Annotated in this window: 49 protein-coding genes (1 of these 49 cut by a window edge); 20 read left to right on the top strand and 29 right to left on the bottom strand. The window is 60.7% G+C overall.

The annotated features are described in order from the left end of the window. The first annotated feature begins 218 nt into the window (after nt 1–218). Complete coding sequence (locus LOY70_RS05160) at nt 219–1304, top strand: sensor domain-containing diguanylate cyclase (protein ID WP_265033913.1); 1086 nt, start codon at nt 219–221, stop codon at nt 1302–1304. Here the strand turns inward: LOY70_RS05160 and LOY70_RS05155 are convergent. The 5 genes from LOY70_RS05155 to LOY70_RS05135 form a co-directional block, all read right to left on the bottom strand. Next, nucleotides 1288–3639, bottom strand: a complete 2352-nt coding sequence (locus LOY70_RS05155) for a TonB-dependent receptor (RefSeq protein ID WP_265033912.1) — start codon at nt 3637–3639, stop codon at nt 1288–1290. The genes LOY70_RS05160 and LOY70_RS05155 overlap by 17 nt on opposite strands. Before the next feature lies 1 nt (nt 3640). Continuing rightward, the gene (locus LOY70_RS05150) at nt 3641–6040 is read right to left on the bottom strand and encodes a 7TM-DISM domain-containing protein (RefSeq protein WP_265033910.1); all 2400 of its coding nucleotides are present in this window, start codon (nt 6038–6040) and stop codon (nt 3641–3643) included. Then, nucleotides 6040–6876 carry a helix-turn-helix domain-containing protein gene (locus LOY70_RS05145; RefSeq protein ID WP_265033908.1) on the bottom strand — a complete coding sequence of 279 codons (837 nt, stop codon included), beginning with the start codon at nt 6874–6876 and terminating at the stop codon, nt 6040–6042. The genes LOY70_RS05150 and LOY70_RS05145 overlap by 1 nt, the downstream gene beginning before the upstream one ends. A gap of 466 nt (nt 6877–7342) precedes the next feature. Then, nucleotides 7343–9007 carry a ShlB/FhaC/HecB family hemolysin secretion/activation protein gene (locus LOY70_RS05140; RefSeq protein WP_265033906.1) on the bottom strand — a complete coding sequence of 555 codons (1665 nt, stop codon included), beginning with the start codon at nt 9005–9007 and terminating at the stop codon, nt 7343–7345. A gap of 96 nt (nt 9008–9103) precedes the next feature. Further along, a complete protein-coding gene (locus LOY70_RS05135; RefSeq protein WP_265033905.1) occupies nt 9104–14599 on the bottom strand; it encodes a filamentous hemagglutinin N-terminal domain-containing protein in 5496 nt (1831 codons plus the stop codon). A gap of 412 nt (nt 14600–15011) precedes the next feature. Between LOY70_RS05135 and LOY70_RS05130 the strand changes: the two genes are divergently transcribed. Beyond that, nucleotides 15012–16520: a hypothetical protein gene (locus tag LOY70_RS05130; protein ID WP_265033903.1), complete on the top strand. Its 1509-nt coding sequence runs from the start codon at nt 15012–15014 to the stop codon at nt 16518–16520. A 155-nt stretch (nt 16521–16675) separates the two neighbouring features. Here the strand turns inward: LOY70_RS05130 and LOY70_RS05125 are convergent, their stop codons facing one another. Beyond that, complete coding sequence (locus LOY70_RS05125) at nt 16676–17221, bottom strand: DUF4256 domain-containing protein (protein WP_265033901.1); 546 nt, start codon at nt 17219–17221, stop codon at nt 16676–16678. 141 nt (nt 17222–17362) lie between these two features. Here LOY70_RS05125 and LOY70_RS05120 point away from each other — a divergent pair, with 141 nt between their 5' ends. The 4 genes from LOY70_RS05120 to LOY70_RS05105 all read left to right on the top strand — a co-directional run bounded on the left by LOY70_RS05120 (nt 17363) and on the right by LOY70_RS05105 (nt 20840). Beyond that, nucleotides 17363–17974, top strand: coding sequence for a DUF695 domain-containing protein (locus LOY70_RS05120; protein ID WP_265033899.1), 612 nt, complete (start codon nt 17363–17365; stop codon nt 17972–17974). A gap of 163 nt (nt 17975–18137) precedes the next feature. Then, a complete protein-coding gene (locus LOY70_RS05115) occupies nt 18138–19280 on the top strand; it encodes a hypothetical protein (protein WP_265033897.1) in 1143 nt (380 codons plus the stop codon). Between the two features lie 50 nt (nt 19281–19330). Further along, nucleotides 19331–20035, top strand: coding sequence for a hypothetical protein (locus tag LOY70_RS05110; RefSeq protein WP_265033895.1), 705 nt, complete (start codon nt 19331–19333; stop codon nt 20033–20035). Nucleotides 20036–20423: 388 nt separating this feature from the next. Continuing rightward, entirely contained in the window at nt 20424–20840 is a 417-nt protein-coding gene (locus LOY70_RS05105) for a VOC family protein (protein WP_265033893.1), read from the top strand. A gap of 40 nt (nt 20841–20880) precedes the next feature. Here the strand turns inward: LOY70_RS05105 and LOY70_RS05100 are convergent, their stop codons facing one another. After that, nucleotides 20881–21252, bottom strand: a complete 372-nt coding sequence (locus LOY70_RS05100) for a PH domain-containing protein (RefSeq protein WP_265033892.1) — start codon at nt 21250–21252, stop codon at nt 20881–20883. Between the two features lie 116 nt (nt 21253–21368). On the opposite strand from LOY70_RS05100, the gene LOY70_RS05095 reads away from it, so the two are divergent. After that, on the top strand, nt 21369–22418 hold the full coding sequence (locus LOY70_RS05095) for a hypothetical protein (RefSeq protein WP_265033890.1): 1050 nt from the start codon (nt 21369–21371) through the stop codon (nt 22416–22418). A 201-nt stretch (nt 22419–22619) separates the two neighbouring features. Here LOY70_RS05095 and LOY70_RS05090 read toward each other — a convergent pair whose 3' ends face one another. Beyond that, complete coding sequence (locus tag LOY70_RS05090; protein ID WP_265033888.1) at nt 22620–23333, bottom strand: FadR/GntR family transcriptional regulator; 714 nt, start codon at nt 23331–23333, stop codon at nt 22620–22622. Nucleotides 23334–23429: 96 nt separating this feature from the next. On the opposite strand from LOY70_RS05090, the gene LOY70_RS05085 reads away from it, so the two are divergent. Next, nucleotides 23430–24173 (top strand): FadR/GntR family transcriptional regulator, encoded by a 744-nt coding sequence (locus LOY70_RS05085; RefSeq protein ID WP_265033886.1) that lies wholly within the window; start codon nt 23430–23432, stop codon nt 24171–24173. 125 nt (nt 24174–24298) lie between these two features. Here the strand turns inward: LOY70_RS05085 and LOY70_RS05080 are convergent, their stop codons facing one another. The 9 genes from LOY70_RS05080 to LOY70_RS05040 all read right to left on the bottom strand — a co-directional run bounded on the left by LOY70_RS05080 (nt 24299) and on the right by LOY70_RS05040 (nt 32881). Continuing rightward, nucleotides 24299–25021 carry an oligogalacturonate-specific porin KdgM family protein gene (locus LOY70_RS05080; protein ID WP_265033885.1) on the bottom strand — a complete coding sequence of 241 codons (723 nt, stop codon included), beginning with the start codon at nt 25019–25021 and terminating at the stop codon, nt 24299–24301. 132 nt (nt 25022–25153) lie between these two features. Next, complete coding sequence (locus tag LOY70_RS05075; protein WP_265033883.1) at nt 25154–25921, bottom strand: ABC transporter ATP-binding protein; 768 nt, start codon at nt 25919–25921, stop codon at nt 25154–25156. Between the two features lie 10 nt (nt 25922–25931). Beyond that, nucleotides 25932–26771, bottom strand: coding sequence for an ABC transporter ATP-binding protein (locus LOY70_RS05070; RefSeq protein WP_265033881.1), 840 nt, complete (start codon nt 26769–26771; stop codon nt 25932–25934). Nucleotides 26772–26781: 10 nt separating this feature from the next. Beyond that, complete coding sequence (locus LOY70_RS05065) at nt 26782–27690, bottom strand: ABC transporter permease (protein ID WP_265033879.1); 909 nt, start codon at nt 27688–27690, stop codon at nt 26782–26784. Continuing rightward, on the bottom strand, nt 27690–28727 hold the full coding sequence (locus LOY70_RS05060) for an ABC transporter permease (RefSeq protein ID WP_025211956.1): 1038 nt from the start codon (nt 28725–28727) through the stop codon (nt 27690–27692). The genes LOY70_RS05065 and LOY70_RS05060 overlap by 1 nt, the downstream gene beginning before the upstream one ends. Before the next feature lie 34 nt (nt 28728–28761). Then, nucleotides 28762–30384: an ABC transporter substrate-binding protein gene (locus LOY70_RS05055; protein WP_265033877.1), complete on the bottom strand. Its 1623-nt coding sequence runs from the start codon at nt 30382–30384 to the stop codon at nt 28762–28764. Between the two features lie 71 nt (nt 30385–30455). Continuing rightward, entirely contained in the window at nt 30456–31610 is a 1155-nt protein-coding gene (locus tag LOY70_RS05050; protein ID WP_265033875.1) for a mandelate racemase family protein, read from the bottom strand. 534 nt (nt 31611–32144) lie between these two features. Beyond that, nucleotides 32145–32372 (bottom strand): hypothetical protein, encoded by a 228-nt coding sequence (locus LOY70_RS05045; RefSeq protein WP_123342683.1) that lies wholly within the window; start codon nt 32370–32372, stop codon nt 32145–32147. Continuing rightward, on the bottom strand, nt 32369–32881 hold the full coding sequence (locus LOY70_RS05040) for a type VI secretion system amidase effector protein Tae4 (protein ID WP_265033872.1): 513 nt from the start codon (nt 32879–32881) through the stop codon (nt 32369–32371). The genes LOY70_RS05045 and LOY70_RS05040 overlap by 4 nt, the downstream gene beginning before the upstream one ends. 178 nt (nt 32882–33059) lie before the next feature. On the opposite strand from LOY70_RS05040, the gene LOY70_RS05035 reads away from it, so the two are divergent. Both LOY70_RS05035 and LOY70_RS05030 read left to right on the top strand, forming a co-directional pair. Further along, entirely contained in the window at nt 33060–34055 is a 996-nt protein-coding gene (locus LOY70_RS05035) for a TRAP transporter substrate-binding protein (RefSeq protein ID WP_265033870.1), read from the top strand. Between the two features lie 252 nt (nt 34056–34307). Further along, the gene (locus tag LOY70_RS05030) at nt 34308–36215 is read left to right on the top strand and encodes an alkaline phosphatase D family protein (RefSeq protein WP_265033868.1); all 1908 of its coding nucleotides are present in this window, start codon (nt 34308–34310) and stop codon (nt 36213–36215) included. Nucleotides 36216–36322: 107 nt separating this feature from the next. On the opposite strand, the gene LOY70_RS05025 is transcribed toward LOY70_RS05030, so the two are convergent. Together LOY70_RS05025 and LOY70_RS05020 are read right to left on the bottom strand one after the other, a co-directional pair. Further along, the gene (locus tag LOY70_RS05025; protein ID WP_265033866.1) at nt 36323–37063 is read right to left on the bottom strand and encodes an OmpA family protein; all 741 of its coding nucleotides are present in this window, start codon (nt 37061–37063) and stop codon (nt 36323–36325) included. A gap of 139 nt (nt 37064–37202) precedes the next feature. Further along, nucleotides 37203–37655 carry a winged helix-turn-helix transcriptional regulator gene (locus LOY70_RS05020; RefSeq protein WP_265033864.1) on the bottom strand — a complete coding sequence of 151 codons (453 nt, stop codon included), beginning with the start codon at nt 37653–37655 and terminating at the stop codon, nt 37203–37205. 103 nt (nt 37656–37758) lie between these two features. Here LOY70_RS05020 and LOY70_RS05015 point away from each other — a divergent pair, with 103 nt between their 5' ends. After that, nucleotides 37759–39000, top strand: coding sequence for an MFS transporter (locus tag LOY70_RS05015; RefSeq protein WP_265033863.1), 1242 nt, complete (start codon nt 37759–37761; stop codon nt 38998–39000). On the opposite strand, the gene LOY70_RS05010 is transcribed toward LOY70_RS05015, so the two are convergent. Further along, a complete protein-coding gene (locus tag LOY70_RS05010) occupies nt 38966–40141 on the bottom strand; it encodes an aspartate aminotransferase family protein (protein WP_265033861.1) in 1176 nt (391 codons plus the stop codon). The genes LOY70_RS05015 and LOY70_RS05010 overlap by 35 nt on opposite strands. 98 nt (nt 40142–40239) lie before the next feature. Here LOY70_RS05010 and LOY70_RS05005 point away from each other — a divergent pair, with 98 nt between their 5' ends. The 4 genes from LOY70_RS05005 to LOY70_RS04990 all read left to right on the top strand — a co-directional run bounded on the left by LOY70_RS05005 (nt 40240) and on the right by LOY70_RS04990 (nt 43980). Continuing rightward, nucleotides 40240–41157, top strand: a complete 918-nt coding sequence (locus LOY70_RS05005) for a LysR family transcriptional regulator (protein WP_265033859.1) — start codon at nt 40240–40242, stop codon at nt 41155–41157. 129 nt (nt 41158–41286) lie between these two features. Continuing rightward, nucleotides 41287–42300: a sensor domain-containing diguanylate cyclase gene (locus LOY70_RS05000; protein WP_265033857.1), complete on the top strand. Its 1014-nt coding sequence runs from the start codon at nt 41287–41289 to the stop codon at nt 42298–42300. Between the two features lie 92 nt (nt 42301–42392). Then, the gene (locus LOY70_RS04995; protein WP_265033855.1) at nt 42393–43136 is read left to right on the top strand and encodes a DUF72 domain-containing protein; all 744 of its coding nucleotides are present in this window, start codon (nt 42393–42395) and stop codon (nt 43134–43136) included. Nucleotides 43137–43275: 139 nt separating this feature from the next. Next, nucleotides 43276–43980 (top strand): hypothetical protein, encoded by a 705-nt coding sequence (locus LOY70_RS04990; protein ID WP_265033853.1) that lies wholly within the window; start codon nt 43276–43278, stop codon nt 43978–43980. Between the two features lie 190 nt (nt 43981–44170). Here the strand turns inward: LOY70_RS04990 and LOY70_RS04985 are convergent, their stop codons facing one another. The 9 genes from LOY70_RS04985 to hmpA all read right to left on the bottom strand — a co-directional run bounded on the left by LOY70_RS04985 (nt 44171) and on the right by hmpA (nt 52612). Continuing rightward, nucleotides 44171–44485: a helix-turn-helix domain-containing protein gene (locus LOY70_RS04985; protein ID WP_123342704.1), complete on the bottom strand. Its 315-nt coding sequence runs from the start codon at nt 44483–44485 to the stop codon at nt 44171–44173. Beyond that, entirely contained in the window at nt 44482–44826 is a 345-nt protein-coding gene (locus tag LOY70_RS04980) for a toxin (RefSeq protein WP_092223719.1), read from the bottom strand. Before LOY70_RS04980 ends, LOY70_RS04985 begins: the two co-directional genes overlap by 4 nt. 140 nt (nt 44827–44966) lie before the next feature. Then, entirely contained in the window at nt 44967–45854 is an 888-nt protein-coding gene (gene cyoE / locus LOY70_RS04975) for a heme o synthase (RefSeq protein ID WP_025211928.1), read from the bottom strand. A gap of 11 nt (nt 45855–45865) precedes the next feature. After that, nucleotides 45866–46201: a cytochrome o ubiquinol oxidase subunit IV gene (cyoD, locus tag LOY70_RS04970; protein WP_025211927.1), complete on the bottom strand. Its 336-nt coding sequence runs from the start codon at nt 46199–46201 to the stop codon at nt 45866–45868. Next, on the bottom strand, nt 46202–46828 hold the full coding sequence (locus LOY70_RS04965; protein ID WP_025211926.1) for a cytochrome o ubiquinol oxidase subunit III: 627 nt from the start codon (nt 46826–46828) through the stop codon (nt 46202–46204). Between the two features lie 3 nt (nt 46829–46831). Continuing rightward, nucleotides 46832–48862 carry a cytochrome o ubiquinol oxidase subunit I gene (gene cyoB, locus LOY70_RS04960; protein ID WP_123415447.1) on the bottom strand — a complete coding sequence of 677 codons (2031 nt, stop codon included), beginning with the start codon at nt 48860–48862 and terminating at the stop codon, nt 46832–46834. A gap of 3 nt (nt 48863–48865) precedes the next feature. Further along, nucleotides 48866–49813, bottom strand: coding sequence for a ubiquinol oxidase subunit II (gene cyoA, locus LOY70_RS04955; RefSeq protein ID WP_025211924.1), 948 nt, complete (start codon nt 49811–49813; stop codon nt 48866–48868). 789 nt (nt 49814–50602) lie between these two features. Further along, entirely contained in the window at nt 50603–51112 is a 510-nt protein-coding gene (locus tag LOY70_RS04950) for a disulfide bond formation protein B (RefSeq protein WP_123342708.1), read from the bottom strand. A gap of 318 nt (nt 51113–51430) precedes the next feature. Beyond that, entirely contained in the window at nt 51431–52612 is a 1182-nt protein-coding gene (gene hmpA / locus LOY70_RS04945; protein ID WP_265033847.1) for an NO-inducible flavohemoprotein, read from the bottom strand. Nucleotides 52613–52763: 151 nt separating this feature from the next. On the opposite strand from hmpA, the gene norR reads away from it, so the two are divergent. The 5 genes from norR to LOY70_RS04920 form a co-directional block, all read left to right on the top strand. Further along, entirely contained in the window at nt 52764–54320 is a 1557-nt protein-coding gene (norR, locus tag LOY70_RS04940; protein ID WP_265033845.1) for a nitric oxide reductase transcriptional regulator NorR, read from the top strand. Nucleotides 54321–54594: 274 nt separating this feature from the next. After that, complete coding sequence (locus LOY70_RS04935; protein WP_123342711.1) at nt 54595–55497, top strand: chemotaxis protein; 903 nt, start codon at nt 54595–54597, stop codon at nt 55495–55497. A 100-nt stretch (nt 55498–55597) separates the two neighbouring features. Then, nucleotides 55598–55915 carry a hypothetical protein gene (locus LOY70_RS04930; RefSeq protein WP_123415444.1) on the top strand — a complete coding sequence of 106 codons (318 nt, stop codon included), beginning with the start codon at nt 55598–55600 and terminating at the stop codon, nt 55913–55915. Between the two features lie 90 nt (nt 55916–56005). Continuing rightward, nucleotides 56006–56755: a YkgJ family cysteine cluster protein gene (locus tag LOY70_RS04925; RefSeq protein ID WP_265033841.1), complete on the top strand. Its 750-nt coding sequence runs from the start codon at nt 56006–56008 to the stop codon at nt 56753–56755. Nucleotides 56756–56960: 205 nt separating this feature from the next. Next, on the top strand, nt 56961–56983 hold the 5' portion of the coding sequence (locus LOY70_RS04920; protein WP_265033839.1) for a 2-hydroxyacid dehydrogenase. 949 nt of this gene lie beyond the right edge of the window; only the first 23 of its 972 coding nucleotides appear in the window; its start codon is at nt 56961–56963; its stop codon lies off the right edge, out of view.

Genomic DNA, 56983 nt, shown 5'->3' with positions numbered 1-56983 from the left:
CGATTGGCCTGCGAAGGCTTGAACAGACAAAAAGCGCAAGACGACGTCGGCTCGTGAGCCTGGCCGTCCAACGTCTGACAGACCCGGCATAAAAATCTTTCCGTTTCATCCCTTCCCGCAAAGCTCCCATCCGCTCCAGCAAAGTCCCCGGCCAATCCACCCCTCGATAATGCCCACTTCGCTAGCCAGCCCCTTACCCGCCAGCCCCCTATAAACCCATGAACCTACGCACCTTCATCCGGAGCTATTGCCTCAACTCCAGGCTCGTCAGCAATGCCCTGACCCGCCTGCACGGAGCATTGTCTTCCCTGGTCCGCTACCTGGCGCAGCAAGGCTTCGATTCCAACACCTGGCCGGCCACCCGTGACGAAGCCCCCCTGGACCGTCGCCTCACCACCCTGTGTCCAGAGCTGGCCGCCACCGTGTTCAGCCACGCCCGCGAAGGCATCATCCTCGTCGACCCATACGGTCGGGTCATCGCCGTGAATGAAGCCTTCACCCGCCTCACCGGCTACGGCCAGGACGAAGTGAAGGGCCGCGAGTTGAATTCCCATCGCATGGTGCGTCGGCTCGCGGCGTTTTATGCGCCGATGAAGAACGCGCTGGATTTCCACGGGCACTGGTCCGGCGAGATTCAAAGCAACCATAAGGATGGCCGCGAAATGACGTCGCGCATCAGCATCAGTGCCGTGCATGACCGTCACGGTAACGTGCAGCACTATGTGGCGCTGCTCAGCGACATGACGCAGGTGAAACAACGCCTTCAGTTACTGGAGCGCGATGCCCGTTATGACGCGCTCACGCAATTGCCCAATCGGTTGCTGTTGGCCGAGCGGATGCGTCAGGCGTTGGGCAAGGCGCGGATTCACCAGCACAAGGTGGCCATCGCGTTCATTGATCTGGATGGGTTCAAGGCGCTCAACGACAGTTACGGGCATGACTGGGGTGATCGGGTGTTGCAGATTGTCGCGGCGCGGATCAATGCGACGCTGCGGGAGGGCGACACGTTGGCGCGGCTCGGTGGCGATGAATTCGTGGCGGGGCTGGTGGGTTTGCAAGAGGTGGAAGACAGCGAGCCTTTGCTCAAGCGGATGCTGGCGGCGGCCAATGCGCCCATCTTGATCGGTGCGCAAACGGTGGAGATTGCCGCGAGTATCGGCGTGGCGTTTTTTCCTGAGCATGGGCAGGAGGTCGATGCGCTGATCAGCAAGGCAGACCAGGCGATGTACCTGTCGAAAAAGGCCGGCGGTAATCGTCTGGCGTTTTGTCCGACCCGGTTTATTTCGCTCAATAGCGGAGCCTGACGGTGGTGCCGAGGGTTCTTTCGCTGCCGGTCATGACGCCGTAGTCACCGGCGCCGAGCAGTGAATAGACGGCGGTGATGTAGTTTCGGTCGAACAGGTTACGCACCCAGCCTTCCACTTCCCAGGCACGGTCCTGGCTGCGCAGCCCCAGGCGCAGGTTGGTGAGGCCGTAGCTGGGTTGATAGCTGCCTTCGCCGCCTTCGAGGGTGCCGTAGTAGCCGGTCCGGAAGCTGTAGTCGATGCCGCTGAAGGCTTCCAGCCCGTAGGGCAGCGGATGGGTGTGGTCGAGGCCGCTGCTGAGGTTCCATTCCGGCGCGTTGTAGAGGCGGTCGCCGCTGAGGTCGCAGGTCCATTGGCCCGAGGCCGGCGGGCACGGGGCGTTGGGGAAGCTGCGGTAGCGCGCATCGCTCCAGGCCAGGCCCAGGCGCCCGGTGAGTTGCGAAGTGAGTTGCCAGGCGGAGTCCAGCTCGATGCCGCGCAGGCGGACCTTACCGACGTTGATCAGGTTGTCCCGCAGCGGTGGCGCGAACACGGACGTCGGCGGGCTGTAGGTGAGCGCTTGGTAGTTGTCGACATCGGTCTGGTAGACAGCAAGGTTGAGCAGCGCACGTTCATCCCAGAAGCGCGTCTTCATGCCCAGTTCCAGCGACGTGGCGCGCTCCGGCTCGAAGGTGGGCGCGGTGAACGGGCCGACCACGTCGAAGTTGATGCCGCCGGCCTTGTAGCCCCGCGACCAACTGACGTAACCCATCACGGCATCGCTGAAGCGGTAGCTGGCGCTGAGCAGGCCGGAGACGTTGTCTTCTTCAATCGAGTCTTCGCGGTAATAAGCACGGCCGAGGGCGATGTCGCGCAACAACTGGCCACCCGCCTGGAAAACCGGCGGCAAGCCTGTCAGCGGGGCGAGGTTGCTGGCGTCGCGCGAGACCCAGCCGTCCTTGCGCTCCTGGCTGTAGCGCAGGCCGCCGGTCAGTTCGAGGGGGTCGATGGGGCGCCAGGAAACCTGACCGAAAATCGCCCGGCTGTCGCCCTTCTGCTCGCCGCCATAATGTTGCCGAGAGCCTTCCAACAACCGCGCCGGCACCTGCCTCGGATCGGTGAAGGTGATGCCATAGAGCTTTTGCAATTGCTCCAATTGGTCGCCGACGAACCAGGGCGCGGCGTCCTTGCCGAATTCGGTGTCGATCTCGCGGTCGAGCTGCTGGCGCAGATAGTAGAGCCCGGCGACATAATCGATGGACGAGCCGGCCGAGCCGGACAGGCGCCACTCCTGGCTGAATTGCCGGTGCCCCAGTTCGGTCTCGGACTGCGCGACCGACAGCGCGGAGCTATCGCTGTCGCGGGTGGCGCGGTAATCCCAGTCGCGATAGGCGGTGATGCTGGTGAAGCGCATCGCCTCGTCGAGGTCCCAGTTCAATTCCAGTGATACGCCGTTCTGCAGGGTTTTCGGGTGCCCCGGCGCGTCGATGCGGCTTTCGCGTTGGTAAGGGTCGGGCTCCGCCAGCGGATAGCCGACGAACTTGGCGCGCTTGCGTGTCTGCTGGCTGTAGTGATTGACCAGCAGGACGTTGCCGGCCTCGTTTTGCTCGGCGTAGTCGGCGATCAGGCGCGCACTGAAGTCCGGGTTCGGGGTCCACAGCAATTGCCCGCGCAGGCCTTGGCTGTCGGCGTCACCGAGGCGGGCACCGTCCTGGAGGTTCTCCACTTGTCCATCCACCGAACGCTGAAAGACATTCAGCCGCCCGGCCAAAACGTCGTCGCGCAGCGCCCCGGAAATCGTGCCGCGGTATTCCCGTAGACCGTGCTCCCCATAGCTGGCCTCAAGGTTGGCCTCGGGTTGGAACGTCGGTTGGCGGGTGATGATGTTCAGCGCGCCGGCAGTGGTGTTCTTGCCGAACAAGGTGCCCTGGGGCCCGCGCAGCACTTCGATGCGCTCGATGTCCATCAACTCGGTGAAGACCATGCCCTGGCGCGCCTGGTAAACCCCATCGACGTAGGTGCCGACGCTGCCTTCCAGGCCATCGTTGTAGGCGGTCGCGCCGAATCCGCGCAGGCCAAACCCGGCGTATCGGGCATCATGACCGGACACGATCAAGCCCGGCACGCGCTGTTGAATGTCTTGAAGCGTGTGCAGGCCGGCCTCATCCAGTTGCTCGCCATAGAGGACGTTGATCGGGATGGGCACGTCTTGCGGGTCTTCTTCGCGGCGTCGAGCAGTCACCGTGGTTTCGTCAAGCGTGAGGGCGCCGGGCGCCTCTTGACCGGCATTCACCGATGCCCAAGGCCACGCTGAAAGGCTGCCGATCAACAGCAGCCGGTAAACCCGACCCGGCATGCTAGAACTCCCGAGCCAGCACGCGACGCGCTGTGTCCGGGCTGGCCAGGGCCTTGACCCACGCCAGCAATTCGCGGCTGTCGGCGGGCTTGAGCAGTGCCGCATTAAACTCCAGGTCCTCTGGATAACCCTGCGGCCTGCGTGGCGGCACCGCCGAATAAAGCATCACGGGCAGGTCATGCCAGCGCTCGCGCACCTGTCGCAGCAATTCCCAGCCGTCCATGCCGGGCATCATCTGGTCGCTGATCATCAGGTCAATCGGCTGTTGCGCCAGGCAGGCCAAGGCCTCTTCGCCGCTGGCCGCCATGCTCACGTCAAACCCGTAGCCGGCCAGCAGGTCATAGAGCCATTCGCTGTTCTGCTCGATGTCGTCCACCAGCAGGACATGCTGGCCGGTGCCGTCAAACGGCGTGGCGTTGTTGTCGACAATGCCGTTTTCGAGGTCGTGTTCCTCGGCGCATTTGAGTTGCAGGCGAAAACTGAAGTGGCTGCCCTGCTCGGTGGCCTGGGGTTCGAGGCGGCTGTCCATGCGTTCCAGCAATTGCGTAACGATGGACAAGCCCAGCCCGCTGCCTTCATAGCGCTGCGCATTACGACCGCGACGGAACGGTTGCAGCAGTTGTTCGAACTCTTGCGGGTCGATGCCGATGCCGCTGTCGATCACGCTGAAATGCAGCTCCACGCTGTCGGCGGCGGCGCCTGGGCCCGCACTCACTGCAAAACGGATCTGGCCTTTGCGGGTGAATTTCGCCGCGTTCGCCAAGAGGTTCATGAGGACCTGCCGAAGGCGTTTGAAGTCGGCCTCCACCAGTGGCGGCAAGTCATCCGCCAGCACAGCCTCGAAGGTGTTGCCCTGGCGTGCGGCGAGAAAGCCCGCTTCGTCTACGACCTCTTTGAGGAAGCCGTACAGGTAGCCCGGCGCAAGGGTCAGTTGCATCTGCTCCAACTCGCCACGGGAAAACTCGAGCATCTCGTCGATCAGCTCCAGTTGCTGGCGGGCGTTGCGCTCGATGGTGGCTTGATAGTCGCGGTTCGGTCCGGCATGCAACAGACGCGCGTAGTCGATGATGCGCACCAGCGGCGAACGCAGGTCGTGGCTGATGCGGGCCATCAATGCGCTGCGGGCCGCCAGGGAGTCGCGCAACTGCGACGTGCGCAGCGCCACGGTGCTTTCCAGGCGTTCGTGCTCGGCTTGGCGTTGTTGTTCGAGCGTGGACAGGGCGTTTTTTTCGCGGTTGCGGCTGCGGGCCACTTCCATGATTAACGTGCACACCAGCAACATCACGCCCGGTAGTGTGGACGATAAGCTGTATTTGCTTTGGGGCGACTGCCAGGGCAATTGTTCCTGGGGGAAAAGCATCCGCATCAGCAATTGTGCAAGCAAGAGCCCCGACACCAGCCAGGCCAGCCAGCTGTAGCTCAGTCGTCTGCGCCAGGCCATGAACAGCGTGACGAACAGCACCCCGTAGAAACTCAGGAGGGATATCTGGACGATCTGCGCGCCCTGGACGGGATCGACTTTCAACCACCAGAGTCGCCCGAGCACACAACCCGACAGCGGCAGCCAATAGCTCCAGCCAATGACTTTGGGCAGGACGGACACCTGCAACAGCACGCGGAAGTAGGCGAGGAACAGGACGAACGAGATGGCGCTGGCGCAGGTCAGCAGCTCCCGTGTCCAACCCAGCGCGGCGGGCCAGTAGATCAGGTAGCCGTTGAGGATGCAGGTCAGCAGGATGTAACTCATCACCGCGCCCGCATTCACAGTCAACAGTCGGGAGCGCAGGATCCCGCCAACGATCAGGCCGAACGGCACGACCAGCAGGACGATGCCAAGGGTGAGCCCGTCGCTCAGGTAAGTCTGTTGCTGACTGCGCAGCAGCGCCGGTTCGGACCACAGTTCCGGCTCCAGCAACAGCTGAAAATGGCTCGTCACCCGGACAAACACCGTCACGCTCTCCCCCGCCGCCAACGACACTGGAAACGCCGGCTGACGCGCCGCCGGCTGGGGCCATTCGGCCAAGGGATAGGTGCCTCCGGCATGGGCCTCACGCCAGTGCCCGTCTACAGGTTGGTAGAGACGGATGTCGTCCAGGCGCGGCGCACCGATTACCAGCAGGCGCGAACACGCCACAGCGCTTGAGTTGGTAAGCGACACTTTCAACCAGAAGGCCGAGCGGCTATAGCTTTGGGATGGCCAGTTCGGGGGGGCGGCGCTGAAGCGGACGTCGGGCAGCTGCGCGACGTCCTCCAGGCTCAAGCTGGCCTGAGTGTCCTCGAAAACCCGCAGGACAGGCATCAGTTCCAGATGCTCAGCCTGGCAGATATCCACAGGCGCCGCGCGCAGCGGGCCTGTGGATAACAACCCTATCGCCAGCAAGAAAAGCTGTAGGAGCCGCATCAGGCGCGCCCGGCCGACTCGATTTCGGCGATGCCCAGGGTTTGCTGGCGAAACTGGCTGGGCGTCATGCCGATTCGCTGGCGGAAGGCCGTGGTGAAATTGCAGGCGTTGCGAAAGCCCACCAGTTCGGCGACGTCTTGCACGCTCATGGCGCTTTCGGCGAGCAAATCCTGGCCGCGCCGTAATCGCGCGTCGCGAATGTAGGCAAACACGGTCATCCCCAGGTGTTCGCGAAAAATGGCGGAGAGGCGTTTTTCATGAGTGCCGACTTTTTGCGCGAGCATGCCCAGGGACGGTATGTCGTCCAGCTGGTTTTCGATCAGGCGCATCGCCGCGCGCAGCACGATTTCATCGCCTTGCGGTTCCGGATCGGCCGGGCTGTCATGAACGGCCGGCGGCGCTCGCCAGGTCAATTGCAGGTGGATCTTGATGCGCGCCAGCACTTCCTCGGGGGCGCAGGATTTGGGGATGTAGTCCACCGCACCCACCGTCAGCCCTTCCAAGCGCTCCAACGACGTATTGGCCGACGACAGAAACAGGATCGGCGTATGCCGGGTGGCCGGTGCCTCGCGCAATAGCCTGCACAGGCTGAAACCGTCCATTTGCGGCATGTGCACATCCAGGACGATCAGGTCCGGGCGCAGGGCAAGGGCGCGTTGATAACCCTGGTAGGCATCGCTGGCCAGGGAAATGCGCCAGGGCTGGGTCTTCAACAGAATGAGCGTGGCGCGGATGTCTTCAGGGACATCGTCGATCAGCAGAATATGCGGCAACGTGTCGGACGCCGCCGCGCGCCCCGCCGTCGCTACCTGCCCTGCGTATCGTCCGTTGTCCATTCGCCAGGTCTCTTGTTGTGTTTAGCCAGGTCACTGTCGCGAAATTACCGGCCGAGGAATCAGGGGCCGGCAACAAACCGATATAGCGGCAGATCAAGTGAGAACTGAAGCTATCAAATTATTAATCGGCGATAAATGGTCGTCCCGTCTGGGGGCGTTCACCGATGCGGGACTTTATAGGCGGGGCACAGAGGCGTGTGGCGAGGGGAAACAGGGGGTGGCTGTGCCCGGACAAAAGCCCAGGCGGGATGGCTAAATTGGTTGATGCTGTTCACTTAACCGTGGCGAGGGGATTTATCCCCGTTGGGCTGCGCAGCAGCCCCAAAGTAGCAAACTCAATCTTCCTGACACACCGAGGTGCCTGATTTGAGGGCTGCTACGCAGCCCAACGGGGATAAATCCCCTCGCCACAGGTTTGTTGAACGTTTTGAATGACCAGCAATGCCTTCAGGTAGCCTTGAAACGATTAGAACTGGTAGCCGATCTGAGCGAGCAGTTGCGGGTTTTCCTGACGCGTATCGCTCTGCGCTTCGCCGCCGGAGTGGCGCCAGGCGACCGTTGCGTCGAACGAGAGCTGGCCGTATTGAGCGCGCAAGCCCACACCGCCGCCGGAGATGCTGCGGGTGTTTTCCTCATCGGCCCACTCGTTGTGGTTGATGCGCACCTTGCCGGCGTCCCAGAACAGGTAGGGCGTGAACTTGTCGATCGGGTAGCGCAGCTCGATCTGGGTCAGCATGCCTTCGTCGCCCGAACCTTCGCTTTGCGGATAAGCCCGTACGCCATCGATGCCGCCGAGGCTGAAGTCCTCGGAGGAGTCGAGGTTGTCGTTGCTCCACTGGCCGAGGAAACGGGCGAAGAGTGTGAAGTTGGCCGGCAGCGCTTGCAGACGGGCGAGGTCGACATTCACTTTGCTGAAGTCGCCCTCGGTCTGGGCGGTCTGACGGTCGCCTTCGCGCAGGGCCGAATCCAGCTTCAGGTCACCGTAGGTCAGCGTCGCGCCGCCGTAGGTGATACCGCCGCCAAACAGCGTGTCCCTCACGTCGAATTGCAAGCTGATGGGCAGCGTGTTGCTGCTTTTTTCAAAGCTCAGGCCCAGCACTTCGTACTTGTCCTCAAGGTCCTTGTGCTGGTATTGCCCGGCCAACATGAGGTTCGCCTGGTTGCTGCGCAGCAGTGGATAGCTCAGGCCGATGCTGCTGACCTTGGCGGTACCGCTGGCACCCAGGTCGGCGAATTCGGCGCCCAGGTCGTAAGCGCTCTGGGCGTAACCCACGTTGCCACGCAGGCCTGAGGTGCCCAATGGCATCGAGTAGCCGAGGCTGCCGAAATACAGGTCCTCATCGGTGGCCATCACCGCGGCGCTGAGCCGGTCGCCCAGCATCAGCGGGCTGTTCCAGTCGCCTTGTACCGTCAGGCGATTACGCCCCGAATAGCGGTTACCGTGGTTGTCCAGCGTGGCCTTGCCCTCGAAGGCCTCGGTCTTGCTCACCTGGGCATTGAGGTCACCGGTGCCGAGCGCTTCACCCGGGCGGATGACCGGACGAACAGCCACGCCCGGCAAATCGGAGAGCACCAGTATGCTGCGCTCCAGGCGGTCACGTTCGATCACGTCGCCCGGCTGCAAGTCGTCCAGGAACGGCTGCGCCTGCGCGGCCAGTTTTGCATCGTCGTTGACGGCGGTGACTTTGCCATAGCGGCCTTCGATCACGGCGATGGTCAGCTCGCCGTTCTCCATGCGTTGTGCCGGCAGGTAGGCGCGGGCGAAGGGGTAGCCTTGCTCGCGGTAGTAAAGCGTGACCTGCCGGGCCACTTCCCGCAACGCGTCCAGGTCAAGGGCCTGACCGATGGCCGGCGCGACGACGCGTTGCAGGCTGGCCTCGTCGATGCGCGTGTTGTCGGTGAAGCGGACGGCGTTGAGCTGGACTTTGGCGCCGCCGACTTTTTCCTGTGTTGGTTGCGGTGCTTCTACATCCAGGCGAATGCTTTGCGGCAGCTCCTGCTGCGGAATCGGCAGTTCCTGCAGGATACGGCCGGCGTCGGGGATCGGGCGGGCCGGCAGGGTCGCCGCCCAGGCCGGGGAAGTGGACAACAACGCCAGACCGGCGGCGCAGGACATCAGTTTGTTATGCATGGGATCAATCTCGAATAATTCGGCTTGCCTGAGCCCATGACCACGTCCGGGGACGTGGCCAAGGGTTCCTTCAAATGAAAAGGTGGATGTCAGGGATCAGGGACGCATGGCCAGACTCGGCAAGCGCACACCGCCGCGCACGACGAAAACGGTCTGCGGCGGGTAGGCCGCACACGCGCCGCCGCCGGATACACCGCCGTCGGAGCAGACGGTCCCGGCCAGTTCCCGCTCGCTGTCGGCGTTCTCGGCCTGGGCAGCCGAATCGCTGTCGCCGTTACCAGCGCCGTTCGCACGAGTGCCGCCCTGGTCAACCAGCAACAGACCGCCGTCGTCGACGCCGTAATCAGACCAGTCAGCCGGTTTCGGTTGGGCCGGGTTGAGCTCCGGGGCGTGCGGCGAAGTCACCTGCGCGCCGACGCGTGTCGCATCGGCGACGCTCTGCCGGACGGCTTCAATGTCAAACGACTGCGTCACCGTGAGGCTGGCGTTGGCCGGGCTGTTGACGATCGAGTAACCGAGGTCGGCCAGCCCACCGATGGTGATCAGGTGCGTGCCCAGGCTTGAATCCGCAACCGAATACAGTGGATTGCCGAGCATCTGCTTGGTGTCGCCGTTCCACAGACCGTTGGCGTCATAGCCGGCTATACCGCCGCCATTGAACGTGGTTCGGCCATCGAACGGCTTGGTCTGGGTGGTCGTACCGTTCGTGGACACCACCAGCGTCGGTTGCTCGCGATACACGGCATGAACGCCAGCATTGCCCAGCGCCCTGCCGAAATTGCTCTGCTGCTCGTCACTGTTGTAGCGGAAATTACCGCTGCCACTGCCGACCACATCCACCATCCGGGTGCTGCCGGCGAGGCTGCCGGTGTAGATCACCGCCCGGCCGCCGGCGCCGGTGGACACCGTCACGCCCGCGTTGGCCTTCACGTCACCGCCCGCGGCCACGCCCGCCGAAGCGGATTGACCGGCGTTGAGCACGATCGCATCGGCGGCATTGCTGGTGGTGCTGACGTTCTCGGTCAGGGTGATATTGCCGGTCGTCGTCACCACCTGGACCTTGCCGGTGTTGCCGATACCGACGATCTGATCCAGCTGGGTGCCGTCCAGTGCCGTCTCGGTCAACCTGCCGACGGTGACGTCGCTGCGGTTAACGAAGCTGACATCCTTCGCCCGGCTGGCGATATCGCCGACCCAGTTGCTGGCGTTGCGCAGATCGAAATCCCCGCCCTTGAGCGCCAGGCCATCGGCGGTGATGTTGCCGTTGGCATCCTGGGTGGTCTTGCCGCTGATGTTCAGGAACACGTTGCCGCTGGTCGCCAGCCCTTCGTCGATCGCCAGGTTACCCTGGGTGCCGATGCTGACGTCGCCGGTGTTGTTCACCCCGGTGATGGTTGTCTGCGTGCCGTCGGCATGGGTCGCGGTCAGCGAGCCCACCTTGAGGTTTGCGCTGTTGTTGAATTGGACCTTGCCCGCCTCACTGGCAATATCGCCGATCACGTTGCCGGTGTTGCCCAACGCGTAATTGCCGCCCAGCAGCACCAGGCCGTTGGCATCCAGCTTGGCGCCAGCGTCGCCGGACTGGGTGGCGTTGCCTCCCACTTCCAGGGTGATGATGTCGTCGGCACGGGTTTGACCATTGTTGGCGTCATCGCGTGGGCCATTTTCAATGGTGATACCTTTTGCCAGCGTCAGGTCGTGATCGGTTTTCAGGGTGACCGCTTCATCGGAGGTAATCCCCACGGTGCCGTCCACGACGCCCACCGTCAGGTTGCCGTTGCCGACGAATTTCAGGCTGCCGACATCGGCCGCGATGACACCTACGTCGTGCCCGCCCTTGCCCAGGTTGAAGTCGCCTTCGCCGCGCAAGGCCAGTTCGTCCGCGGTAATGGTCGCGCCAGTTGCCTGGGTCGCGCCTTTGCCCGCGTCGACGCTGAGCGTCAGCCCCTTGCCGGTCGCGCCGTCCTCGTCCGAGCCTTCGGGATCCTTGAGCGTCAGATCGCCCAGCAGGTCCAGGACGCCGTTTGCGACCAGGGCCAGATCGTCCTTGAACGTCGCGCCTTCATCGTCAACGGTGATGTTGCGGGTCTTGTCGTTGCCGATGACGACCTTGTCGAAGCCATCCTGGATATTGGCCAGGTCAGCGTCGGACAGCACCAACGGATCGTTAGGCCCGGTCACCTCCGGATCATCGCTACCACCCACATGGATATCCAGGCCTGGGGTCTTCTGCTGCAGGGTGAGACTGCCGCTACCGGAAACGCTCGCGGCGAGATCGATCTCGTCGGCGGTCAGGCTCGTATCGCCTTGGGTGAGCACTGCCTGGCCGACCGTGAGCGTGTCCGCGATAAGGTTCAGGTCGCCGGTCTGGGTCATGCCGGCAACCGGCACGCCCTGCGGGTTTGTCGGGGTCTGGCTATCGGGAATGGTCACAACGCCGACGGTCAGGTCATCGACATCGGCAAAGCTGACCGTGCCAGTGTCGCTGGCGATCGTGTTGACATCGTTGGCCGCGTTGTCGAGATCATGAACGGCGCCGTCACCCAGCAGCACCAGGCCATCGGCGACAATGGCGCCGCCGGCGGTCTGGTCGACCTTGCCGCCGTTGCTCTGCAACACCAGGACCGGGGCCGGCTTGGTGTCATCGTTACCGGTGCCCGGGGCGTCTGCCACGGTCAGTTGGTCATTGATATGGATATTGCCGGTACCGGCGTTGAGCACAAGGTTGTCGTTGATGCGGGTCGCTTCGATGATGCTGATGTCACCGGTCATGTCCGCGCCGCCGATGTTGACGGAGGTGAACCCGTCGCCCAGTGCACTGATGTCGGTGCCGGTCAGCTCCAACGAACCGGGGGCGTCGCCTGTGCTGCCGCCCACGGCAATGTTTTTGCTCGGGGTGTTGGTCTCGAGGGCGATCTTGCCGTTGCCGGTGACGCTGCCGGCGCCGCCGTTGAAGTTGATATCGTCCGCCTTGATGGCCAGGTTATTGTCGGTGCTGTTGAGGCTGCCGTTGAACGTAATGGAGCTGCCTTGCAAGCCCTTGCTGCCCGACGTGTTGGTCTTGATGTTATCGACGTACAGTGAGCCGCCGACCTGCTTGCCTGCGGTCTGGTCGAAACTCCCCGAAACGAACACGAATTTGTACGTGCCGGCCTTTTCAGCCGTTGCCGTATGGCTTTGCCAGTTCACCGCGCCCGTACCGTTGCCCGTTTCATTCAGGATGATCTGGTATTCGCCGGTATTGACGTTCAACAGATAGCCGAAGACATCGTAGGTATCGCCGCCCGCGACCGGTTTGTAGTCAAAACTGACCTTCTCCCCTGCCGCCAGCGATACCGTGCCCTCGCTCACGACCGAGGGGCCACGCATGATGCAGCCGGCGGGTGCGTTGAGGCAGTTGGAATTGTTCTCGGTCCCCAGCAGCAGCGCCGCGCCGCCGTCCTTGCCTTGGCCAGCAGCGGCGACCGGGGTGAGGGGTTTGTAATTCATGTCGCCCTGGTCGCCAGGCGACACGCTCGGCGCATTGCCGTTGGTTGGCGAGGTGGTCGGCAGTGTCGGGTCATCAGGCGATACCACGCCGTCCACCACGGTGACGCCAGTGAAGAACTGGTCTATGGAGGTCTTCCAGCCGACCAGGCCGTTTTCGAAATCGGCGTTCAGGAACTGCGAAGTGCCCATTTCAACGGCGCCGGTGTAAACCTGCTCGCCGCTGGTGAACACTTTAGCGCCGTTGATGTACGTCTTGCCGGCACCACTGGTGGTTGCATACAGGGAGCCGAGCGCGCTGTTACCGCCGACCATGTCGCTGAAGATGATCGAGCCCGAACCGGCGTCGACGCGCAGTTGGCGGTTGTTGGCAACCGCATCGGAGTCCACCACGCCGGCAAACACGATATTGCCGCCGTTGCTCTTCAAACTGACGTCGGTGTTGAGCGCGATTTTGCCGTTGAGAATCAACGCCAGGCTGTTGCCATTGCCTGCACCACTGGCGTCGATATCGCCGTTGAGGAAGATATTGCCGAAGACGTAGCGGCCTGTTCCGCCGTCGTTGTGCCCAGACTGCAACGTCAGCGTCCGCTCACCGCTGATGCTCAGCGGGGTGTAGTCGCCGTTCCAGTGAATGGAATTGTCGGCCTTGATCGCCACGTCAGTGCCGCCGGCCAGGGCTGTGTTGATCGCGTTGAAACCGACCGTGACGTCTTGTCCGTTGGCGCCGCCCGTCAACCCTCCGTCACCCGGCCCTACCGTGACACTGTCCGGATCGAGCAACCACAAGCCACCCTTGCCGTTTTTAGCCGAAGCATCGGCGGCCTTGCTCACGGCCAACTTAGCGCCGCTGGTCTCGATCTTGCCGCCGTCGCCGCCCTTGGCGCCGCCGGTGGCCTTGAGCGTGCCGTCCACGCGGGTCACGCTGCCCGGTTTCTTGACATCCGACCAGGCCACCACGGTGCCGCCCTTGCCGTTGTCGGTGGCCGATGCATCGAGCAGCGCACCTGCGGCGATCGTGGTCTGGCTGGCCTGCTTGATCGTCGGATCCTTGCCTTGCCAACTGCCGCCCACATTGATTTCGCCGCCACCCTTGGCCCCGGTGGCGTCGAGCTTGGCGCCAGCCTGGATGGCCACGCGCTCGCCGGTCACGACGATCTTGCCGCCCTTGGCAGTGCTGGAGGAAACATCGATGCGTCCGGCGACTTGCACATCACCCCGGTCGCCCATCAGCGTGACCAAGCCATTCTCACCGACATCCAGGGAGCGCGCTTCGATCAACCCGGTGTTGTTGATGACGGTGCTCGCCAGGGTTTCCGCCGCGCGGGCGGTGAGCAGGATCCGGCCGGCATCGGCACGAATGGCGCCGCCGTTTTCGATCAACGCTTGAAGCGCACCTTCTTTCACTTCCAACTGCACCGGCCCGCCCAGGTCGAGCGTCACGACACTGCCGGCGCCCAGCAGTACATTGCCCTTGTTCGCAGTGATGTTGCCTTCGTTGACGATTTTTGCGGCGATCAAGGCAATGGTGCCGCCTTGCGCTGCGTTGATGTTGCCCTGGTTGACCACCGATGCGGCGCTGTTGCCACTGAAACGGTAGTTGCCAGCGAGGAAATCTTCCGTGGTCAAATTGAGCGTGGAGGCCACCAGGCCGCCCACGTCAACCTGTGCGCTGGGGGTAAACAGGACGCCGTTGGGGTTGACCAGGAATACCTGGCCGTTGGCTTTCAGCGCGCCCTGAATCACTGACACATCCGAGCCCAACACGCGGTTCAATGCGACCGACGCCGCGCCAGGCTGGACGAACTGGACGGTGTTGCCTTTGCCGACGGAAAAGCTCTGCCAGTCAATCGCGAGCTTATCGCTGCCCTGGTGAATGGCCATGTTGTTGCCATTTTGCTGAATGCTGCCATTCCCCGCCACGATGTTGCCGCCGGAAGGCAACGCCCCCGCCGCGGCGACCGAGGCGAAGACACTGCCGCCTACGCCGATGACGAGGCTGAGCGATGTACGGCTTTTGTCTTTGCCGTGACTCTTGACCAACTCGGATGCCACCTGCCACGCGCCCATCACGGCATTCCAGACGACTCGGTAAACTTTATTCATTTTTGTTCACTCATCCTTAATACGCCGGGTCGTGCCATGACGACCAGGCGGTTCGCGTCGACTAATCAAATGGAAAACCGCATCCGGACGGATGACGGCTTGAAATCCCAAAGTGCTCCGTTCCATCATGTCTGCGATAAGCGGGGTGATACCTTTGCTGGAGCACCCATGGCTTTTGATTGAGGGGATCGAGTGGTTTTTTTTTGATGGCGGGTGTTCGACACCGCAATACCGGTGGGAGCGAGCTTGCTCGCGATAGCGGTAAACCAGCCGCCATTGATGTTGCCTGAACTGACCCTATCGCGAGCAAGCTCGCTCCCACAGTGGCCTGTGCCCGGCCTATCATCGCTTTGGGGCTTCGGCGGTGTGCAGCTAAGATGGCCGCAGAGAAACCACAAGGAAGACAGGCGTGATGCAATCGCAATTTGATCCGTTGGTTCATATCGATTGGAAAACACCAGGCGGCGAGTTGCTTGCGCTGTTACAGCACTACTATCCCGACATCGGCGTGTTTGCCGGGCCGTCCTTCGAGGCGCTGCTGGATGAGCTGTCCAATGAGATGCCCGAGGTCTGCTTCGAGGCGCTGGCGCCGGTGTTGGCGGGTCAGGGCTATGACTTGTGGAACCTGGACGCCGGTGGCGATGATTACCGGCCGGTCATTGTCCCGGCCGGTCAGCGCGAGGCGTTTGCCAAATATTGGGAAAAACAGCGCACTGAGCCGAGGTTCACGCCGGGCTTGATCGAGCCGCCCAAGCCTGCGGCCGCCGAACGCAAACCGGCCAAACCCAAGCGCGGCAAGGTGAAGTGGCTGCAAGAAGTCCATGACTACCCCGGCGCCACCTATGTGCACGAATACAACTACCGCAACGGTTGGGCCGCGATTACCGAGCAGGACGAAGACCAGTGGCTGTGCTTCCTGATTGATTACAACCAATGGCCGCCCGCCGAGCAGGACATGCTCGAACACCGGACCGACGGCGTGGACGGTGCGGATTTGCAACTCATCGATGCCGATGCCCAGCGCAGCCTGTGGAAACGTCGGGTCATGCGCGGCGATTACAGTGCGGACGACCGTTACCAATACGAAGTTCGTCAAGGCGATGAGATCGCGGCCTTCGGGCCTGCCGGGGTGCAATGGCCGGAGTTTGAACAACCCTGCGTGGTGGTGGGCTCGGCGATATTCGAACGTCAACGCATCTACGAACCCGAGCATTTGACGCGGATCTGGCGCATCACGGCGCACAGCAGCGAGGCGATTTTCGAGTACGCGGATGAACTGACGATCCTGCCCATCGGCCCTGGCCGCTTGCTGTTCATGCAACACAATGGGCCGCTATGCTGGATCTGGAATCAAGACCCTCCGCACCCGGCCATCGTCGCCCGGGCAATGCCTGCCGAGGGCTATAAACTCAGGGCGTCAACGGCTTACCTGGGGGGTGACGAGGTGCTGCTGTTCAGCGAAGGCGCGCGGCAGAACGTTGAGCATTCGGGTTATCAGGAGACGGTGCTGTTGGCGTGGCGCTTCAACTTCGTGACCGGCGCTACGACGAAAGCGCTGTTGGACGGTTTCGGCAGTGAACTACGCCAGGACACGCGCCTGCTGGTCACGCAGCCCAAGCAGGTCATCACGTTGCGCACGTTTCATGGGCAGCTTCATGTTGCCCGGGGGCACGGGGATTGGTGGGTGTGGAATTACAGCGCCAATACGTTTGGCACACACACCCTGGCCTGGTTCTGGAATCAGCGCAGCCATGAGGTGGTGAAGCTGTCTTCCAAGGATATTGCGCGGGTGAAGCCGCAGATTCGTTACGTGGCGGCGCAGGATCGGTATCTGGCGTTCGAGACGGAGTTTGTCGCGCGGTTGCCGGGGTTCAGTAAGATGGTTGAGGCCAAAGGGTGTGAGGGATTGGTTTTCGAGTGATCGATCTCTGCCGCCCTCAGAAAAACACAGCGGACTGCATCGCTAGCATTTTTCAAATGGCATTGCACCGTGGTGGATGGCTTTGGGGCTGCTACGCAGCCCAACGGGGATAAATCCCCTCGCCACAGTTCCTTAGCGCCCTCTAATGAATGGGCTCAAACCCGCAGCAACCCGCGAAACCCTCGCGCCGCGTAATACGACTGCACGCCATTGTGGTAAACGAACACCCGGCCATAACGAAAGTCACCGAAAATCGCCCCGCCGAGGGCGCGAAGCCCAGGGGGCGTTGCCAGCCAGCTGGAAGTCTTGGCATCGAACTCGCCAAGCTCCTGCAACGCTCGGTACTGGTCTTCCGTCAGCAGGGCGATACCCATCTCTTCGGCCATTTCAACTGCGCTGCCTGTTGGCTTGTTTTCCTTGCGTGCGTCCAGGGCCGCGCGGTCGTAGCAGAGGCTTCTGCGGCCGGTCGGGCTTTCTTTGGCGCAATCGCAGAAGATGATAGCGCCTGTTTTCGGGTCGAGGCCGATCACGTCTGGCTCGCCTTCAGTGGCCTCCATGGCTTGGAGGGATTTCAGGGCGTTGGGGTTATTCTCGAGCTTGGCCTGGACGTCGGCCCAAGGAATGTCTGGGTGACGGTTCAGGTTTTGTTCGAAGCGGGTTTTCAGGGTTTGGAGAAAACTGTCCTGTTCTTGTTTTTTCATGGTTTGGGCGTCCGCTGGTGATCGGTCGTCCAATGATAGTGACTCCAACGCTGAAAGTTGGAGTCACTATCGGTCGCCGCGCTCAGATCCCTCTGGCAGAATCGCGCCGCGAACCAGATCCGAGTTAAAGGAATAATTCCGATGATCACAGAAAAAACCAAGCAACATCTCGGGCGTAGCCAGATGGGCGCGCACAACCGCCTCCGGCTATTGGTACTGGCGGGCTTAGTGCTTGTTGGCTGTTCGAGTCCCAAACCCCATCTACCCGAACCCGTCAGCCGGGACCCATGCCTGGATGCAGGACCGGTCAAAAGCCAGGCGTTCGATCGTTGCGTAGCTGATCGAAAAGCTCGAAAGCAGGAGGCACTCAGCGTACTTCTCGACGATGGCCCCTCCCACGGAAAAGCCCTCGCAATCGTCGAGATAGACGAGCAGATCTGCACGAATTCGTTATCACCTGCTGAGGAACAAGCGCTCCCCGTATCGGTGATTGTCAGCTGGAAGTTTTCATCCAAGACGGTCATGCCGACACCCGAAGACGCTGTCCGAATGAAGAAGATGGAAGAACTATTACTGCCCGCCGTGGCGAACAAGGGCTCATCGAAGTGGCTGTGCACATTCACTTCTGAACACCAGCGGGAATGGCTCTTCCTCACACGAAGCTATGAAGACTTCTGCGCTCAAGCAAGAGAAGCTCTAAGGGCAACCGGGCCATACCCCATCGAATTGAGAATAAACGGATCACACCAATGAGATCCGAGAAGCATAAACTCGAATACCTACGCGAAGATTTCCGTAATCCAAATCGAAACATGGAGTAGGAATAGAACCTAATATCCACGGCGGAATATCATGAATTTTGCACGCTATCAAAACCCATGATACCGTGCTGAAATCCTGATATGGACAAATGACCATGACCATCCCCCACCAAGACCACGATCTCCCCGAAAGGCGTGATCTGATCGAGCTCAAAGTCTACGTAGAGAACGTGTTAGGCCTGAAGCTGCGCTTGAAACCGTGGGAAAACGTCAAGATCCTTCCGTATGCGTTGCGTGACCGCTACGAGTTTTTCGTCACGGAAATCTTCGGGGCTGGCTGCCTCATTCTCAAGGAACGTCCGCAGCGCGAAGCCAGCGTTGCGGATGTCGCCAAGCATATTCAAGCCATCCACAACTTCCAGGCATACAGCAAGTTGCCCGAGACAGGCGACCTGATGATTTTCGTCACCGACACGCTCCCCAGTTATGACCGCAAGCGACTGGTGGAGAAAGGCGTCCAGTTCATCGTGCCAGGCAATCAACTTTTTCTTCCGGCCTTTGGCATGGATTTGCGTGAGTACTACCGCCAGCGCCTGGAAAAACCCCAGGTCCTGAGCCCCGCCACCCAAGCCATGCTGATTCAATACCTGATCAAAGGATGGCATCCCCCCTTCCTGATCACGCGCGCAGTCTTCGAGCAATCCTTTACCTACGCAAAAATGACCGTCACCCGAGCGATCAAGGAATTGACCGACTTGGACATTGTTAAGCCAGGAAAGGAAATGGGTGAGGCCGCGATCCTGTTTCACTTATCTCCCAAGGAGACTTGGGAAATGGTAAAGGAATCCATGCGCACTCCGGTCAAGAAAACCCTTTGGCTCAATGTTGTTCCTGAGGCGTTTGATACCCCAATGCTGCTGGCGGGAGAAACGGCCTTGGCAGAGATGAGCCTTCTTGCCAGCCCAAAAGTCCCTTGCGTTGCAATGACCGCGACGCAGTTCGATCAGATTCGGGCCCGCGCGCAGTCTGAAACGACTGCGGCCTACGGGGAAGAATTCGGGGCTTGGGGCTCAACTTCAAAAACGGCCAAGTCGAAACTCGAGAGCACGGCACCCTACTTTGAAGTGCCGCCAAACCATGCTGCGTGCTGCATTCAGTTTTGGAGTTATGAGCCACCACGCAGCAACATCGCCACGGGTACGGTAGACCCATTCTCTCTCTATCTGAGCCTCAAGGATGACCATGACGAACGCGTGCAAATGTGCCTGGATGAAATGATGGAGAACGTGAAATGGTAGTGGGTGTCGATCGGTTTCGAGAGTATTTCAGGGACTTCCAGGGCAGCTACGTGTTGATCGGCGGGGTGGCCGCCTCGATTGCCATGGAGGAACTGGGTGAGGAGTTTCGACTGACCAAGGATCTGGATATCGTCCTGGTCGTCGAGGCACTGGATCGTGCGTTCGTCGGGCAGTTCTGGAAGTTCATCAAGGACGGCGGCTATGCCATTCGCCAGAATGGGGACAGCGATGGGGACTCGCCGGTTTTCTATCGTTTCCAGAATCCTGAGGACAAATCCTTTCCCATTCAGGTCGAGCTGTTTTCCCGAGTGCCGGATGGCCTGGAGCATGAAGAAGCGGCCAGAATGACCAAGATTCCCGTGGAGGAACAAGCCGCCAGCCTGTCTGCGATCATTCTTGATGATGAGTACTACACCTTTCTGCTGGCCGGCGTGGATCACACCCAGGAAATCAGCCACATCGGTGCCGACCGGCTCGTCCCCCTCAAAGCCCATGCCTGGCTTAACAAGAAGGCGCTGCTTGAACAAGGCATTGCCGTGGACAGTCGCGATATCAAAAAGCACTTCAGGGATGTGATCGTACTGGCTGTCGGTCTCACTGAGGGCATCGCCCAATTACCGGAACGACTGGCGCTCGATTTGAAATCGTTTCTTAACCAAGTGCCTGCCGAGCTTGCATCAAATCCTCAAGCCTACAAAGGCGTGGATGGCGACCGCTTGATCAAAACCATTCAAGAAGCTTTCAGTCTCGCTTGAATCAGGTTTTTTGCACGGTATCAGAAGCCCTGATAGCGTGCGAAATTTCTGTGACAATCAACGCCTGTGGAAAGGCTGGATCAAGACCCGGACGCAGTGTTCTGAAAGGTTTGCTCGACCCTACGCTTGCTCGGTCACAACTATCGCCTCAGGCAATATCACTCAAATTGTGGGGGCGAGCTTGCTCGCGATAGCGGTCTTCTGAACATGCAGTGTTGAATGTGCCTTCGTCTTCGCGAGCAAGCTCGCTCCCACAGGGTTTTGTGTCTGACTTGGGCATTTCACACGGCAGCAGCCCATCCGTGGGCCGACTTCTGCGATGACATTCCAGCGTTGGAGGCTAAGGTGAAGTAACCCATAGTACCCACCCCCGAACCAGGAGGCCTATATGAAGAACTTCACGATTCAACGTATTGACCACATCGTCCTGCGTGTAAAAGACCTCGAGCGCAGCCTCGCTTTTTATACGTCGGTGCTCGGTTGCGAGCTCAAGAAGCGCCGGGACGATCTAGGCATGCTTCATCTGGGCACTGGCGTTTCGATGATTGACCTGGTGGCGGTTGACGGTCCCCTTGGTCGCCAGGGTGGGCCGGCGGCCGGGAAGCAAGGACATAACGTCGATCATCTCTGCCTGCGTATCGAACCGTTCGATGAACAAGCCCTTCTCGCTCATTTGACTTCCGCCGGTCTGAGCGTTGAGAAAGCCCAGATGCGCTATGGCGCGGAAGGAAAAGGCTGGTCGATCTATTGCTTCGATCCGGACGGCAACCAGATCGAGTTGAAGGGCCCGGCGTTGGAGCCCTGAGTGCCCACGGCGGATTGGCGATGGGCATTGAGTTTGCCGATCAGGTCAGCAGGTGTTTGGAGATCACCTTGGAGACTTCCACAATTGCGGTCTTGCCGGTGAACTCGAACTTCACTTTGCCCAGGGATGAAAAGTAGATCTCCAGCTCAGAGTCCAGATCAAAGGTGCCGGAGGTTTCGACCGAGTAGGCGACGATGTTTTTGTAGGGCAAGGAAGTGAAGTCCTTTTTGCTACCGGTGATGCCTTGCACGTTGACCGCGATGATGCGTTTGTTGGTGAAGACCACACCATCACGCATGGACTTATAAGCGTCGATGACCTGTTCGCCGTCCAGCAACAGGGCCTTGACGCGTTCGGCGTATTCGTCGTTTTGCTTGAGCTTGAAGAAGCCTTTGTTGTTGAAGTCGATCATCAATAAGTCCTTGTAGAGAAGATAATGGGTGGCCTGCGGCTCAGCAGCAGGTTATGGACGCAATAGTGGCACTTCAGTAGCATTTGCCAACTTTATCGATCCATCAAGGATGACCCATGCTCACCCTGCCCCGCTGCTCTTCCTCGTTGTTAGCGTTATCGGCGTTGTTTGTATTACTCGGCGGCTGCAGCGTCAACGGCAGTTACCCCGACGCCATCGAACCGGACGCCGCCAAGTTGCGGTTCGTCGCCAATACCAGCAACGCCACGCTGGACTATTTCGATGCAGCCCATTGCGACGGGCAAACCACGGGCATTCTCAACAACCTGCTGTTGAGTGATACCGCGCGGCGGGTGGGCATGAGCGTTCCGGCGCCGAAGAACGCCAAGGGCTATCTTGAGGTCAAGCTCAAGCCCGGCGAGCAGATTCACCTGCGCACCAACATGAACACGGGTTATGCCGTGTGCGGCAAGGGCTTCAACTTTACCCCCGAGGCCAATGCCGAATACGAGGTGACCTTCACGTCCGAGAAGAACCTCTGCCTGACTCAGTTGCAACGCTTGCAACGGGTCGACGGCAAGGACGTGCGCACACCGATCCCGATCCAGAAAAAAGACTTCCCCGCTTGCGCCGGACGCAATCCGCTGTTTCCCAAGACCTACCCGGACACGCCCCATCGCCTGGAGCTGATGAACCGGGTCATCGACAAAAGCCTGGTCGTCACCGTGAAAACCGATCCGGCCAAGGAAAAAGTCGAGCCTTATTCGCCAGAGAAACTGGACACATTGATCAGCGAACGCAAGGCCAAGCTCGGCTTCGAGCTGCCGGCTGAGTACTGGACGCTGTACCGGGAAAACCTGAAGACATTTGGCGATGACATGGCGCAGAAAAAAGCGCGCTCGATGGAACGCTTCAAGGAGGAATACCAGGTGCGCCTGCGGCAGTTGAAGGATGAGCAACTGGAACAATGGGCGTTGCCCAAAACCGCCAATGCCAAGCCGGAGAAAGCCGAGATCGATCTGGACGTCGCGATGATGGTGGAGTACTTCCGCATCGGCAATGGCGTGACCGTCGAAGCCGTGGATCATCATTTGGAAAGAATGGCGCAGATGGATGAGCGTTACGGGGTATGTGCAAAGTTTGCGGAGTGCTGGAAGCGCAACTAGCAGCCATGGGCTGTAGCGCCGTCATCGCGAGCAAGCTCGCTCCCACAGGGGGGCGGTGGTGGATAAAGCATTTGCACACACCCGAGATCAAAAACTGTGGGAGCGAGCTTGCTCGCGATGGCGGTGTGTCAGCCACATCAATGTTGACTGATCCGCCGCTATCGCGAGCAAGCTCGCTCCCACAATGTTCTGCGGTGGAGGTTATTGCGCCGTCAACTCCACCACACCCCGAACCCGCTGCTGCATATTGATCAAATGCAACCGCATCGATGCCCGCGCTGCTTCCGCATCCCGCCGCGCCAGCGCCGCATAGATCTGCTCGCGCTCTCGAACCAGCAACGCCCGGTTCTCGTCCGTCACCACAGGTCCGACCTGCTGCACCACCGCGATCAGCGTGTTGCCCACATGGGCCATGGCATCGATAAAGAAGCTGTTGCCGGTGCACTGGGCTATCTGCAAATGGAATTCGAAATCCACCCGGGCGCTTTCGTCATCGGCAGCCTCCAGGGCATTCGCCGCGTCGAGCGCTTCTCGCATCGCCTGCAACTGCTGCGCAGTGGCCCTTTGTGCAGCGATGCCGGCGGCTTCCACTTCCAGGCTCAAGCGCAGTTCGATGACGGCCAGCGCGTCGTAGGCGCCACCCTTGACGTGTTTGCTGCCCTGGAAATCACCGGGACGGGCGGTGTCGACTACGAAGGTGCCGATGCCGTGACGGGTTTCCACCAACCCTTCGGCCTGGAGCCGCGACATGGCTTCGCGGACCACCGTCCGACTGACGCCGCGGTCCTTGATGATGACCTGTTCGGTGGGCAACTTGCTGCCCGCAGGCAGTTCGCCGGCCAGTATCTGCTGCGTCAGGTCGACCACCAGTTGCTGGGTCATGCTCAGGCGTCGATCGGGTGTGACACGGTCCATTGCACCTTTCCATAAAAGCCAGACGATCGCGCATTATAGCCGCGACCTCGCGGCGAAACGCACTATAATGCCCGCTGATCACCCAAGAGCAAGCCGATGACGGATCAAGCGTTATCTCCACTGAACAAGCCACGCCGCCTCGCCGAAACACTGGTCGACCGCTTTGCCCAGCGCATGCGCGAAGGCATGCTCAAGCGCGGCGAAAAGCTCCCCACCGAAGTGCACATCATGGAGGCCGAAGGCGTCAGTCGTTCGGTGGTGCGTGAGGCGCTGTCGCGCTTGCAGGCGGCGGGGCTGGTGGAGACGCGCCATGGCGTCGGCACCTTTGTTCTGGACATGCCGGCACCCGAGGGCTTTACCCTCGGCCCGGCGACGATTGCCACGTTGTCGGATGTACTCAGCCTGCTGGAGTTTCGCCTGAGCCTGGAGGTCCAGGCCGCCGGCATGGCCGCCGAACGCGCAACGCCCGAAGCCCTGGCCGAACTGGCCCAGGCGTTGGAGGCGTTGCTGCAAGGGCCGGAAAAGTCCGGCACCACCATCAATGCCGATTTCCAGTTCCATCTGAAAATCGCCAAGGCGGCCGGCAATTACTACCTGATCGACATCATGAAACACCTGGGCACGAAGCTGATCCCGCGTACCCGCATGAACTCCGCCTACTCCGGGCAAAGTGATCGCAGTGCTTACCTGCAAGGGATCAACGCCGAACATCAGCAGATCTTCGATGCTATCGCCAGCGGCAATGTCGATGCGGCGCGGGCGGCCATGTACCTGCATTTGAGCAATAGCCGCATGCGCCTGCGTGAAACCCAGCAACGGCAGGCGTTCTACAACGAGTAATCCCTGCCCTCCTGTGGCAGCGAGCTTGCTCGCGATGGCGGTGTGTCAGCCACATCAATGTTGACTGATCCGCCGCTATCGCGAGCAAGCTCGCTCCCACAAGTTGATCCCGGTGCTTCAACAACTTAGAAAAAGTTGTATTGAATACCGACCCGCAGACGCAGTTGGCGATCATTGTCGACCGAGTTGACTTTGATATCCCCTACTTCAAAGAACGGTGCCCAGCGTTTGTCCCATTTGTACTTGACCACGGCATTCTGCTCATAGTCGTCGGTGCCGCCGTTATAACGAATGTAGTTGGCATCGAAGTAGGTCAATTGATACTCATAGGCCCACGGCCCCTGGTTCGCGTAGTTGACGTAGACGTCGTAGCGATTGATCTTCTGATCGTCCTGGCCGTTGTCCGGTACGTCATGGTCGATCTGGTCGCGATCCAGCTTGGATGAATCGTAACGGTAGCGGCCGGCGATGCTCAGCTCCTTGGTGATTTTGTAGCCCAGGCGCATGCCCAGTTTGTAGGTGGTGGATTCCTCGTCGCTTTCCATGGCGAACGAAGGTGTCAGCGTCCAGCGATCATCGATCTTGTGCTGGTAGTTGACGGTAAATTCATGGCCGCTGCCGACGGTGTTGTCGAAGGCGACGTCTTCACGATCCCCGGCGGTCTTGTATTTGAGTTCACCTTCCAGGCCTACGCCATTGTCCAGGCGCATGCCGAACTTGGCGCGGTCGGCGTGCATCCGGGTTTGTTCCGCATATTGATGACGGACGTTGATATAACCGGTGTCGGCCACGGCAACCAGCGAAGTGAACAACGAAGCAAACGAAAGTACTGCGAGTGTCTTTTTCATGTTTTTTATTCTTGTTGGTTGAAAGGTTAGTTAGGGCAGACGCTAAATCACAGGCGAGCGCGTGCGCGGCATTGATACCTGGGCTTCAACGCTTTTTACGGGTTAAAACAAGTACAACTGATTAATGGAAACTCAAACAGCGATGGGCACGCGCTGTATGTCGCGGCTGGCTTGTACCAACAAACGGGTATAGGCGTGTGTGGCACCGTCGTTCGCCAGAAGCTGACTGTCGAGCGTCTCCACCACCCTGCCCTGTTGCATCACCGCCAACCGACCGCACAAATGCGCCACCACCGCCAGATCGTGGGTAACCATGAGGTAGGTCAGCCCTTCCTGACGGCGCAAGTCGGCCAGCAGGTTGAGGATTTCCGCCTGCACCGAGACATCCAGCGCCGAGGTCGGCTCGTCCAGCAACAGCACTCGGGGCCGCAGGATCAGCGCGCGGGCAATCGCCACCCGTTGGCGCTGGCCACCGGACAACTGGTGCGGATAACGGAAACGGAAGCTGTCGTTCAAGCCGACCTTGCGCAGAATCTCGCTGACCTTCTGCGCGCGTCCGTCGATGCCGTGGATGCGCAAGGGTTCTTGCAGCGCGGCATCGACGGTGTAGCGCGGATGCAACGAGGCATACGGGTCCTGGAACACCATCTGCACCGTGCGGTAGTGGTTCAGCGGCAGGTTGCGTGTCACGGCCTGGCCGGCGACCTGCAGTTGGCCGGTCCAATGCTGGTACTGCCCGGCCAGGCAGCGCAACACGGTGGTCTTGCCCGAGCCGGACTCCCCCACCAAACCAAAGGCCTCGCCTTCGGCCACGTTCAAATCGACGTCGTGCAGTACCGCGTTCAGTGATGCGCCGGTGCCGAAACTGAGGTTCAGGCCGGCGATTTCAATCATGCTCATGACAGGTTCCTCAAGCGTTCAACCAGAGTGGGTCACGCTGCAACACCGGTAGCGTGGCGCGTGGATGGTCCAGGCTGGGCAGTGCGGCCAACAGGCCACGGGTGTACGGATGGGTGGCTTGGTCGAGGTCGGCGGCGGCAATCGACTCGACCACGCGACCGGCGTACATCACCAGCACGCGGTCGCAGAAACTCCGCACCAGGTTCAGGTCGTGGCTGATGAAGATCAGCCCCAGGTCACGCTCGCTGACCAACTCTTCCAGCACGTTGAGCACCTGTCGGCGCACCGACACGTCCAACGCCGAAGTGGGTTCGTCGGCGATGATCACCTGGGGATCGGTGATCACCATCATGGCGATCATGATCCGCTGGCCCATGCCGCCGGAGACCTCATGCGGGTACAAATCGTAGACCCGCTGTGGGTCGCGGATGTGCACCTTGGCGAGCATGTCCAGGGCCCGTTCGCGCGCTTCGCGATGGGGCACCTTGTGGTGGGCCAGGTACGCCTCGGCGATTTGTTCGCCGACCCGCACCACCGGGTTCAGCGAGTACTTGGGGTCTTGCATGATCATCGACATGCGCGCACCACGAATCGCCTGGATCTGCTTTTCGCTGGCGGCCAACAGGTCGATGTCGGCGAAGCGCAAGGTCTTGGCGGTGACCCGCGCCGTCGGCGGATGCAGGCGCAGAAGACTGCGGCCAACGGTGGATTTGCCCGAACCGGACTCACCGACGATGGCGAGCTTTTCCCGGCCCAGGGTGAACGACACGTCACGCACCGCCAACGAGGTTTTGCCGGCGTTGCGGAACTCCACACACAAGTCCTGCACGGCAAGTTTTATCTCAGTCATGGGCTGTTCCTCAGGATTGGCTGCGTGGGTCGAGGACGTCGCGCAAGCCGTCGCCCAACAGGTTGAAGGCCAGGCTGACCAGCATGATCGCCGCACCGGGCGCCGCCACCAGCCACCAGCTTTCGAGCATGTAGCGCCGTCCGGTGGAGATCATCGCGCCCCACTCCGGCAGCGGTGCCTGGGCGCCCAAGCCGAGAAAGCCCAGGGCGGCAGCGGTGAGGATGATGCTCGCCATGTTCATGGTCAGGCGGATGATCACCGACGACAGGCACATCGGGATGATGTGACGCAGGATCACGCGGGTACTCGACGCGCCCTGCAGCTGCACCGCGACGACGAAGTCCGCGTTGCGCAGCGGCAACGTTTCGGCCCGCGCCAGACGCGCAATCGGCGGCCAGGCCGTCAGTGCGATGGCGATCACCGCATGCTCCAATCCCGGGCCGAGGGCGGCGATGAACGCCAGCGCCAACACCAGGCTGGGGAACGAGATGAAGATGTCGGTGATGCGCATGAACAGGCTATCGACCCAACCGCCGAAGTAACCGGAAACCGTGCCGACCAACAGACCGATGGGGCCGACAATCACCGTCACCAGCAAGACGATGTACAAGGTGATGCGCGAGCCATACACCAACCGGGCGAAGACATCACGGCCGTATTCGTCGGTGCCGAACCAGTGCGCGCCGCTGGGGGCCTGCAACGCCCCGGCGAGGTTTTGCAGCAATGGGTCGTGGCCGGCAATCCACGGGGCGAAGACCGCAACCAGCATCAGCGTCGAGACGACGACCAGGCCGGCGAAAGTCATCGGGTTGCGCAGCAAGAATCGCAGCAGGCGCACGGTGCTGGCGACCAGCGCTGCCGTACTCGAAGCGGGCAGCGCGGCACTGCCGGCGGCGCTGGAAGCAAGGGGCAGGTTCATTAGCGAGTCCTCGGGTCGAAGATCTTGTACAGCGCATCGCTGATCAGGTTCAGCGTCACGAAGATGAGGCCGATCAGCAGCACGCAGGCCATCACCGCATTCATGTCACCGAGCAGCAAACTGCTGGTCAGGTACTGACCGAAGCCCGGCCAGGCGAACACGGTTTCGATCAACACCGCACCTTCCAGCAGGCCGCCGTAGGCCAGCGCGACGATGGTCAACAGCTGCACACGGATGTTGCCGAAGGCATGCCCCCAGACGATGCGGCGCTGGGACAAGCCCTTGACCCGGGCGGTGATGATGTACTCCTGGGACAGTTGTTCGAGCATGAAACTGCGAGTCATGCGGCTGATGTAGGCCACCGAGTTGAAGCTAAGGATTACCGCCGGCAGCAGGATGTGCCGCAGTGCGCTGCGGAAGGCCTCCCAGTCGCCGGACCAGGCGGTATCGATCAGCAGCAGCCCTGTGTGTTTCGGGATCAGCCCGTCATAGGCCAGGCCGATGCGCCCGACGCCACCGGCCCAACCCAGCCAGGCGTAGAACACCAGGAAGGCCATCATGCCGATCCAGAAAATCGGTGTGGAGTAACCGAACAGCGTGATCAGCCGCGCGACATGGTCACCGGCACGCCCCTGATGCGTCGCGGCGTAGACACCCAGCGGCAAGCCCGCCAGCACGCCAAACAGAATGGCCAGGGTCGCCAGTTCCAACGTCGCCGGGAAGACCCGGGCGATGTCGGTGATGACCGGATTGCCGGTCAACAAGGCCATGCCGAAGTCTCCATGGAGCAGGTCGCCAAGGTAGATCGCGAACTGGGTCCACAACGGCTTGTCCAGGCCCAGCTCTTTGTACACCTGGGCGTAGGCCGAGGCGTCGGCGTCCGGGCCGACGATGGCAAGTACCGGATCCAGGGGCATCACTCGCCCGATGAAAAAGGTCAGTAGCAGCAACCCCAGCAGCGTCACCGCCACCGAGCCGCCGCGCCGGGTCGCCGAAGCGGCCCGGGTGGTCCAGATTGAAAAGGATGCAGTCGACATGTTCATTCCTGCCTTGGCCGTGCGGCCGTCGATTTCAGCGCTGCTTGTAGACGTCCCGAAGACGCGTGGTGGCGGCGGTGTGGCCGATGTAGTTGCGCACATCCGCGTGAATCACCACTTCGTCCACCATCTGGGAGACCGGCATGATTGCCCCGGCCTGTTGGTCGTAGAGGGTCTGGATCTGTGCGTAGATTTCGCGCTGGCGCCCGGGGTCACGCTCGCGCTCGGCCTGCTCGATCAACTGATTGAGCTGCGGATCGAAGAACGAGGTGCGCCAGCCCTGGAAGTTGCTCAACTTGGCTTCGGTGCGGTTGTCCGGGTTGTACACCAGGGCGCGCAGGCTCGAATGGGGATGCCGTTCCGCCCCGCCACCCCCGCGCCCGACGAGGATGTCGAATTGACGGTCGCGCATCGCCCCGTAGATCTGGTTGCCGGTGCCGGTGATGATCGTCGCCTGGATACCCGCCTGGGCCAGCGTCGCTTGCAGGCTGGTGGCGATGTTGATGAACGGCGGATCGGTCAGCGAACGGATAGTCACTTTGAAGCCATCGGCATGACCGGCCGCCGCCAACAGACGCTTGGCCTCGGCCACGTCCAGGCGATAGCCCGGGTCTTCCAGGCGTGCTGGCAGCCCCAACTGCAAGGGCCGCTGATTGATCACGCCGTAGTGCGGCATCACCACATCATTGATGCCCTGGTAGTCGATCAGCAGGCGGATGGCCTGGCGCACGCGGATGTCCTGGAACAATGGCTGCTGCATGCTCATCGCCACGTAGTACAGCGTGCCCCGGGCGATGCTCTGGATGCGCACCTCATCGACCGTGCCCAAGGCCTTGATGTCGGTGGCCGCCATGCCCCGGGCGACGTCCAGGTCACCGCGCTCGACCATCAGGCGCAGGGCCTGGGACTCGGTCATGTTGCGCATGATCACCCGGCGCAACTTCGGGGCGCCGCGCCAATAGTCGTCATTGCGACTCATCAGGATCACGTCGTTGGCGCGCCAGATGTCGAGCTTGAACGCGCCGGAGCCGGCCGTGTGCGTGGCCAGCCAGGCCGCACCCTGGTCGTCGCCGACCTGATGCTGCAAGGCGACCGAGCGATCGATGATGAAAGCACTGGGAGAGGTGGCCAGGGTGTTGAGCACCAGCATCGGGTCAGTGACGCGTGGCAACTCCATGACAAAGGTGTGCGGCCCTTCGGCGCGCATCAGTTTGACGACGTTATCGGCGGTGAAACCGTAGGCTTTCCAGGTGGAAGCCAGGGCGCGGTTGAGGGTGACCACCCGCTGCAACGACCAGGCGACATCTTGCGCGGTAAGCGGCGCACCGGAGTGAAAACGCACGTCATCGCGCAACTGGAAGGTCAGGCGCATGCGGTCGGGGCTGATCTCCCAGGTTTTCGCCAGGGCCGGAATCAGCGTGTCCGGCTGCGCCGCGTCCTGCTCCAGGAGCATGTCGTAGACGTTGGCGTTGACTTCGGCGACCTCCAGGCCCGTCGCCGCGGCGGGGTCCAGGGACAGCAGGTTGATCATGCTCATGCCCACCACCAATTGGTCGGGGGGCGTTTCGCCTTGGGCCAGGCTGACGGGCACCTGCACTGCGCACAGGGCCACGGTGACACACAGCAGCCTGGTCAGGCGCTTGGGCCAGAGATTCATGGTTCAGTCCTTTCTTATATTTATAAAGACTTGTCGCCCGGGCCGCTATGGGCCTGGGACGTGGCGCACGATCAATGTCGGGAGAAGGTGTTGGCCTCGATATACGCGAAGTTGATGTCCTCGCCCAACCCCGGTCGATCGGACAGGTGTACAAAACCGTCGGCGTCCATGGGGTCGACGATGCTGTTGAGGTGCGCCGGGACTTCTTCATAGTCGAGGAACGGGTGCAGCAAGCCGCGCTCGTACCAGCGGCAGTTGCTGATGGCACCGACCACTGCCAGGTTCGCCGCGCCATTGCCGTGTACTTCGCAGTCCATGCCGAACGACTCGGCCAGGTGCGCCACCTTCAGGCACGGCCCGATGCCACCGACCCCGGCCACGCCCGCGCGCAGGATGTCACAGGACTTCTGGGTGACCCAACTGGCGCGGCTGTGGAACTTGCCGGCGATGCTCTCCGGGCCCAGCACCGGGATGTCCAGGTTGGCCGCCAGCCAGGCATAGGACTCCGCCGAGTCTTCCATCATCGGCTCTTCGAACCAGGCGAAATTCAGCTTTTGCAGGGCCTTGCCAATGGTCAGCGCATCCATGCGGCTGTACCAGTGATAACCGTCGAGCATCAGCGCGATGTCCGGTCCCACTGCTTCACGCACAGCGGCGCAGGCCTGGATGTCCATTTGTGGATTCGGGGCGAAGGATATCGGCGGCATCCAGGTGTGCAACTTGATGGCCTTGTAGCCGCGCTGGACCAGTTTTTCGGCGAACTGGGCGTACTCATCCGGCGTGGACAGACCGCCCGGCAGATCGTCACCGCACATTGTGGAACCGTAGGCCGGGACCTTATCGCGATAACCACCAATCAGCTTGTGCACGGGCAACTGGAGCTTGCGCCCGGCCAAGTCCCACAAGGCTTGCTCCACCAGCGCCAACGCCCGGTCGGTGAACTGTCCGGCACTGCCGCGCTGCCAGTGCGCCAGGTCTTGCCAGATGCTTTCGCGATCCATCGGGTCGCGGCCAATCAGCACCTTGCGCACGAAGGACTCGATGATGTGCGGACGAATCAACTCAGGCGGACCAAAGGCATAACCCTCGCTGCCATCGTCGCAGCCGATGCGCAGCAAGGCCATCTTGATCATGACCTCATCGCCTGGATGGGCATGGCCGGCACTGTCCTGAGCGCGGCGCGAAGGGGTGGAAAAGACTTCGACGTGAACGCCTGTGATTCTCATAGGGGAGGAGCACCAAGTTGTTATTGTTTATTTGTATGTCGTCATACAACGTAGCGGATTATTCTGACGTTCACGGCGAGCTGTCAACCCTGAAATTCAATAAAATGTGCGCTTCAATGAGACCCTCTTGAAAGAAGAGGTTATTTTTTCGTGAAGAATCTTCAAATGTCGTCATACCACGAGACACAAAAAGGGGGGCCACTTACCACGGGAGGGGATGATGACTTGAAGGCTAAAAAGATAGCGCTGAGGGCTGGAAAACCCTGTGGGGGCGAGCTTGCTCGCGATTGCGGTGTGCCTGGGCGGCGAGGTTGAATGGGCCGCCGTCATCGCGAGCAAGCTCGCCCCCACAGGGGATTTATAGCGGGCACAGAGTCTGTGCCCGCTATAAAAAAGCAGGTCAGGAGGTGGTTGGAAATCACCTGGGGAATTTCGCCGATGTGGGTCTTGCCGGTGAGCTCGAATTTCCCTTTGCCCAGGGAAGATGACCCCTGGGCTCCCCCGCCACAGGTTTCTACAACGCTGTGGCCGCTGCTAAATTCGGGGGTTGCGCCGGCGATTCCAGAGGACGCCGACCACCGCCGCGATGATCACCACCCCGACATTGCCGAACAACCAGATTGCAAAGTTACGGCTCTGGTCCGCCTCACTTTCGTAGAACGGTCCAAAGTAGTTGCCAACCGCCACGAACACCAGATTGAACGCCCCAACGGCCAGGGCAATGATCAGGAGGACAAACAACGCTCCCTTGATGAAGTTCATATGACCCTCCAGAACCATATGTCCTTGGAGTCATGGAAATCCGAGAACGTACCTTCGATCGAAAAACCCATTTGTATGCGCACGTAACTCATCCAATCCGTCAGGCGCCGGCCATTCCACAAGTCGATATGATCACCACTGCGACCCGCGGTGGTCTCATTTGCTCGACGCCAGAAGTCCTTGAAAAAAATAACGCCCTGCTGCCCCTTCAGGGCGTCTTCGAAGTCTGCACTTTTGACTGTCTTCATAGGCTGCAAGCCAGGAATCCTGGCGCGGGTCAATGCGTTGGCAAGCTCTTCAGCGGCCAATATGTGCCCTTCGCTTCTGGGATGCTGCCAACAATGGCGCACACTTTTGAGCTGGCCCATGTCGGCACCGGCGCGGCGCAGGGCTACGCCGAGGTTGATCGCACATTGGTCGCTGAAGTTTTTTTTGCCTTTGTCTCTGCAGGGCGCGGCGTCGCCGTATATCTGCGGATGGCTGTTCCATAATTTATCGAATGTAAACATCCTGCGCCCTTCCCTAGGTTCTCAATTCTGACGGCCTAGCCTAGCAGATGCCCGGGGGCCTCTCTTGGATAGGCATCCTGCAGTCGGCGTTTTTTCTCCTAGACTTGCCGTTGTCCGCTGTACGCCGGGTTTTGAATGAGCCCGTACGATAAAGACAAATAAAAAAGGGAAACCCGCAATGCTCAAGCCAGTATGGAAAACGCTCCTCTGCACCCTCGCCCTCAGTGCAGGGGCCAACGCGATGGCGGCTGAACCGATAGTGATCAAGTTTTCCCATGTGGTGGGTGAACAAACGCCCAAGGGCCAGGGCGCGTTGATGTTCAAGAAGCTGACGGAAGAACGGTTGCCGGGCAAGGTGAAGGTCGAGGTGTATCCCAACTCCACACTGTATGGCGATGACAAGGAGATGGAGGCGTTGCTCCTGGGGGAGGTGCAGATCATTGCGCGGTCGCTGGCCAAGTTCGAGCAATACACCAAGTCGGTGCAGTTGTTCGATTTGCCGTTTTTGTTTGACGACATCACCGCCGTGGACCGCTTCCAGCAGAGCCCCGAGGGCCAGAAGCTGCTCAAGTCCATGGAAAGCAAGAACGTGACCGGCCTGGCCTATTGGCACAACGGCATGAAGCAGCTGTCGGCCAACAAGCCCCTGCGTATGCCCGAGGATGCCCGAGGCCTGACGTTCCGGATACAGACCTCCGCGGTGCTGGAGGAACAGTTCAAGATGGTGAACGCCAAGGCACAACCGATGATCTTCTCGGTGGTGTACCAGGGGTTGCGCACCGGGCTGGTCAACGGCACGGAAAACACTTACTCGAACTTCTATAACCAGAAGCTCAATGAAGTGCAGAAATACGTCACCGAGTCCAACCACGGCATCCTCGACTACATGCTGATCACCACCTCGGACTTCTGGAACGGCCTGCCACCGGATATCCGCGCTGAACTGGACAAGATCGTGGTCGAGTCCACCGCCCATGCGAACAAGGAAGCGGAACGGTTCAACCAGCTGGACAAGCAGCATGTCGTGGATGCCAAGACCACCGAAATCATTACCCTCACGCCGCAAGAGCGCAGCGCATGGCGCGACAAGATGAAGCCCGTGTGGGCGAAGTTTGAAAAGGAAATCGGGCCGGATTTGATCAGGGCGGCCGAGGCTTCCAACAACACCCAGTGATACAGCTACTCGAACAGGTGTCAGCCATTGTCCTGTGGCGAGGGGATTTATCCCCGCTGGGGTGCGAAGCGCCCCTAAAACCTGACACTACGGTGTGCCTGGTTAATTGTTGGGGGCTGCTGCGCAGCCCAGCGGGGATAAATCCCCTCGCCACAAAGGCGGGCTCACCGCGCCTCAATCTCAACCCTCCCCAGCGACGAAGCACATTGCGTTATGATCCCCGCCTCTTCCTGAACCGGGCCTTTTCCGCCAATGCTGTCGTCCACCCCACACATCCCTACCCTACCTCCCGTTCTCGTCGGCCCGTTGTTGCGGCGGCTGGAGCCCTCGCGGCTGGTGATGTGGCTGGTGGGTACGCGACCGTTGGCGTTGACGCTGCGTGTGGACGGCGTGGGCGATCTTGGGCTGGATGCGTCGCGCTGCACGGTGGTGCCGGTGGGGCAGCAGGCTTTCGTGCATCTGATCGATGTGCGCCTCGACAACCCGCTGCCCCAGGACATCGCGATTGACTATGACCTGCTGGTGGACGGCGCCCCCATCGCCGAATGGGCGCCGCATTTGCTGTATGGCGAGGCCCAGTGTCCGAACTTCATGCTGCATTCACGCATCGAGCAGTTGGTCCACGGTTCTTGCCGCAAACCCCATTACCCGACCCACGACGGCTTGCTTTGCGTAGACCGGTTGTTGGCCCAGGCGCCGACGCAACGGCCAGCGCTGTTGATGATGAGCGGCGACCAGGTCTACGCCGATGACGTCGCCGGGCCGATGTTGCGGGCGATTCATGCGCTGATCGAGCGACTGGGGTTGTTCGAGGAATGCCTGGAGGGTGCGGTGGTGGAGGACAGCGCCAAGCTCTATCAACACCCGGCCAGTTACTACCATCGCGCTGATTTATTACCCGCGCTTGAGAGCAACGAAACCCTGCGCGAGCGATTTTTCGGCGGGGCGCGTAAGCCGATTTTCACCAGCAGCAGCGCCGACAATCACTTGGTGACCTTCGCTGAAGTCATGGCGATGTACCTGTTGGTATGGTCCCCGGTGCCGTGGACGCTGGTCGCCCCGCAACCACCCGAGTTGACCGCCGAGCGGCGCCAGCGCTACGACCTGGAACAACAACGCATCGAGGGATTCAAGGCCGGACTGGACGGCGTGGCGCGGGTGTTCGCGCACCTGTCGTGCCTGATGATTTTCGACGATCACGATATTACCGATGACTGGAACCTGTCCGCGCAGTGGGAAGAAACGGCCTACGGCCATCCGTTCTCCAAACGCATCATCGGCAATGCGTTGATCGCCTACATGCTCTGCCAGGGCTGGGGCAATAACCCCGATGCCTTTGCCGACGTGGTCAAGCAAACCGTGGCCTTGGGCGACACCGCCCGGGACCGCTACCTCGACAGCGGCCCCCAGGACCAACTGATCGACACGCTGCTGGCTTTCCAGCAATGGCATTACGTGCTGCCGAGCACGCCGGCCCTGGTGGTACTCGATACCCGCACCCGACGCTGGCGCAGCGAGAACAACCTCAAGCAGCCTTCCGGCCTGCTGGATTGGGAAGCCCTGAGCGAGTTGCAACAAGAGTTGCTGGATCACCCTTCGGCGATCATCGTTTCACCGGCGCCGATCTTCGGTGTCAAGCTGATCGAAACCGTGCAGCGGGTGTTCAGTTGGTGCGGTTTTCCACTGCTGGTGGACGCGGAAAACTGGATGGCCCATCGCGGCGCGGCCCAAGTCATCCTGAACATTTTCCGACACTCGCGCACACCCGGTAATTACGTGGTGCTGTCGGGCGATGTGCATTATTCCTTCGTCTACGAGGTGTTGATCCCACACCGCAAGGGCGGCCCACGCATCTGGCAGATCACCAGCAGCGGCATCAAGAATGAATTCCCACCGGCGCTGCTGGAATGGTTCGACCGCTTGAACCGTTGGCTCTATTCACCGCGCTCGCCCCTGAACTGGTTAACCAAGCGCCGCAGCATGCGCATCGTCCCCCACACCCCGGAACACGCCGAGGCTGGGGAACGGCTGTGGAACTCAGCGGGGATCGGCCAGGTGTTCTTCAATGACAAGGGCCAACCCGCGCAGATCTACCAGCACAACGCCAACGGCAAGCCACCGACACAGATGCTGCCGCCAGAATCGCCCCCGGCCTGGTAGCCACGGTCGCGAGAGATGAGCTTGCTCCCTCGCCAGAGGAGTTGGCGACAGCCACAAAAAACGGGGGCCATGTTGCCATGGCCCCCGTTCCATTTACCTTTCTGCGATCACGGGTACTGCTGGTAAGTCTGCCCCTGCTGCTGCTGCGGCGCCCCCTGATATTGCTGGCCGGGAATCGCCTTGAGGTTGACCTCGACACGACGGTTCTGCGCACGACCATTGACGTCGGCGTTGCTGGCCACCGGATTGTCCGGGCCGGCGCCACGGGCCGACAGGTTGGCGCCGCTCACGCCTTGGGACGTCAGGTAGGTCGCCACGCTCTGGGCACGACGCTGGGACAGGTCCATGTTGTGCTGGCGGCTGCCGGTGCTGTCGGTGTAACCGACGATCTCGATCTGGTTCTGGTTGAACTCCTTGAGGGAGTTGGCCAGGTTATTCAGCGGCTGGTAGAAGCTGGACGCAATGTTGGCCGAATCGGTGGCAAAAGTGATGTTGCCCGGCATGATCAGTTTGATCTGGTCGCCCTGGCGCTGCACTTCAACGCCGGTATTGGCCATGCTGGCGCGCAGTTTCTTTTCCTGCTGGTCGGCGTAGTAGCCGTAGCCGGCCGCGGAAGCGCCCACGACGGCGGCGCCGATCAACGCGCCCTTGCCACGGTTATCGTGACCGATGGCCGCACCGGCCAACGCACCGGCCAATGCCCCGAGGCCGCCGTACTTGGCGGTCTTGCTCATGCCTGAAGAATCCGTGGAAGCCTGGCCCTGATTGTCATAGGGATTAGGCGACGCGCAGCCGGACAACAGGGCCACAGCGGTAGCGACAACGATCAAGCGACGCGAGGTGAACATGGACAAGCTCCTGGTTTTCTGTCTGAAGTGCCAGGGCGTAGGCAATCGACTCTGGCTGGCGTTGGAACGCGACAAAGATTAAAAATTCCGCCCGCTGCGCTGCGTTTACCTAGAACTTACACATCACAAACCGGAGCGCTCAGGGTTTGGTCACCCGGCGGCGGTGACAGTCACCTGGCTCGAGTTTCTTGCCATCGGCAGAGCGCACCTCAAGCGGCGCTACCGGTTCATCATGCGCCTTGTCCAGCAACACCGAGTGAGTTTCTCCAGCACTGAACAAATGCCGTTCGCCCCACTGGCGCAGCGAAACCACGATGGGAAACACCTCGCGGCCCTTCTGCGTCAACGCGTACTCCTTGTAAGCGCTGCCATCGGAGGCGGGCCGGGTCTCGAACACCCCCACTTCCACCAGCGCCTTGAGGCGTGAGGCGAGGATGTTCTTCGCCAACCCGAGGTTCTTCTGGAATTCACTGAACCTGCGCACATCGTCAAAGGCGTCGCGAATGATCAGCAACGACCAGCGATCGCCAATGACTTCAACCGCTCGGCCCACGGGGCACTCATGGCTGCCCGGCGATGCTTGCTGTGTCATCCCGCTCTCCTTGATTGAAAAAACTGGTTGCAGATTAAAACCGGGAACGCTAGAAATCAAATAACCGGTTTCAAAACAAAACCTGATTGTTCAAGGATGGCCCATGATTTCGGAAACCCAATCCAACGAATCCGTTGCGCGTTCGTCCCGGACGCACGCTCCCAGGCTCAGCCGCTCGTTGACGCTATTGTTTTCCGTCACCTGCGCATTTGCCGTGGCGAACGTCTATTTTGTCCAACCCCTGCTCGACGCCATCGCTGAAAGCCTGCACGTTGCCCCCGGCCTGGCCGGTGTCGTGGTGACCGCTACCCAGGTGGGCTACGCCGTGGGCCTGGTGTTCATCGTGGCATTGGGGGATCTGCTCGATCGCAAGCGCCTGATGCTCAGCCAGACCCTGCTGTCAGCCGTGGCACTCGCTGTCGCAGGGGGTGCCGGACAGTGGCCGGTGTTGCTGGGCGCGATGGTCATGGTGGGGATGATGGCGGTACTGGTGCAGGTCATTGTCGCCTACACCGCCGCCCTCGCCTCACCACAACAACGGGGGCAAGCGGTGGGAGCGGTGACCAGCGGCGTGGTGCTGGGTATCCTGTTGGCCCGACTGGTATCGGGAATCATCGCCGACCTGGCTGGCTGGCGCGCCGTGTTCTTCGTTGCCGCGGGACTGATGGTGACCCTGGCTGTCGTGCTCGCCAAGACAGTGCCTTCGACCAGCACACCCCGGTCCGGCATGTCTTATCCGAGGCTGATCGGGTCGCTTTTCAAATTGTTCGTCACGGAGCGCACCTTGAGGACCCGGGGCGTCCTGGCCTTGCTGATCTTCGCCGCGTTCAGCGTGTTGTGGACGGCAATGGTGTTGCCGCTCAGTGCACCGCCCCTGTCGCTGTCCCATACCCAGATCGGCCTGTTCGGCCTGGCAGGCGTGGCCGGGGCGCTGGCCGCCTCAAGGGCCGGACGCTGGGCCGATCGAGGATGGGGGCAGCGCACCACCGGCATCGCGTTGGCATTGTTGACGCTGTCGTGGCTGCCCACGGCGTTCGCCCAGACCTCATTACTGGCGTTGATTGTCGGGGTGATTGCCCTGGATTTCGCCGTGCAAGCCGTGCACGTCACCAACCAGAGCCTCATTTTCGCTGCCCGCCCTGATGCGCAGAGCCGCCTGGTGGGCGCGTACATGTGCTTCTATTCCATCGGCAGCGCCTTGGGAGCCGGCGCCGCGACCCAGGTTTATGCACAGTGGGGTTGGGTCGCGGTGTGCCTGTTGGGTGCGTCGATCAGCGCGACCGCCCTGGCCTGGTGGGCCTGGACCGACCTTATCCCCGCGCGAGGCTGCGGCTCACCCCCCTGACGATCATCTCCACTTCCCGCCCGTCAATCGTCAGCGGTGGCAGCAGGCGGATGGTCTTGCCCCGGGTGACGTTGATCAGCAAGCCATGATCCCGGGCGGCGCAGAGGGTCAGGTCGCGGACCGGTTGCTTGAGTTCGATGCCGATCATCAAGCCTTGGCCGCGAATAGCCAGCACGTTCGGGTTATCCGCCAGTTCGGCGCGCAACTGCGTAAGCAACTGTTCGCCCTGACGCCGGGCGTTGTCCAGCAAGCCTTGCTCTTCGATGATATCCAGCACCGTGCAGCCGACCCGGCAGGCCAGCGGATTGCCGCCGAACGTGCTGCCATGGCTGCCGGGGGTAAACAGCTCGGCGGCCTTGCCCCGGGCCAGGCACGCGCCGATAGGCACGCCGTTGCCCAGGCCTTTGGCGAGGGTCATGACGTCCGGCACGATGCCTTCGTGCTGGAACGCAAACCACTGACCGGTGCGACCGATGCCGGTCTGGATTTCATCGAGCATCAGCAGCCAGGCGCGCCGGCTGCACAGTTGACGCAAGGCCTTGAGATAGCCGGGCGGGGCGAGTTGCACACCGCTTTCACCCTGGATCGGTTCCACCAGTACCGCGACGATGCGCTGCCCATGGGCCTGCTGGATCGCTTCCAATGCGGCGAGATCGCCGAACGGCACCTTGATGAAATCCCCAGGCAACCGATTGAAACCCAGCCGCACCGCCGGACCATCGCTGGCCGACAACGTGCCCAATGTGCGCCCGTGAAACGCGTTCTCCATGACCACCACCAAAGGCTGCTCGATGCCCTTGTGCCAGCCATAGAGACGCGCCAGTTTCAGCGCGGTTTCGTTGGCTTCGGCGCCAGAGTTATTGAAAAACACCCGCTCCAGCCCGGACAGCTGCGTGAGCTTTTCCGCCAGCCGCCGCTGCCAATCGATGCTGTACAGGTTGGACGTATGCAGCAGCAGGCCGGCCTGTTCGCTGATGGCCGCGACCAGCCGAGGATGGGAATGACCGACATTGGTCACCGCCACGCCCGCCACCGCATCGAGGTATTCGCGACCGTCCTGGTCCCACAGGCGCGTACCCAGGCCACGGGTGAAATTCAGTGCCAGGGGTTGGTAAGTGGTCATCAGGCAGGCGGCGGTCATGGCATCAAGCTCCATCGGGTGGTTTTTTCCAGTATGGTTAGCCACTTGTGCTGGATAAACGCTGCTTTACTTCAATCATTTAAAAGCTGAGCTTGATAATGGACCTGTTCCAGGCAATGACCGTTTACGTGAAGGTGGTAGAAACCGGCAGCCTGACAGCGGCGGCCCAGGCGTGCGAAATGTCCACGACCATGGTGGGCAATCATCTTCGTGCATTGGAGCAACGCCTCGGCGTGCGCTTGATAAACCGTACGACCCGACGTCAGCGCCTGACTGAATTCGGCTCGGTCTACTATCAGCGCTGCTCAGAAGTGCTGGGGCTGGTGGTCGACTCCGAACGCCTGGCCGAACAGACCCAGGGCGAGCCCACCGGCATCTTGCGCATCACCGCGCCGCTGACCATCGGCACTGAACGCCTCGCGCCGGCCCTGGCCGAATTCAGCCAGCGTCATCCACAGGTCAAGCTCGACGTCGTGCTGACCAACCAACGCCTGGACCTGCTCGAGCACGGCTTCGACGTCGCCATCCGCCTGGGTCATCCAGACCCAAAATGGATCGCCCGTCCCTTGATGGACTACACCCTGACCATCTGCGCCTCGCCGACCTACCTGGCCCGGCGAGGCACACCGGAAAAACCCGTCGACCTCCAACAGCATGACTGCCTGTCATTCGCCTATCCTGCGGGCGACGAGTGGCGGTTCGCCCAGGATCATTGGCCCATCAACGGCCCGGATGGCGAAATCAAAGTGCCGGTGAGCGGGCCAATGCTGATCAACAGCTCTTCGGGCCTGCACCGCGCCGCCCTGGCCGGCATGGGCGTGGTGATGCTGCCCGACGCGCTGGTGGAGCAGGACCTGAAGGATGGAGCGTTGGTAGCGCTGCTGCAGGATTATCAACTGCCCCATCGACCGATGAGCCTAATGTACGCCCAAGATCGCTACCGATTGCCGAAACTGCGCAGTTTTGTCGAGTTTGCGTTGCAGAAATGGGGGAAACCTCAGTTCGCAGCCCAATGATGTTGACGGCTCGACACAAAGGACTGGCCCACGGCCGGCCACCAGCACCGCTAGTGGCCCCGCGCGCCATCGGCTACTCTTCAGGCCTGGGACGAGCATTTTGATGTCAAGGCTGATGGGGAAACGACGATGGGAGACGCCTCGAACATCGATAGGCCGCGGTTCGATCTGTCCGATCTGGATGAAGACGTACTGCACACCATTCTGGAACTGGTCAGCGACGGCATCTGGGACTGGAACGCCAACACCGGGTTCGTCTACCGCAACCCCGGCTGGTACACGATGCTCGGCTACTTGCCCCATTCATTGACTAACACCGTGCTGACCTGGGAAAGCGTGATCCACCCCGAGGACTATCCACGGGTCATGGCCTTGTTCGACGGCTACCTGGAAGAACGAACCCACCGCTACCAGGCCGAATACCGCTGCCGCACGCAGGACGGTTCCTACATCTGGATCGAAGATCGCGGTTACATCATCGCCCGCAATCCTGACGGCACGGTGGCTCGCATGATCGGCGCCCATCGCAGCATCGACGACAAGAAGCGCCTGTTCGAACAACTGGAGCGGCGCAACCAGTCCCTGGAAGCCGTCATCGAAGAGCGCACCCGCGAACTGTCCCGGGTCAATCAACAGCTACAGATCCAGCTCGACGAAAACCGCAGGCTCGCCGAAACCGATGCCCTGACCCTGGTCGCCAATCGCTATCGCCTTGAACAGGCGCTGCCACTGGCCTGCGAGCGCACCCAGCGCTTTCGCGAGCCTTTGTCACTGATCGCCATGGACGTCGACGACTTCAAGGACATCAACGACCGTTACGGCCATGCGTTCGGCGACGCGGCGCTGGTGCAAGTGGTGCAGGCCGTTAAACGCTGCGAGCGCGACGGCGATTTGCTGGTGCGCTGGGGCGGTGATGAATTCATCATGATTTTGCCCAACACCTCACTGGCCGACGCCTGCCTGATGGCCGAAACCATTCGCCGCGGACTGTCCGACCTGCTGCCGGTGGGGGATTTTCAGATCACCATGAGTTTCGGTGTGGTGCAGCGCTTCGACGATGAGCAGCAGGCGGCGCTGCTGGACCGGGCGGACCAGGCGCTGTATCGCTCCAAGATGGCGGGCAAGAATGTGATCTGCAAATGAGCCTGGCCCGGCACACCGGCAAAAAAATGAATGCATCTTTGCGGCGTCTACGGCGGTCATAGGTTGTAACGCTTGCAATCAGGTGCTTGCCCTTGTCGACTCGATCCCCCTCTCCTCCCAATCTTTACCTGGGTTGCGCCGGCTGGTCATTGCCCCGGGAGCATTGGCCGTCGTTTCCCGCTGAAGGTACTCATCTGCAACGCTACAGCGCTCGCTTCCCGGCCGTGGAGATCAACAGTTCGTTCTACCGCCCACACCGCCCCGCCACCTATGCAAAGTGGGCAGAGAGCGTCACCCCGGACTTCCGGTTCTCGGTCAAGGTGCCGAAGCAGATCACCCATGAGCGACGTCTGTTCGATTGCGCAGGACTTGTGGATGAGTTTCTCGGGCAATGCTCGCAGCTAGGGGAAAAGCTGGGCTGCCTGTTGATCCAGCTTCCGCCATCGCTTGCCTTCGACGCCAGGTTGGCCGAGGCATTCTTCACTGCCTTGCGTGACCGTTATCAAGGCCTCGCGGTGCTTGAGCCCCGGCATCCGAGTTGGCTTGCGCCATCCGTCGCGGCGCTGCTGGATGAGCAACACATCGGCCGTGTCGCCGCCGATCCGTCGCCGCTGCCCGGCTGCGACCTGCCAGCTGGCTGGCCCGGTGTTCGTTATTACCGGTTGCACGGGTCACCGCGAATCTACTACTCCCACTATGAAGATGCCTGGCTAGAGCAGCTCGCCCGGCAGTTGAAGACCGAGCCAAACACACCGACCTGGTGCATCTTCGACAACACGGCCAGTGGCGCCGCGATCCCCAATGCATTGCGCTTGAACGATCTGATGCGCGGCTGAACCCCGCGACCGGCAACAAATGCCGACCTGTCGCCGGTTCAACCGTGACAACGCCGCTCGCGTCCAATAGATTAGGCGACCAGAAAAAAGCGCTATGCCTTTCTCGCCTCATCCCGCTAACAGAAGTAGTGAAATTTCAATGTCCGATTCCAACACCGCTGAATCCGTAGTCACCCTGTCGTCCAAAGCGGAATACGAAAACTCCATCAATCTTTCACAGCATCTGCCCCTGGCCAAAAACATCAGTGAGATGGTCCTCGATGCGTTCCAGTCGAACCGCGAAAGCGACCAGATCCGCGAGCTGCGCAATGCTATCCGCCAGGCCCACGATGCCTTCGACGACGACAAGGCCTACGAACTGATGGGCCAGCTCAAGCAGCTCAAGGACGCCGAAGCCGCCGATTTCGCGGCCCTGGAAGACCTGAGCAGCCGCTTCCCGATCAGCCGCATCCTCTCCAGCTACAAGGACGACCCATCGTTTCAGGAACTGGTCTACGGCCTGGCCCTGAAAGTGTTGAACCAGACCCACCAGGCCATCAGCAACCCGAGCGGCAGCAAAGGCAAAGCCTCGCGGGCCAAGAAGGAAGCGGAAGTGTTTGTCATCAGCAAGGACGGCATCAGCGTCACCCTGCCCTTGCGCACGCCGCGCTCCAAGCCGAACGTCGACCGCGAGGCCTTCGAGTTCCTGGGTTTCAGCTTTGTCGGCGAAGGCGAAGAAGCCGAGCTGGAAAACGAAACCTTCCTGGACAACGACGGCACCGAACAACAGGCCACCCGCAAAAGCATCGTCACTGCGTTGCAACAGCAGAAGGCATTCGACGGCTACAGCATCGCCCAGCAATAAGCCTCACCCGAGGCCGCTGTGGGAGCGAGCTTGCTCGCGATGAAGCCGTCCAGCACTCATGCAGGCTGAACCACCGCTATCGCGAGCAAGCTCGCTCCCACAGGAACATCGACAGCCCGGGCAACGTCCATGAAAAAGCCCCGCGTTTCTCTCGAAGGCGGGGCTTTTTCATGGGAATGAGAGGATCGTCTCAAACCGCTCCGAGCCGCTCAACCATGTCTGGAAACTTCTCGACCAGCCTGATCAGAAGAGCCGCCTGGGCATTGGGTTTGGACTTCTCCTGCTCCCAGTTTCTAAGGGTGCCAGGACTGGTCCTGATGCTCTTGGCAAAAACGGCCTGAGACATATGGAGCTTGTCGCGCAACGCTACGATTTCCTGCGCCGACACCTCGGGAACCGGTTTGTCTTCGATCGATATCTGGCGAAGGGTAATCTTGCCCTCCCGTTGAGCGGCCATCTCCCCGACGCCTTGCATCATCTCGGCAAACAGATCACGTTTTTTCATAAGGTACCTCGCACTTTCAACTCAGCTTCTATGGCGCGCTTGAGCGTCTTCTCTTGCTCGGAGGTCAGGTTTTCCAACTCGTCCTTGTCATAAATCGCAAACATCCAGAACTGACGATCATTCATGAGCCAATAGTAAATGACTCGCAACCCACCTCGCTTCCCTTTGCCACGACGTTCATCGAACCAGCGCAGCTTACGAAAGCCGCCGGTTCGTGGCATGACGTCACCAACCTCTGGATGCTGCAGCATATAGGACTGAAGCAGGCGATATTCATCGTCAGTCAGGTAATGGCCAACCGTGGCGGTGAACGTAGTCGTTTCAAAAAATAGGGTACGCATGGCAGAAACTATAGGCAAATTGCTTACAGTTCAACAAACCCTAATCTATTGCGACGAATGACAGCCAATCCATACCCCTATATAGACAAAAAGCCCCGCGCTTCTCTCGAAGGCGAGGCTTTTTGTGCAGCATCTGAAGCTTAAGGCGCGTACGTCAGCAGCAGCTCACTCGGCACTTTGAAGTCCAGGGACATCATGACGCTCAGGGCGGTGATGGTGAAGATCGAGAACACGAACAGCTTGCGTGCCCAGACCGTGTCATCCACCGCCTTGTAGCCGGTCCAGGCCATGTACAGCCAGTACATGCCCATGGCGGCGGCGACGGCGAGGTAGCTCATGCCGGCGTAGCCGCTGAAGGTCAACATCAAGGTCGCCACGAGGAAGGCCAGGATGTAGAGCAGGATGTGCTTCTTGGCCACGCGGATGCCGCGCTTGACCGGCAGCACCGGAATCGAGGCCGCCAGGTAGTCGTTGAAGCGGAAGATCGCGATGGCATAGGAATGCGGCATCTGCCACAGGCTGAACATCACCAGCAACGTCAGCGCCGCCATGTCGAAGCTGTTGCTCACCGCCACGTAGCCGATCACCGGCGGCATCGCCCCCGACAAACTGCCCACCAGCGTGCCGTGCACCGACTTGCGCTTGAGGTACAGGCTGTAGAGGCCGACGTAGATGACAAAACCGATCACCGCGAACAGCGCCGCCAACGGGTTGGCCACCCGATACAGCAGCGCGACACCGGCCACACCCAGCACCGTGGCGAACGCCAGGGCCAGTTGCACCGGGATCAGCCCCTGGACCAGCGCGCGGTTCTTGGTGCGCTCCATCTTGATGTCGATGTCGCGGTCGATGCAGTTGTTGAACACGCAACCGGACGCCACCACCAGGGAAGTGCCGATCATCGCCGCCAGGAAGATGGCCAGATCGACATGCCCTTTCGAAGCCAGGAAAAACCCGCCTGCCACAGAAAGCACGTTACCGAAAATGATCCCCGGCTTGGTGATTTGGATAAAGTGCTTTAAGGACATCCGGACTTTCCTCAGTGCGCCATCATGTTGGTGTGGATGCTGAACATGATCCACAACGACAGGCCAACCAGCAGGACAATCACGATCGCGGCAAAGACAAACGCGACCACGTTGTTACGTTGGGCGGCGGAGCGGTCCAGGTGCAGGAAGTACACCAGGTGCACCAGTACCTGGACCACGGCGAAGATCAGGATGATCCACAGGGTCAGGCTCTTGGGCAGTGTCGGGTACATCACCAGGCCGAACGGAATGACGGTCAGGATCACCGACAGGATGAAACCGATGGCGTAGGACTTGACGCTGCCGTGGCCGGCGTCGTGGCCATCATGGGAATGTGCGTTAGCCATTTACAAAGTCCCCATCAGATATACAACGGTGAATACGCAGATCCACACCACGTCCAGGAAGTGCCAGAACAGGCTCAGGCAGCTCAGGCGCGTCTTGTTGGTGGCGGTCAGGCCGTTTTTCTGGACCTGGTACATCATAATCGCCATCCAGATCAGGCCGCTGGTCACGTGCAGACCGTGGGTGCCGACCAGGGTGAAGAACCCGGACAGGAAGCCTGAGCGGCTAGGACCGAAGCCCTCGGAGATCAGTACGTGGAACTCATTGATCTCCATGCCGATGAAGCCGGCACCGAACAGGAAGGTCATGGCCAGCCAGCCCAGGACCTGGTTTTTCTTGCCCTTGAACAACGCCAGCATGGCGAAGCCGTAGGTGATCGAGCTGAACAGCAGCAGCGCGGTTTCGCCCAGCACGTACGGCAGCTCGAAGATGTCGTGGCCCGACGGGCCACCGGCGACGTTGTTAACCAGCACCGCGTAGGCCGCGAAGATCGACGCAAACAGAATGCAGTCGGTCATCAGGTAGAGCCAGAAACCGAATACGGTCATCTCGCCCGAGTCGTGGTGATGGTCATCGTGCCCATGGTCATGACCATGGGCGTGTCCAACAGTGGTCACTAAGTTCGACATGGTTTAAGCCTGTTCCAACGAGGTTTCAACACGGGTGGCGGTGGCGGGGACTTTCCCGGCCGCTACCAGGCGCTTGTGCTGCTCGGCTTCGATGCGTTCGATGACATCCACCGGCACCATGTAGCCCTGATCGTCACGGGCGGCATGGATCACGAAATACACCACGGTGCCGACCAGGCTGGCGATGGCCAGCCACCAGATGTGCCAGATCATCGCGAAACCGAACACGGTCAACAGCGCGCCCATGACCACACCGGTCGCGGTGTTGTTGGGCATGTGGATCGGCTGGTACTTGGCCGGAGCCTGGTACGCGGTGCCGTTTTCCTTGGCCTCGGTGAACGGGTCGATGACGTCCGCTTTTGGCAGCACGGCAAAGTTGTAGAACGGCGGTGGCGAAGAGGTCGACCATTCCAGGGTATGGGCATTCCACGGGTCACCGTGGTCGCACACGTTCTCTGGCTTGTTGCGATCGCGCACGCTGACGTACAGCTGGATCAGCTGGCAGGCGATGCCGACAGCGATCATCACCGCACCGAACATGGCGACGTACAGGTACGGCACCCACTCAGGGTTGGTGGTGGCGTTCAGGCGACGGGTCATGCCCATGAAGCCCAGTACATAGAGCGGCATGAACGCGACGAAGAAGCCGGTGATCCAGAACCAGAACGCGGCCTTGCCCCAGCCTTCGTGCAGCTTGAAGCCGAACGCTTTCGGGAAGTAGAACGCGAAGCCGGCGATGTAGCCGAATACCGCGCCACCGATGATCACGTTGTGGAAGTGGGCGATCACGAACAGGCTGTTGTGCAGCACGAAGTCCGCACCCGGGATGGCCAGCAGTACGCCGGTCATGCCGCCGATGGCGAAGGTCACCATAAAGCCCAGGGTCCACAGCACGTGGCTGGTGAAACGCAGGCGGCCCTGATAGATGGTGAACAGCCAGTTGAACAGCTTCACCCCCGTCGGGATCGAAATCAGCATCGTCGCCAGGCCGAAGAAGGCGTTGACGCTGGCCCCCGAACCCATGGTGAAGAAGTGGTGGAGCCAGACCATGAAGCCCAGTACCGAGATCGCGCCGGAAGCGTAGATCATCGAGTGGTGGCCGAACAGTTTCTTGCCGGAGAAGGTCGAGATGACTTCGGAGAAAATCCCGAACGCCGGCAGGATCAGGATGTACACCTCGGGGTGACCCCAGGCCCAGAACAGGTTGACGTACATCATCGGATTTCCACCCAGTTCATTGGTGAAAATGTGGAAATCCATGTAGCGGTCAAGCGTCAGCAAAGCCAGGGTAGCAGTGAGGATCGGGAAGGAAGCGACGATCAGCACGTTGGCCCAGGTGCAGGTCCAGGTGAAGATCGGCATGTCCATCAACTTCATGCCCGGGGTACGCATTTTCAGCACGGTGGCGAGGAAGTTGACCCCCGTCAGCGTTGTCCCCAACCCGGATAGCTGTAGCGCCCAGATGTAGTAATCCATCCCCACGCCCGGACTGTATTGCAGCCCCGACAGCGGCGGATAGGCCACCCAACCGGTCTTGGCGAATTCGCCAACGCCCAGGGACAGGTTGATCAGCACCACGCCGGACACCAGCAGCCAGAAGCTCAAGGAGTTCAGGAACGGGAAGGCCACGTCACGGGCGCCGATCTGCAGCGGCACCGCAAGGTTCATCAGGCCGGTGAAGAAGGGCATCGCCATGAAGATGATCATGATCACACCGTGGGCGGTGAAGATCTGGTCATAGTGTTCAGGCGGCAGGTAGCCAGGCGAACCCTCGGTGGCCATGGCCAGCTGGGTACGCATCATGATGGCGTCGGCAAAACCGCGCAGCAGCATGACCATGGCGACGATGATGTACATCACGCCGATTTTCTTGTGGTCGACCGATGTCAGCCACTCGGTCCACAGGTAGGTCCACTTCTTGAAATAAGTGATGCCTGCAAACAATGCCAGACCACCGAGCGCGATGATGGCGAGGGTCACCATGACAATCGGCTCGTGGAACGGGATCGCTTCCCAACTTAATTTACCAAACATCGTTTACTCCTCTGCCCCGGCAGCTGAATGCGAACTCATGTCCATCCCTTCCATGTTGTGGGCCACTTCCTTCTCTTTCTTCTCGTGGTGCATCGGCTTGCCCGGATTCATCCCTTCATACTTGTCGATGATGGTCTGGAACAGGTTCGGCGTGACCGACGAGTAGAGTTCGACTGGGTTGTTCTGGCTCGGTTTGGAAAGGGCTTCGTATTCAGCTTTTTCAAGCTGTTTAGGTGCCTTCTTCACATCGTTGACCCAGGCGTCGAAATCTTCCTGGGTCGTGGCGATTGCTTTGAACTTCATGCCGGTGAAACCCGCGCCGCTGTAGTTGGCAGAGATACCGTCGAGTTCGGCGTTCTGGTTGGCGATCAGGTGCAGCTTGGTCTGCATGCCCGCCATCGCGTAGATCTGGCCGCCCAGGCCCGGGATGAAGAACGAGTTCATCACGGTATCGGAGGTGACCTTGAAATTGATCGGCGTGTGGGCCGGGAACACGATCTTGTTGACGGTGGCGATGCCTTGTTCCGGATAGATGAACAGCCATTTCCAGTCCATCGAAACCACTTCAATGGTGATCGGCTTGACGTCCGAATCCAGTGGACGATACGGGTCCAGGGCATGGGTCGACTTGTAGGTGATGTACCCCAGGGCAATGATGATCAGCACTGGAATTGTCCACACCGCGACTTCGATCTTGGTCGAGTGCGACCACTTCGGCGTGTAGGTGGCACTGGTGTTGGACGCGCGGTATTTCCAGGCGAACAGGAAAGTCATGACGATAACCGGCACAACAACGAGCAACATCAGCAGCGTGGCGGTGATGATCAGGTTTCGTTCATCCAGGCCGACCTGGCCCTTGGGATCGAGCAAGGTCATGTTGCAGCCTCCCAGCAACAACGTGCCGAGCAGGGGCAACAAGCCTAGTAATCGGGGGTACCTGTTTTTACTCATCTCACGACCTCTAAAGCAGCTTGCGCAATGCAGTTGGGTTTTGATCGCCAACACTTCACCCTGCCAAGGGTTGGCATTTTTCTTGGATTGAATAAGGGCTGCCCGTCGCAGCATCAATCAGACGCTGTTCGACACATCCTGGGCCAGCAGTGAGTTCTTATTCGTTGGTCAAAGGCCTAGTTCAAGCCCAATTCCATTTGGTGCGGGTATTGGAGGCACCGACACCCGGGGTCGCATGGGGCGATAACGCCCTTCGACCACCTCGTGCTCAAGCCTGAGCCGGGTCGGAAATTCGGTGCGGCCGATTGTAGTGAGCTGGCGCGCTGTAGACCATGTCTCATCCCGAAATAATTTTTATCCGATCCGGCAATAATCCCTGCCTGCCAATACAACCGGCCGGCATCTTATCGAAATTCATTCTCAACAAGAACCCCAAAAAATATAGGCCTACTACGCCCGATTTAGACAGCTCGCGAGGCATCAGAAGATGTTGTTTTTCTGGGGAGGGCCCATTTTTCGGGGGCTAGGCCGCATGGCGCTTCGCTGTTAAAAATGCCTGTTGCACGAAGAGCAGCTTGAGATAATCCGAGCCGCATCTACTGTTTTTTTGTTACAGGATGAGGTGTTTATCCACGCCAGGAAGGATCGTAGGAGGCAAAATGTGTGACAACATGTCGCACACTGTCGCAGCCCATTCTTGCCTCGGATCAAGGCTGATCCATTCCAAGGCTGAAATGCAAAACGCCCCGGCTCTCCAGAAGAGAAACCGGGGCGTTTCCTTGGGGTGTTTCAGCGAAGGTGTTTGCGGTTACGCGACACCAGCAATGGCACCAGCACCACGGTCAACACGAAGGCCACCAGCGCCCACTGTGCCAGGGACAACCCCAGGATCGGCGGGTACGGGGTGGAGCAAAAACCATCGACCTGGAAACCCAGCGGGAAGATCTTCGCCAGCGGCAGGCCGTCGACAATCGGCTGCAACACGTCGACGCCGCAGCTGACCGCCGGGAAGAACTGGGTGTACACGTGATGCCCCGCCACGGCAGCTCCGGCCAGGGCGCAAAGCACTACAAGTCCTTCGAAAATCGTCAGGCTGCGACGGGTGCGCATGGCCGCGCCGATAAAGGCGAAGATCGCGATCAGCAACAGCGCATAGCGCTGCAGGATACACAGCGGGCACGGCGCTTCACCGAGCACTACCTGCATGTACAGCGCGCCGCCGATCAGCGCCAGGCAGATCAGCCCCAACAGCACCAGAAAGCGCCGTTCACGACCCAGGCGCATCATTTCCTCACTCATTGCGTTTCCTTTTGTATGCATGGATTGACGCGCAGCCTCGCGACACCCGGCGCGCGATCGGATCTACCGAAGTCTACACGCTGACCATGACAGTGAACGAGCTGCGGGCGTCGACATTGGAGGGGAATAGAACGCAAGAAGGTTAAGCGGGGATTAATTCTGGCCGTTGGACAGGGATGGACCTGCAGCCGCCATCGCGAGCAAGCTCGCTCCCACAGGAGATAGCGGCGGACACAATTCCCGTGAACAGCGCAAAAAACTGTGGGAGCGAGCTTGCTCGCGATGAAGACAACCCGGTTGCCCGGGTTTGCCCCGTCCTTATTCCAACGCCGCCGCCGGACCGAAGAATTCGTAGCGACTCTGCTGGTCCGGCACACCCAAGGCCTTGAGGTGGCGCTTGACGGCGCCCATGAAGCCCTTCGGCCCGAGGAAATAAGCGTCCAGGTCGCGCTGTTGCGGCAACCATTGCGCCAGTTGCTCCTCGCTCAACAGCCCCACCTTGTCAGCCGCCGGGCTCAAGCCGTCGTCTTCGTCATAGCAATAGAAACGCTTGAGTTGGGGGTGCCGCTCGGCCAGTTCGTCGATCCAGCCGCGGAAGGCGTGAGCGCGGCCGTTGCGCGCGCAGTGGATGAAATGCACCGGTCGCTCGGTCTGCAGCGCAGCCTGCAGCATGGCCAGGGTCGGAGTGATGCCGACGCCGCCACTGATCAACACCAGCGGCTTGTCGCTGGCGGTCAGGTAGAAATCACCGGACGGCGGGAACAGCTGGATGCTGCTGCCGACCTGAAAATGGTGGTGCAGGTAGTTGGATACTCGTCCACCCGCCTCGCGCTTGACGCTGATGCGGTATTGGCCGTTGTCCGCCAGGGCCGACAGTGAATAGTTGCGGCGCACTTCCTCGCCATCCAGCACCAATTTCATGCCGATGTATTGGCCCGGCTCGGCCACCAGGATCGGCCCTTTGTCCGCCGGTTCAAAGTAGAACGAGGTGATCTCCGAGCTTTCCTGCACCTTGGCCATTAGGGTGAACTCGCGCTCGCCCCGCCAGCCGCCCGGTGCTGCGGCTTTGCGCTCATACATACCAACTTCGGCAGCGATCAGGATATCGGACAGCTGGTTATAGGCAGCGCCCCAGGCGGCGATCACTTCGGGCGTGGCGATCTCTTCGCCCAGCACCTCAGCGATCGCCCGCAACAGGCACGAACCGACAATCGGGTAATGTTCTGGCAGGATCTGCAAGGCGACGTGCTTGTTGACGATTTTCGCCACCAGGTCGCCCAACTGGTCGAGCTGGTCAATGTGCCGTGCATACATCAACACGCCGTTGGCCAGCGCACGCGGCTGATCGCCACTGGCCTGGTGAGCCTGGTTGAACAGCGGACGAACCTGGGGATACTCGGACAGCATCATGCGATAGAAGTGAGTAATCAGCGCCTCCCCACCGCTTTCAAGCAATGGAACGGTGGAGCGAATGATGGCGCGTTCTTCTCGAGTGAGCATAGGGTGACTCCTGACGTATTACAGAGAACAGTACCCAAGCTCTATCAGTTTTCATGCCAATAACTTTTATGTTTATTATCAATAGCTTAAAAATAAAGTAGTCATATCGACACGGCGCACCCTATAGTCTTTATGACTACACGGAGTCATTATGACCGCAACCACACTGCTGACTTCCCTGCTACCCCTGGTGGCCGACCTCTCCCGCGAACTGCCTGAAGGCGAGCGTTATCGACGCCTGCTCGGCGCCTTGCGAGCCCTGTTGCCCTGCGACGCGGCGGCGTTGTTGCGCCTGGACGGTGACTGCCTGGTGCCGCTGGCGGTGGATGGCTTGAGCACCGACACCCTGGGCCGACGATTCCGGGTCAGCGAACACCCGCGCTTCGAGGCACTGCTGGCCAACCCGCAGCCCACCCGCTTCGCCGCCGACAGTGATTTGCCCGATCCCTACGACGGGCTGGTCGAGGGTCTCGATGAGCATCTGGAAGTTCACGACTGCATGGGCTGCCCGCTGTTCGTCGACGAGCGTCCCTGGGGCCTGTTGACGCTCGATTCGCTGGACTCGGGCCGCTTTGAACCCATCGACTTGAGCGCCCTGCAGGCGTTCGCCAGCCTCGCGGCCGCCACGGTCAGCGCCGCCGAACGCATCGAGGGCCTGGCGTTGAAGGCCGAGGACGAGCACCGCCGCGCCGAGGTCTATCGCCAGGCCAGCGGCCAGCAACACCGCGACATGATCGGCCAGAGCAAGGCCCATAAACGCTTGGTGGAAGAGATCAAGTTGGTGGGCGGCAGTGACCTGACTGTGCTGATCACGGGCGAAACCGGTGTCGGCAAGGAGCTGGTCGCCCAAGCCATTCATGCCGCTTCCAAGCGCGCCGAGCAGCCACTCATCAGCCTCAACTGCGCCGCACTGCCGGACACCCTGGTGGAAAGCGAACTCTTCGGCCACGTACGCGGTGCATTCACCGGGGCCACGAACGATCGACGCGGCAAGTTTGAACTGGCCGATGGCGGCACGTTGTTCCTCGATGAAGTGGGCGAGCTGTCGCTGACCGTCCAGGCCAAATTACTGCGGGTGTTGCAGAGCGGCCAGTTGCAACGCCTGGGCTCGGACAAGGAACACCGGGTCGATGTGCGGCTCATCGCGGCCACCAATCGCGACCTCGCCGAAGAAGTGCGCAACGGCCGTTACCGGGCCGACTTCTATCATCGCTTGAGCGTGTACCCGTTGCAGGTGCCGGCGTTGCGTGATCGCGGACGGGATGTGCTGTTACTCAGCGGCTTCTTCCTGGAACAGAACCGTTCGCGCATGGGCCTTAACAGCCTGCGCCTGAACAGCGACGCCCAGGCCGCCCTGCTGGCCTACGACTGGCCGGGTAATGTGCGTGAACTGGAACACCTGATCGGCCGCAGTGCCTTGAAAGCCTTGGGCAGGTGCGCGGTGCGACCGAAAATCCTCAGCCTCGGCGCCCAGGATCTCGACCTGCCCCCAGTCGCCGAGGAAAACCCTGCGCACTCATCCGCCGCCCCAGCGCCGACGATGGGCGGCGTCAGCACAGACTTGCGCGAAGCGGTGGACGACTTCCAGCGCAGGCTGATCGGCGCCAGCCTGGAACGTCACCAGCACAACTGGGCCAGCGCCGCCCGGGAGCTGGGGCTGGACCGGGCGAACCTGGGGCGGATGGCCAGGCGATTGGGGCTAAAGTAACTCCCCTGCCCCTGCTTGGACCCGGGACATGGTGGGTACCTTGTGGCGAGGGGATTTATCCCCGCTGGGCTGCGAAGCGGCCCTAAACCCTGTTGCTTCGGAGTATCAGACTGAACGCGCAACGTTTCTGGGGTTGCTGCGCAACCCATCGGGGATAAATCCCCTCACCACAGCTTTCGTCCTAAAGCCTGCCCCCAACAAGTCGATAACCCAATATCAAAAGCTGTTTTGGCGATCTTCGTGCTCGCCCCACCTTTTTCCACAGAAGGTTTTTATGTCTTCCAATAAAGCCCGCGCAGATTCACTTTCGCTTCTGCTATTTACCTTGCGCAGCGGCAAGCTGATGGCGATCAACCTGCTCAAAGTCAGTGAAATCATTCCCTGCCCGCCACTGACCAAGCTGCCGGAGTCGCACCCACACGTCAAAGGCATCGCCACCCTGCGCGGGACTTCTTTGTCGGTGATCGACTTGAGCCGCGCCATCGGCGAGCGGCCACTGGAGGATCCAGATGGCGGTTGCCTCATCGTCACCGACGTCAGCCGCTCCAAGCAGGGCCTGCATGTGCAGGCAGTGAGCAAGATCGTGCATTGCCTGACCACCGACATCAAACCGCCGCCCTACGGCTCCGGCGGCGTGCGAGCGTTCATTACCGGCGTGACCTCGGTGGACGGTACGCTGGTGCAGGTGCTCGACATCGAGAAAGTCATCCACGGCATCGCCCCGGCACAGATCGAAACCGCGCCGACCGAACTGAGCATGGAAGACGCCGAGGTGCTGGGCAACGCACGAATCCTGGTGGTCGATGACAGCCAGGTGGCCCTGCAACAATCGGTGTACACCCTGCGCAACCTGGGCCTGCAATGCCACACCGCCCGCAGCGCCAAGGAAGCCATCGAGTGCCTGCTGGACCTGCAAGGCACCGATCAACAGATCAACCTGATCGTCTCCGACATCGAAATGTCCGAGATGGACGGCTACGCCCTCACCCGCACCCTGCGCGAGACCCCGGACTTCGCCCACCTCTACGTATTGCTGCACACGTCACTGGACAGCGCCATGAACAGTGAAAAGGCCCGCTTGGCCGGTGCCAACGGAGTACTGACCAAGTTCTCCTCGCCGGAACTGACCAAGTGCCTGATCACCGCGGCCAAGGCCGTCGCCGAACAAGGTCATTGAAGCGGGCCGGATCGTTCCCACGCCAAGGCGTGGGATTGATCATCGTCCGGCAAACCTCAGGCATACTCCTGCCCTGGCCCCCAGAATAAGGACCTGTCTGATGAAATCCCATGCCCTGATCTTCATGGGCCTTGCCGCCCTGGCCTTCCAGGCCCATGCCTCCAGCCCTGATGCCTGGGCCGCGCATGACAAAGCCGTACTCGCCAGCTGCCTCAAGGCCAGCGGCCTGAAAAATGTCGAACCGGTGGGCACCGCCGCGCAGTTCGACGACCGGGTCGGCTACACCGCGCTGTTGCTGCAAGGCCAGTACCCACAGAAACACATGAAAGACGCGACCGGCACCGAGCTGTGCCTCTACCGCAAGAAAACCAAAACCGCCTATGTCACCGAGTGGGACGCGATTCGCCCGGCCCGATAGCCCGCAGGTGAATGGCGCATAACTTGCTTCGCCGGGCTTATCGCGGCGTTTTTCTGTCGCCGCTTTCAGCCTATTGCCTTCGGTCGATCAATGAACACAACGTTTTCCTGTGTAGGGTGCGGTAAATGCTGTACCGGCCATCACGTTCCCCTGACCCTCGACGAAGCCAGGATGTGGGCGAATGACGGCGGCCAGGTGATTGTCCTGGTCGAAGCCTTCCTGCCCAATGGCCTCGGCCTTCCGGTGGCGCAACGTGAACATGCCGAACGACGCTCGGCGGTGGTCCGTAGCGGCACGAGCGACGCGCTGGTGGCGATCACGTTCGCCGCTTATAACGTGGGTCGTTGCCATAATCTGGACGACGAAAACCTGTGCCGCATCTATGAGCGCAGACCTTTGGTGTGCCGCATCTATCCCATGGAAATCAACCCACACATCCCCCTCAATACCGCCGCCAAGGATTGCCCACCAGAGTCGTGGGAAACCGGGCCGCAGTTGATCCTTGGCGGTGAATTGGTGGACCAGGAACTGGCCCGGTTGATCGAGCGTTCACGCCAAGCCGATCGTGAGGAAATCGCGATCAAGGAACGCATTTGCATGTCCCTGGGTATCCACACGACGGCGTTGAAGGGCGACGGATTCACGGCCTACCTGCCGAACATGGCTGCGTTTGCCGCCGCCATCGATCAAGCCCGCTCTCGGCCGTTGGACCAAGCGGCTGGAGAATGGCAGTTCCATCTGTCCGGCGAGGACGTGGCCAACCAGGTCTCGGCCAGCGGCGCGCGGGTGGTCACTGAAGCACCGGTCACCTACGCCTTCATTTCCCTACGGGCCGCCTGAGTTTGTAAAGATCCCCCCCTGTGGGAGCGAGCTTGCTCGCGATGGCGCCAGCCCAGTCACGCGCAATGGATTGACAGACCGCCATCGCGAGCAAGCTCGCTCCCACAGAGGACTGGCGGCGCTGCGATTACACTCTCCCCCTCTCGCCTAACCCGCGCCAGGAATGTTAGCGTGCTTGGTATTCCCTGCAGATGAGCCTTGCACGATGAAAAAAACCGTACTTGCCTT

The sequence above is a fragment of the Pseudomonas sp. B21-054 genome (genome assembly GCF_026016345.1).
GTDB lineage: Bacteria > Pseudomonadota > Gammaproteobacteria > Pseudomonadales > Pseudomonadaceae > Aquipseudomonas.
The sequence above is the reverse complement of the archived record's forward strand: the minus strand, read 5'-3'. Positions and strand labels throughout refer to the sequence as shown.

What these genes read in the sequence shown, in the direction of transcription:
- LOY70_RS05160 (WP_265033913.1), top strand. Translation starts at nt 219, where the DNA reads ATGAACCTACGCACCTTCATCCGGAGCTATTGCCTCAACTCCAGGCTC.
- LOY70_RS05155 (WP_265033912.1), bottom strand. Translation starts at nt 3,639, where the DNA reads ATGCCGGGTCGGGTTTACCGGCTGCTGTTGATCGGCAGCCTTTCAGCG.
- LOY70_RS05150 (WP_265033910.1), bottom strand. Translation starts at nt 6,040, where the DNA reads ATGCGGCTCCTACAGCTTTTCTTGCTGGCGATAGGGTTGTTATCCACA.
- LOY70_RS05145 (WP_265033908.1), bottom strand. Translation starts at nt 6,876, where the DNA reads ATGGACAACGGACGATACGCAGGGCAGGTAGCGACGGCGGGGCGCGCG.
- LOY70_RS05140 (WP_265033906.1), bottom strand. Translation starts at nt 9,007, where the DNA reads ATGCATAACAAACTGATGTCCTGCGCCGCCGGTCTGGCGTTGTTGTCC.
- LOY70_RS05135 (WP_265033905.1), bottom strand. Translation starts at nt 14,599, where the DNA reads ATGAATAAAGTTTACCGAGTCGTCTGGAATGCCGTGATGGGCGCGTGG.
- LOY70_RS05130 (WP_265033903.1), top strand. Translation starts at nt 15,012, where the DNA reads ATGCAATCGCAATTTGATCCGTTGGTTCATATCGATTGGAAAACACCA.
- LOY70_RS05125 (WP_265033901.1), bottom strand. Translation starts at nt 17,221, where the DNA reads ATGAAAAAACAAGAACAGGACAGTTTTCTCCAAACCCTGAAAACCCGC.
- LOY70_RS05120 (WP_265033899.1), top strand. Translation starts at nt 17,363, where the DNA reads ATGATCACAGAAAAAACCAAGCAACATCTCGGGCGTAGCCAGATGGGC.
- LOY70_RS05115 (WP_265033897.1), top strand. Translation starts at nt 18,138, where the DNA reads ATGACCATCCCCCACCAAGACCACGATCTCCCCGAAAGGCGTGATCTG.
- LOY70_RS05105 (WP_265033893.1), top strand. Translation starts at nt 20,424, where the DNA reads ATGAAGAACTTCACGATTCAACGTATTGACCACATCGTCCTGCGTGTA.
- LOY70_RS05100 (WP_265033892.1), bottom strand. Translation starts at nt 21,252, where the DNA reads ATGATCGACTTCAACAACAAAGGCTTCTTCAAGCTCAAGCAAAACGAC.
- LOY70_RS05095 (WP_265033890.1), top strand. Translation starts at nt 21,369, where the DNA reads ATGCTCACCCTGCCCCGCTGCTCTTCCTCGTTGTTAGCGTTATCGGCG.
- LOY70_RS05090 (WP_265033888.1), bottom strand. Translation starts at nt 23,333, where the DNA reads ATGGACCGTGTCACACCCGATCGACGCCTGAGCATGACCCAGCAACTG.
- LOY70_RS05085 (WP_265033886.1), top strand. Translation starts at nt 23,430, where the DNA reads ATGACGGATCAAGCGTTATCTCCACTGAACAAGCCACGCCGCCTCGCC.
- LOY70_RS05080 (WP_265033885.1), bottom strand. Translation starts at nt 25,021, where the DNA reads ATGAAAAAGACACTCGCAGTACTTTCGTTTGCTTCGTTGTTCACTTCG.
- LOY70_RS05075 (WP_265033883.1), bottom strand. Translation starts at nt 25,921, where the DNA reads ATGAGCATGATTGAAATCGCCGGCCTGAACCTCAGTTTCGGCACCGGC.
- LOY70_RS05070 (WP_265033881.1), bottom strand. Translation starts at nt 26,771, where the DNA reads ATGACTGAGATAAAACTTGCCGTGCAGGACTTGTGTGTGGAGTTCCGC.
- LOY70_RS05065 (WP_265033879.1), bottom strand. Translation starts at nt 27,690, where the DNA reads ATGAACCTGCCCCTTGCTTCCAGCGCCGCCGGCAGTGCCGCGCTGCCC.
- LOY70_RS05060 (WP_025211956.1), bottom strand. Translation starts at nt 28,727, where the DNA reads ATGTCGACTGCATCCTTTTCAATCTGGACCACCCGGGCCGCTTCGGCG.
- LOY70_RS05055 (WP_265033877.1), bottom strand. Translation starts at nt 30,384, where the DNA reads ATGAATCTCTGGCCCAAGCGCCTGACCAGGCTGCTGTGTGTCACCGTG.
- LOY70_RS05050 (WP_265033875.1), bottom strand. Translation starts at nt 31,610, where the DNA reads ATGAGAATCACAGGCGTTCACGTCGAAGTCTTTTCCACCCCTTCGCGC.
- LOY70_RS05045 (WP_123342683.1), bottom strand. Translation starts at nt 32,372, where the DNA reads ATGAACTTCATCAAGGGAGCGTTGTTTGTCCTCCTGATCATTGCCCTG.
- LOY70_RS05040 (WP_265033872.1), bottom strand. Translation starts at nt 32,881, where the DNA reads ATGTTTACATTCGATAAATTATGGAACAGCCATCCGCAGATATACGGC.
- LOY70_RS05035 (WP_265033870.1), top strand. Translation starts at nt 33,060, where the DNA reads ATGCTCAAGCCAGTATGGAAAACGCTCCTCTGCACCCTCGCCCTCAGT.
- LOY70_RS05030 (WP_265033868.1), top strand. Translation starts at nt 34,308, where the DNA reads ATGCTGTCGTCCACCCCACACATCCCTACCCTACCTCCCGTTCTCGTC.
- LOY70_RS05025 (WP_265033866.1), bottom strand. Translation starts at nt 37,063, where the DNA reads ATGTTCACCTCGCGTCGCTTGATCGTTGTCGCTACCGCTGTGGCCCTG.
- LOY70_RS05020 (WP_265033864.1), bottom strand. Translation starts at nt 37,655, where the DNA reads ATGACACAGCAAGCATCGCCGGGCAGCCATGAGTGCCCCGTGGGCCGA.
- LOY70_RS05015 (WP_265033863.1), top strand. Translation starts at nt 37,759, where the DNA reads ATGATTTCGGAAACCCAATCCAACGAATCCGTTGCGCGTTCGTCCCGG.
- LOY70_RS05010 (WP_265033861.1), bottom strand. Translation starts at nt 40,141, where the DNA reads ATGACCGCCGCCTGCCTGATGACCACTTACCAACCCCTGGCACTGAAT.
- LOY70_RS05005 (WP_265033859.1), top strand. Translation starts at nt 40,240, where the DNA reads ATGGACCTGTTCCAGGCAATGACCGTTTACGTGAAGGTGGTAGAAACC.
- LOY70_RS05000 (WP_265033857.1), top strand. Translation starts at nt 41,287, where the DNA reads ATGGGAGACGCCTCGAACATCGATAGGCCGCGGTTCGATCTGTCCGAT.
- LOY70_RS04990 (WP_265033853.1), top strand. Translation starts at nt 43,276, where the DNA reads ATGTCCGATTCCAACACCGCTGAATCCGTAGTCACCCTGTCGTCCAAA.
- LOY70_RS04985 (WP_123342704.1), bottom strand. Translation starts at nt 44,485, where the DNA reads ATGAAAAAACGTGATCTGTTTGCCGAGATGATGCAAGGCGTCGGGGAG.
- LOY70_RS04980 (WP_092223719.1), bottom strand. Translation starts at nt 44,826, where the DNA reads ATGCGTACCCTATTTTTTGAAACGACTACGTTCACCGCCACGGTTGGC.
- cyoE (WP_025211928.1), bottom strand. Translation starts at nt 45,854, where the DNA reads ATGTCCTTAAAGCACTTTATCCAAATCACCAAGCCGGGGATCATTTTC.
- cyoD (WP_025211927.1), bottom strand. Translation starts at nt 46,201, where the DNA reads ATGGCTAACGCACATTCCCATGATGGCCACGACGCCGGCCACGGCAGC.
- LOY70_RS04965 (WP_025211926.1), bottom strand. Translation starts at nt 46,828, where the DNA reads ATGTCGAACTTAGTGACCACTGTTGGACACGCCCATGGTCATGACCAT.
- cyoB (WP_123415447.1), bottom strand. Translation starts at nt 48,862, where the DNA reads ATGTTTGGTAAATTAAGTTGGGAAGCGATCCCGTTCCACGAGCCGATT.
- cyoA (WP_025211924.1), bottom strand. Translation starts at nt 49,813, where the DNA reads ATGAGTAAAAACAGGTACCCCCGATTACTAGGCTTGTTGCCCCTGCTC.
- LOY70_RS04950 (WP_123342708.1), bottom strand. Translation starts at nt 51,112, where the DNA reads ATGAGTGAGGAAATGATGCGCCTGGGTCGTGAACGGCGCTTTCTGGTG.
- hmpA (WP_265033847.1), bottom strand. Translation starts at nt 52,612, where the DNA reads ATGCTCACTCGAGAAGAACGCGCCATCATTCGCTCCACCGTTCCATTG.
- norR (WP_265033845.1), top strand. Translation starts at nt 52,764, where the DNA reads ATGACCGCAACCACACTGCTGACTTCCCTGCTACCCCTGGTGGCCGAC.
- LOY70_RS04935 (WP_123342711.1), top strand. Translation starts at nt 54,595, where the DNA reads ATGTCTTCCAATAAAGCCCGCGCAGATTCACTTTCGCTTCTGCTATTT.
- LOY70_RS04930 (WP_123415444.1), top strand. Translation starts at nt 55,598, where the DNA reads ATGAAATCCCATGCCCTGATCTTCATGGGCCTTGCCGCCCTGGCCTTC.
- LOY70_RS04925 (WP_265033841.1), top strand. Translation starts at nt 56,006, where the DNA reads ATGAACACAACGTTTTCCTGTGTAGGGTGCGGTAAATGCTGTACCGGC.